The following is a 56,687-nucleotide window of genomic DNA, read 5'->3' on the forward strand; positions in this document are numbered from 1 at the left end:
CAACCTCACCGCCACCTTCTCCAAGGGCCTGGTCGACGCGCAGATCTTCGTGATCGACGTCGCGGGCGGCGACGACATCCCGCGCAAGGGCGGCCCCGGTGTCACCACCGCCGACCTGCTGATCGTCAACAAGACCGACCTCGCGCCCTACGTCGGCGTCGATCTGGAGGGCATGGCCCGCGACGCCAAGGCGCAGCGCGGCGAACTCCCCGTGGTGTTCACCAACGTCAAGTCCGAGGGCGGCGTCACCCCCGTCGCCGCCTGGGTCCGCGAGCGCCTCGCCGACTGGACCGCGGGCCCCGCATGACCCGCGTGCTCCCCGGGACGGCACACCCGCGGACCGGCGCCCCCACGGGGGCCGGTCTGCGGGGCACCGCCCGTATCACCGCGCGGGCCGACGGGGACGGCACCACCCGCCTGCCCGTCCTGGACGGCGAAGGGCCCTTCGCGCTGCGCCGCATCCGCTCGCACGGGGACCGGGCCCGGGTCTGCCTGGTGGGCGCCATGAGCGCCCCGCTCGGCGGCGACCGGCTCGGCATCGACGTCACCGTCGAAGCGGGCGCGGCACTGGGCATCACGGCCGCCGCGGCGACCGTCGCGCTGCCCGGCCGGACGCCCGGACACGCCACCTACGACGTACGGCTGACGGTGGCCGACGGCGCGCGGCTCGACTGGCTGCCCGAACCGCTGATCTCCGCCGCGGGCAGCGATCTGCGGATGACCACGACCGTCGAACTGGCCCCGACGGCCCGCCTCGTGCTCCGCGAGGAGCAGGTCCTGGGGCGCAGCGGCGAGCGGCCGGGCACCCTGCGCAGCCGGCTGACGGTCCGGCGGGCCGGCCGCACCCTCCTCGACCAGGAGACCGCCTACGGGCCGGGCGTCCCCGGCTGGGACACCTCGGCCGTGCTGTACGGCCGCCGAGCCGTCGGCCAACTCCTCGTGGTGGAGCCGGAGTTCGATGCCAAGCCCGTCGAGGTGCGGCTGCTGGGGGACGCGGACGAGCGCGGCGGCGCGGGCGCGGGGCAGGCCGTGCTGGCACCGCTCACCGGTCCCGCCGCGCTGGCCACCGCCATCGCCCCGGACGCGCTGCGGCTGCGGCGCCTCCTGGACGAGGCCGCCCGGGGCGTCGCGGCGGGGTGAGGGAGGGCGCCGGCCCGGCGCCCTCGTCCCGTCACACCTCCAGTTCCGCCTCGACCCGGGCGAGGCGGTGCCGGGCCAGGGCGAGGTTGGCGCGCTTGCGGTCCAGCACCAGATAGAGGAACAGACCGCTGCCGTTCTTTCCGGTCACCGGGCGGATCAGGTGATATTGCGAGGTCAGCGTGATGAGCATGTCCTCGATGGTGCCCTGGAGTTCCAGCATTTCCATGGTGCGCATTTTCGCGCGGACCACATCGGTGTTGCCGGCCGCGGCGATATTGAGATCCAGGGCGTTGTTGTCGCCGAGCGTGGCGAGCGCCATTCCGCTGGTGTAGTCGACCAGGGCGACACCGATGGCGCCTTCGACGGCGGACATCACTTCGGTGAGCGCGGTTTCCATATGAGCCATGGCAGATTCGTACCTTTCGGTTTTCCGGGCCTTTCCCGGGGAGTGCGGCAGGAGGGGCGGGGCGCCGCCGGGCGGGGAACGGGGCCGCCGGGGCCGGGTCACTGCCGCGGGGCGGCGTCCACCAGCGCGCCGATCCGCGCGGCGGCCCGCCGGGCCTGGTGATGGAGCCTTCCGACGTTGGTGTCGGGGCTCGCCACGGCGGTGAGGACCGCGTACCGGCCGGCCGCATAGGCCGCGACGTACCCGTTCGCACCGCGCGTGAGGGATTCCTCGAACGCCCCCTGGCCGGTCGCCTCGGTGAGGCGTTTGGCCACCCCGATGGCCGCGGCGGTGAGCGCGGCCAGACCGTCCGGTTCGATGTCCCGCAGATCGTGTGCGATGACCATGCCGTCGGCGCTGGCCACCATGCCGCCCCGGAGATGGCGTACCTGATCACGCAGTGCGTGTAATTCTTCCCGTACCCGGGGTTCGATCGTCATCAGTCTCCTTTTCTCGGCACGCTTTCTGATGACGTGCCTCATGGCCGGTACCCGCGGCGGTTCACAGGTTTTCCTCCAGCGCCGTACGCAGTCGGACAAGGAGGGCAATATCCGGATCGGCGGTCTCGAACAATTCCGGTACCGGTAACTGCCAGGTCGGTGCGGGCCGTTCACCGGAAGCGGCGGGCCGCTCGGCCGGGCGGGCACCGGGGCGCCGCCGGGGCAGGGCCCCCGCCGGCCCCCGGGGCAGGTGGACGAGCCCGGCCGCGGCGAGCCGGCGGATGTCGAGCAGCGTCACGAAGGCCGACAGGCCCAGCACGCGGGCGAGTTCGTACGGGGTGCTCCGGCCGTCGGCGCTCGCCAGCAGCCGCCGCTGCCGGCCGGTGGCGGCGGCGCCCGAGCGGGGCGGTTCGACGGGGACCACCGGGCAGGTGTCCACCGTCGCCCACGGCTGCCACCGGTCGAGCAGCGCCCGCCGGTGCGCCGTCGCCCGCTGGAGCGCGGCGGCGCTGACGCGGCGTACGACACCCAGCCAGTGGACGGTGCCCGGGGTGAAGGAGGTGGCCTCCGGCGGCAGCGGCAGGGCGAAGAACGCGGCGTCCAGGAGGGCGGCGAGATGGCAGAGCTCCAGTTCCCCCTGCGTCAGCCAGCCCTCGCCGACGAGGTACCGGGCCCCCGCGTGGTGCGGACCCGCGGTGGTGCGGGCCGCCTCCCAGCCGTGCGCGGGTACCTTGCCGGACACCCGGAGCCGGGCGTCGAGCCCCGGTGCGGTGCCGCCCTCGACGCAGTAGACCGCGCCGTCGAGGAGGTAGAAGCAGCCGTGCGGGCTGCGCAGGGCGCCGGTGACGTGCTCGGCGGCGTACCGGTCGAGCAGCCCGGCCGACGCGGGCGGGCGGTCGGGTATCGGCAGGCCCATGACTGTTCCTTCACCGTTGGTGCCGTGCGGCGTTGGTGCGGTGCGGCCGGGCGCGGCCGGGGCGGCGGCGGGCTGTGCGGCGGGCATCCGGGTGCGGGCGTCGCCGTCAGCCCGAGACCAGACCGGCCGCCAGCTCGCGCAGCCGCAGCCGGGCGACCGCGAGATTGGCCTGTGCGCGGTCCAGCCAGAGGTAGAGGTACGTCTGGCTGTCGAAGGCCGTGTCCACGAAGCGGATGAGGTGGTAGCCGCCCCCGGTCGTGATGATGATGTCCTCCAGCGGCGGGCCGGTGGTGCCCGCGGTGTCGAACGTGGCGTTGCGCGCCACGGCCTGGACCACATCGGCGGTGTCCGCGGCGGTGGCCTCGTGATCGGCGTGCGGCGCCCGCCCGGCCGTACCGAGCGTCAGTCCGCTGGTCCAGTCGATCAGGCCGGCGCCCAGTACGCCGGGGATTCCCATGGCTTGGGACAGCACCTGGTCGATACCCGGCACGGGGGAGCTCCTTCTCGACGGTGGGGACGGGAGTGCGTCGGACGGGCCGGCGCCGGACGGGTCCGTGGCGGACCGGGCCGCGGTGCCGGCGACGACGCCGACGGGCGCTCCCTCGTGGCAGTGGGTGGGAGAGCCTGCACGGAAGGTTAGGCATCCGCGGGTGACGCGCACATGCCTTCAGAGATTGTGCGGGGCAATTGACGTGTTCTCGCCCTCCCGGTGCCGGGGCCGCCCGGACGGCACCCGCGGTCGGCTGCCAGGAGGGTCATGGACGGCCGCCGCAAGCCCACGCGGCGGCCCACCACGCGGTATGCGGCGGCGGGGCGCGCACCACGGCGCCGCGCCGCGCGCCGCGCCCGGCGGATACGCGGTGACCGGCCGCGCATCGACTTCCGGCCGACTTCGTCGGAAGCGGTTGACCCGGGCACACCCCACCGGGAGAGACGACCGGGGCCGGGCGGCGGTGCGCGGACAGCACGGAGCGGCGCCGCTCCTGGGGGAGAGCGGCGCCGCGGTCTCGATGACCCGGAGGGTCAGCCGTTGCCGGGCGTCACCGAACCCAGCATCGCGGCGATCACCGAGCGCCAGTCCTCACCCGGCCGCTCGGCCAGCTCGGCGGCGAGCGTACCGGCGCGGTAACGGCGGCGGTGCAGCAGCTCGGGCGCACCGGGCGCGGCGTCCGCGGTGTGACGGATCTCGCTGCCGCTGCCGAGAAGCCGGACCAGTTCGGCCGCGAAGGCATGCCACTCCACATGGCCGCCGACGGCGTTCACCACCCCGTCCACCGGGCGTTCGGCGCAGTGGGCCAGGGCGCGCGCCAGCGCCGCGGCGTGCACCCACGGCGCCCCGTACCAGCCGAGCTCCGGCGACGGCAGCTCGATCGGCGCACCGGCCAGGGCGGCCTGGTACAGCTCGCCGGTCGCCCCCCAGCGCAGCTGGTCACGGAGCCGGGCGTGCGGCCCCCACACGATGGGCGCGCGCAGCACACTCGCCCCGCCGCGCCCCTCCTGGCCCGCGGCGGCCAACACCAGCCGCTCGCAGTCGAGTTTGGCCCGCCCGTACCCGGTGAAGGGCTCGGCGGGCGCGGTGTCCTCGGCGACATCGACGACCGGCGGCTGCCCGTACGCGTCCACGCTGCTGACGAAGACGAACGTGCCCTGCCGCCAGCCGTCCAGCAGCGCCCGCATCGCCGCAAGGTCCACCTCGGGGGAGGTGAAGGTGCAGGCGGAGTGGATCACCGACTCGGCACCGGCCACCGCCGCCCGCAGACTGTCCAGGTCACCGAGGTCCCCCTCGGCCACCTCGACGCCGTCCGCCGCGACCAGATGCGCCGACTCCGGCCGGACCAGCGCCCGTACGGGACGGCCGCGCGCCGCCAGTTCGCGCAGGACGAAGGCGCCGACGCCGCCGGTCGCCCCGGTGACCAGGACCGTCCCGGGACGGGCCGCCGCACGCCGGACGGCTCTGGGGGCGGCGGCCTCGCGTTCCCGGGCACGCGCGTCCAGCAGCGCGGTGAGCGCCCGCGGGGTGCGGTGCTCCATCACGTCGAGACCGGTCAGCGGGAGGCGGAACCGCTCGCGCAGCCGCTCGGCCAGCCGGACCGCCAGCAGGGAGTGCCCGCCGAGCAGGAAGAAGTCGGCGTCCGGCGCGGGCTCCTCGCCCAGCAGCGCGCCGAACGCCTCCAGAACGGCCGGCCCCCGCGCGCCCAGTGGCACCTCCGCATCCCGCGGGGCCCCGGGCAGCCGCCCGTGGTCCACCGCCCCGTCCGCCGTGCGCGGCAGCGCGTCCAGCACCGTCACCGCGGCCGGGACCTGTTCGGGTGCCAGCCGGGAGCGCAGCGCGATCCGCAGCTCCTCCGGGACGGGCGCACCGGCCGGGCCCGGCACCACGTACGCGAGCGGCGCCTGGCCCGTGCGCTCCAGCAGCACGGCCTCGGCAACCTCGGGACGGGCCAGCAGCAGCGCCTCGGCGGGGTGGACCGGCGCCGGGTCCGGCGCCACCCGCGCGGGGCGCGACAGCGGCCGGCCGGGGTCCGCCGCCACCTCCGTCAGCAGTGTGGCGAAGGTGCGCAGCAGCCGGTGGGCGGCCTCCTCGTCCAGCCGGGCGCGGTCGTACTGCACCAGGCAGCGCGGGGCGAGCCCGTCCCTGGCCTCCTCGATGTAGAAGCCGAGGTCGAACTTGGCGGTGCCCAGGTCGATGTCGACGGCTTCGCTCTCGGTCCCGGGCAGCCGCAGCGCGACGGGCTCCCGCAGCACATCGGCGGTGACCGACAGCAGCGGATTGCCGTCCCGGTCGCGGGCCGCGCCGCCCAGCCGCTCCACGATCAGGTCGAACGGCACATCGCGGTGAAGCTGCGCTTCCAGCATCGCGTCCCGGACCCGTGCCAGCAGTTCGCCGAAGTCCTCGGCGCCGGTCAGCTCGGCGCGTACCGGGAGCGTGTTGACGCAGAGCCCGACCAGATCGCGCAGCCCGGGGCGGTCGCGGTGGCTGCTGGCGCAGCCGAGCACCAGGTCCTCGCGGCCGGTGGCGTCCAGCAGCGTGGCGAACGCCCCGGCGAGCACGACCATGAAGAGCGTGGCGCGGTGCTGTGCGCCCGTCGCGCGCAGACCGTCCAGGACCGCGGGCGACAGCGGTTCGGCGAGCACCCGGCCCTGCCCGCGCGGTACGGCACCGGTCTGCGCCGACGGTGCGGGCAGCGGCACCGGGCGGGCCCCGGCGAGGCGGGTGAGCCAGTACTCCAGACCGTTTTCGAGCGCCGCCGCGTCCGCCTGCTCGCGGCGGGCGTAGTCGCGGTACCGAGGGGCGGGACCGTCAAGACCGGTCGGCGCGCCGCCGTCGGCCGCGGCCCGGTAGAGCGCGCCGAGCTCCCGCCCGACGACGTCCAGCGAACCGCCGTCGATGGCGATGTGATGCAGCGTCAGGACGACGGTGTGATCCTGCGGTGCGTGCCGTACGGCCAGCGCGCGCAGCACCGGTCCGGTGGCCAGGTCGAAGGGGCGGGCGGCGGCCTCGTACAGCTGGCGCCCGACGTCCTCGGCGGCGTCCACCACCTGGACCGGCACCGGGGCGGGGGCGTCGATCTCCTGGTACGGCTCGCCGTCGTGCTGCCCGTACCGGGTGCGCAGCACCTCGTGCCGCTCGGTGAGCGCGGTCAGCGCCCGGGAGAGGGCGTCGACGTCGAGCGGGCCGCGCAGCCGGGCGGCGAACGGCACGTGGTACCGGGCGCCGCCCTGGCCGAGCCGGTCCATCAGCCACATCCGGCGCTGGGCGTACGAGAGCGGCACCGGGCCGCTCTCGTCGGCGGCGGACGCGGTGGCACCGGCGTCGGCCGCGGGGGTTTCGGCACGCCGCTTGCGGGCGAGCCGGAGCAGCGCCTCCTGGCGGGCGGCGTCGTCGGGGGCGGTCGTCATCGGTCTGTCTCCAAGGCGTCCGGGGCGTCCGGGCCGGCCAGGACGCCGGCGCGGGCGTCGGTGTGCCGGGCGGTGTCGTGCGGGGCTTCGCCGGGGGCGTCCTCGTGCGCGGCCAGCAGGGCCGCTTCGACGAGTTCCGCCTGTCCGGCGACGGTGGGGGCGGTCATGAACGCGGTGAGGGTGAGGGGCACGCCGAGGTCCTCGCGCAGCTCCTCGACGACGCCCAGCGCCAGCAGCGAGTGGCCGCCCAGGGCGAAGAAGTTCGCGTCCGGCCGGGTCACTTCGAGGTCCAGCGCCTGGCTCCACAGCTCGGCCACGGCCTGCTGGATCGGGGACAGGGCGGCCGTCGCGGGCGCGGGATCCGGGCCCGGTGCGGCGGCCGGGGTGTCACCGGCGGACACCGTGCGGTCGGCCAGCGCCCGCCGGTCGATCTTGCCGGTGCCGGTCAGCGGCAGTTCCGCCACCACCGGCCAGGCGTTGGGCACCATGTGCGGCGGCAGCTGACTCTCCAGATGGGCGCGGAGCGCGGCCGCGTCGGGGGCCGCGCCGTCCGCCGGGACGATGAAGGCGATCAGCCGCGCGTCGTCGGGCTGCGGCCGTTGGACGACCACGGCCGCGTTCGCCACCTGCGGATGGGTGCGCAGTACATGCTCGATCTCGCCCGGCTCGATCCGGAAGCCGCGGACCTTGACCTGGTCGTCGACCCGGCCGTGGAAGTCCAGGACACCGTCGGGGCGGGCGGAGACCAGGTCGCCGCTGCCGTAGATCCGCCCGGCGGCCGGATGGTCGCGGAAGCGCTCGGCGGTGAGTCCGGGCTGGCCGAGATAGCCCTGGGCGAGCCGGGGCCCGCCGATCCACAGCTCACCGCGGGCCCCGGCCGGCACCGGCTCGCCGTCCGCGTCCAGGACGAGCGCGGTCGCCCCGGCGCACGGCCGGCCGATGGGCGGCGGGCCGTCGCAGTCGGCGTCGGTGACCCGGTGGGCGGTGGCGAAGGTGGTGGCCTCGGTCGGTCCGTAGCCGTTCACCAGCTCCAGCCACGGGTGGCGGCGCAGCACCGCGCGGGCGTGCCGCGCGGAGAGCGCCTCACCGCCGACGAGCACACTGCGCAGCACGCCGAAGAGCGGCGACCGCCGTGCGACGAGGTGGTGGAAGAGCGCGGCGGTCAGCACGGTCACGGTGGCGCCCAGCCGCTCCGTGTCCCGGGCCAGACCGTCCAGCGAGAGCCGGTCGGCGGTGGAGACCGCCACCGCCGCCCCGGCGGCCAGCGGGCCCCACACCTCGAACGTGGCGGCGTCGAAGGTCACCGGCGAGTGGAAGAGCACCCGGTCGCGCGCGGTGAGCGTCACATAGTCCGGTTCGGCGACCAGCTCCGCGACGCCGCGCTGGGTGACGGCCACCCCCTTGGGGCGGCCGGTCGACCCGGACGTGAACATCACATACGCGACGGCGCCGGGGTCGTACGGCGCGAACGGGCCGAAGCGGTCGAAGGGTTCGAGCGGTTCGGCCGGGGCGTCGGGGCCGTCCGTCTCCTCGGAGTCCGGTTTGGCCTCGGGCAGCGCCAGTGCCCGGTCCTCGGGGATGCCCGCGGCCTCCAGCAGGGCCGGCTCGCCGACCGTGAGCACGGCGTCGGTGTCGGCGAGCATCGCGTGCAGCCGCGGCCGCGGGTAGACGGGGTCCAGCGGTACGTAGTGGCCACCGGCCCACCAGACGGCCAGCTGGGCGATGACGGTACGCGGGGAGTTCGGCAGCAGCAGGCCGACGGCGTCCCCGGGGCGTACGCCGCGGGCCCGCAGGGCAGCCGCGAGACGGCCGGCCTCCTCCATCAACGCGTGGTAGGTCAGGGCCGTTTCGGTGTCGAGGACGGCCAGGGCGTGCGGGGTGGCCCGCGCGTGAGCGGCCACCAGGCCCAGCGTTCCGGCGGCGGCCGGTCCGGGCGCGGGGCGGGGCGGGAGAGGACTGGGGGACGGGGACACGGCGGACTCTCTCTCGGAGACGGACATCTCACACACCTGCCGTGGCGGTGGCCCGCCGGGCATCCAGCAGCGCGGCGAGGCCGCGCAGATCGGGCTGGCGGAGCAGCTCCGGCGCCCGCAGCCGCACCCCGCAGCTCTCCTCCAGGGCCGCGAGCAGCCGGGCCGCGGCGAGCGAGGTGCCGCCGGCGTCCCGGAAGGAGCCGTCCAGGCCGATCGCCGTGCCGCCGCCCAGCACCTCCCCGCAGACCTTCAGCACCAGCTGCTCCGTGGCGGACCGGGGACCCTCGCCCCGGGCGGGCGCGGGCGCCGCGTCCGGCGCGTCGGCGGCCAGCAGCGCGGCCCGGTCGACCTTGCCGTTGGTATCCAGCGGGAAGTCCGTCACCTGCCGGACGACGGCCGGTACCGCCTGGGCGGGCAGCCAGTCGCGCACACCGCGCACCAGCTCCGCGGTGGCGGGCGGCTCCTGTCCCGGGTGCGGCTGCACGAAGGCGATCAGCTCGACGACTCCCTCGCCGGTGGTGCGGGCGGCGACCACGGCCCGCCGTATCCGCGGGTCGTGCTCGAACGCGGCCTCGACCTCGGCCGGTTCGATCCGCACCCCGCTCACCTTGACCTGGTCGTCCATCCGGCCGAGGAACTCCAGCACTCCGTCGGCCCGCATCCGCACCCGGTCCCCGGTGCGGTAGACCCGGTCGATACCGGTGCCGCCCTCGGCATCGGGGCCGGTCAGACCGGGCGGCGGGGCCACGAACCGCCGGGCCGTCAGCTCCCGGTCCAGATACCCCAGCGACAGCCCCGCACCGCCGATGCGCAGCTCGCCGGGTGTGCCGCGCGGGACGATCCGCCCCTCGTCGTCGGTGACGCAGACGGCCACCCCGGCCACCGGCGAGCCGATCGGCGGGGGAGTACCGGTGTCCTCGCGCCCGGCGTCGAGGGCGTGCATGGTGCTCATCACGGTGGCTTCGGCGGGCCCGTACGCGTTGTGCACCCGCGCGGTGACCTCCGGCGCGGGCCAGGTGCGCAGCCGGTCGCCGCCGACCACCAGATGCCGCAGCGCCGGGAGCGCGGGCCAGGGCCGCGCGAAGACCGACTCGGCGAGCGGGGTCGGCAGGACGGCGACCGTCACGCCCGCGCGCCGCCACCAGTCGGTGAGCGCGTCCGGGTCCCAGCGGACCTCCTCCGGCGGGACGCTCAGCCCGGCGCCGGAGGTCAGCGCCGCCCACAGCTCCTTGACGTGCGGGTCGAAGGAGACCCCGACCAGCAGGCTGTGGCGGTCACCGGGACCGGAGCCGATGCGCTCGGCGTAGCCGCGCAGCATCGAGGCGAGCGAACCGCCGCCGACCGCGACCGCCTTGGGCGTACCGGTCGAACCGGAGGTCAGCACCGCGTAGAAGGTGCCCTCGGGAACGGCCGGCGGCGCCGCGGCGGCCGGTCCGAACGCGGCGGTCACCTGCCCGGCGGCGTTGGCTCCCGCCGTCGGCAGCGCCAGCGCCTGCCGCTCCCCGGCCCGGTACGCCGCGGGCAGCAGCCCGGGGTCGCCGATCAGGCAGGGCACGCCGAGCCGCTCCGTCACCGTCGCCAGCCGCCGCTCACCGGGCGTCGGGCCCAGCGGCAGATAGACGGCGCCCAGCCGGGCCAGGCCGACGGCCACCGCGACCAGCGCGACGGACCGGTCCAGGCACACGCCGACCAGGTCACCGGGGGCCACCCGGCCGCGCAGCGCGTCGGCGACGTGCTCGGCCTGCTGCGCCAACTCGGCGTAGGTCCAGGACAGTTCGCCGTCCTCGACGGCCGGCGCGGCGGGGGTCTCGCGGACCCACCGGTCGAAGTGGCCGAGGACGTCCTCGGGGCGGGCGGGCGCGGCGGCCGGGCCGTACGCGATGCTCGGCGCGGGCAGCGATCCGCCCGGCGCTGTCGATGTGGTGCTCATGGTTCCTCTGTTCACGGAAGGCGCCGGGGGTGCGGCAGGGGACGGGACGGGGCGGGGCGTGCTCATCCCAGCCCCATGGCGCGCGCGATGATCACTTTCTGGATCTCCGAGGTGCCCTCGATGATCGTCATCATCCGGACGTACCGGTACAGGAACTCCAGCGGATGGCCCCGCACCCAGCCGGTCGCACCGTGCACGTGCAGCGCCCGGTCCACGACGCGGACCGCGGTCTCCGAGGAGGTCAGCTTGGCCAGCGCGGCGTTCTCCGGGGCCTCGGTGCCCGCGTCGACCAGCCGCGCGCAGGCGAGCGTCAGCAGCTTCGCCGCCTCGACCTCCGCACGGCTGGTGACCAGGTGCTCCTGCACATGCTGGTAGGCGCCGATGCGCTCGCCGAACGCCCGGCGCTCCCGGGCGTACTCGATGCCCTGGGCCAGCGCGTACTCGGCGATCCCGTTGCACATCGCGGCCACGACGAGACGCCCCCGGGAGAGGCTGTCGATGCCGTTGCCCATCGCGGCGCCGACCCCGTCCGCACCGCCGATCACGGCGTCCGCGGCCACCCGCGCACCGTCCAGCAGCAGTTCGAAGAGCGGCTCGCCCGACATCCCGTCATAGCGCTGGCCGATCCGCAGCCCGGGGTTGTCCGCGTCGACGACGAACGCCGTCGCCGCGCCCTCGACGGAGGCGATGACGATCGCGAAGTCGGCGCGGTCGGCGTTGCTGACGAAGGTCTTGCGGCCGTTGAGGACCCACCCGCCGCTCGCCTCGTCCCGCACGGCGGTGGTGGTGAGGTGGAACGCGTCCGACCCGGCGTGCGGTTCGGTGAGCGCCAGACAGCGCACCGCCTCACCGCGCACCAGCGGCACCAGATACGCCGCTATCTGCTCCGGTGTGCCGTGCCGCAGCAGCGGGCTGGGGCCGTCGGAGCCGGCCAGCGCGTACGGCGCGAGCGGGCAGCCGCTGCGCCCCGCGGCGTGGTGCAGCTGCACCACCGCGCTGAACGGCATACCGGAGCCGCCCAGCTCCTCGGGGTAGTCACCGGCGTAGAAGCCCAGCTGCGCCGAGCGGGTGCGGACGTAGTCGCGCAGCTCGGTGGGGGGCATATCGACGGTCTCCGGGAGCTCGGCCGCCAGCGGCACCAGCTCCTTGCGGAGGAACGACTCGAAGGCGTCGACCAGTTCGCGGTGGTCGGCCTCCAGGACCGACGACGGCGAGGAACCGGAGGACGTACGCGACGTACCGGTCGTGGCGAGAGGGGTGCTCATGCGGTGGCCTCCTTGACGGCGCGGGCCTGGTCGGCCAGGACGGGGTTCTGGAACAGCACGCGCAGCGGCGGACGGCTGCCGAGCCGGGGCTCCAGCCAGGCCGCCAGCTGGGCGGCCAGCAGGGAGTGCCCGCCCACCTGGAAGAAGTGCGAGGACGGTGTGAAGCGGTCGTGGCCGAGCACCTCCCGCCAGCCCTCGGCGACGAGCGCGACGGCCGGGTCGGTGTTCTCCGCCGCCGCGTCCTGGGCACCGGCCTGCCCGGCCTCCGGAAGGTCGGCCGCGGTCCGGGCCAGCGCCACCCGGTGCGGTTTGCCGCCCGCCAGGGTCGGCAGCGCGTCCATCCGTACCCAGCGGACCGGGACGAGCGCGGCGGGCAGCCGCCGGGACAGCTCGGTGTGCAGGGCCAGTTGGTCCGGTTCGGCGGCCGACTCCAGGAAGCCGATCAGCCGCGGTCCGGCGGCCGCCGTGGCGTCGAGGACCACCGCACAGGACTGGCCGCCGAGCACGGCGGACGCCGCCGCCTCGATCTCCTCAAGCTCGATGCGGTACCCGCGCAGCTTGATCTGGTGGTCCCGGCGGCCGAGGAAGCAGACCCGGCCGGCGGTGTCCCGGTAGCCGACGTCTCCGGTGAGGTAGACCCGCTCGCCCCCGAGGGCGTCCACGGTCACGAACCGGGCGGCGGTGGTCTCCTTGTCGCCGAGATAGCCCTCGGCCAGCCCGGCGCCCGCGATGGCCAGTTCACCGACCGCGCCCGCGGGCAGCGGCTGCCGCCCCGCGTCCAGCACATGCACCCGCGTCCCCGCCAGTTCGGTGCCCAGCGGCACCTCGGCACCGTCCGCCAGCTCCGCGCGGGTCACCTCGTGGACGGTGGTGGTGATCGCCGCCTCCGTCACGCCGTACGCGTTCAGCACGGTGGCGTCCGTGGCGTCCAGCAGCGCGCGCAGCGCACCGACCGGCAGCCGCTCACCGCCGAGCACCAGCAGCCGGGGCGCGAAGCGTCCGTCGGCCAGCGCCTCGCACAACTCCGCCCGTACGGCGAGGAGATAGCTGGTGGGCAGGTTGGCGACGGTGATCCGGCGCGCGGCCAGCATCGCGATCAGCTCCGTGGCGGTGGGCACCTCCCGCTGCGGCAGGACCAGGCAGGCACCGGCCAGCAGCGACGGCAGCACCTCCTCCAGCGCGACGTCGAAGGACGGCTGGGCGAAGAGCAGCACCCGGTCCCGGCCGGTCAGCGCGAACCGCTCGGCGGCCGCCCGCGCGTGCTGGGCCAGCGCCGCCCGGCCGACCACGACCGGCTTGGGCAGACCCGTCGAACCCGAGGTGTGGATGATGTACGCCGCGCCCTCGACGGATTCGCAGGCCACCGCGGCGGGGAAGTCCGGCCCGTCCAGCAGCGCGAGCGGCAGCCCCTCGGCGGGCAGCGCGAGCGCGCTCTCGCGGGTGGCGAGCACCAGCGCCGGAGCGAGCCGGCGCAGCAGCGTCTCCAGGCGCGTGGCCGGGTCGTTGGGGGAGAGCGGACAGTGCACGGCGCCGATGCGCAGACAGGCGAGCAGGGTGACGAGGGAGTGCGTACCGCGCGGCAGCACGGCGGCCACCGGCTGCCCCGCCGTCACCCCGGCGGCGCGCAGCCGGTCCGTCAACTCCTGGACCGACCGGTCGAGTTCGCCGTACGAGAGCTGCCGGGCGCCGTCCACCACGGCCGGCCGCGCCGGGTCCTGCTGAGCCAGGGAGTCCAGGACGGCGGCCGTGCCGCCCTCCGCGGCGGAGTCGGTCGCCACCGTCTCGGCACCGCTGTCCTGGGAGCCTGCGCCCAGGGCGGCGAGCGGCGCGTCCGGCGTGTCCAGATAGGCGCGGAGCACCGCCAGGAAACGCCGCGACAGCAGCCGGACGGTCTCCTCGGTGAACAGGTCCCGGTCGTAGTCCCACACCAGGGTCATCCCCGCGGCGCCCTGCCGCTCCCCGATCACCCGCCGGTCGTCCGGGATCAGCACCAGGTCGAGGTCGAAGCGCGTGGTGCCGGTGTTGAAGCCCTCGTGCAGCGACACCTCCAGCTCCGGCACGTCGATCTCCGGCAGCGCCGCGTCGTGGGCGCTGAACATGACGCTGAACAGCGGGTTGTCCGCACCGCTGGTGTGCAGACCGAGCGCGCGGGTCAGCTCCTGCACCGGCACCTCCTGGTGCGGCAGCGCCCGGATGAGGGTGTCGGTGACATCGTCGATCGCGGCGCTCGCCCCCGACACCGGGTCCAGCCGCAGTCGCAGCGGGATGGTGTTGACGAACATCCCCACGGTCTCCTCGAACCCCCGCGGCCGGTTGCCGACCGCCGTACCGACGACCAGATCGGCGCGCCCGCTGTGTCGGCGCAGCACCTCGGAGAACAGCGTGAAGAGGGTGGAGAACGGGGTGTGCCCCTGGTCGCGGCTGTGCGCCCGCAGCCGTTCGGCGAGGTCGGCGCCGATCGCCTGGCGCAACTGCCCGCCCGCGTGCCGGCGCTGCGCACCGGGCCGGGCCAGACCGGGCAGCGGCAGGTCGAACGCGGCGTCGCGCAGTTCGGCCTCCCAGTGGGCCAGGCTCGCCCGGCGCTCCCGGCCGGCGGTGGCCCGGACATGCTCCTCGTACGAGCGGGCCGCGGGCAGCTCGACCGGTTCGCCGAGCCGCTGCGCCCGGTAGGCGGTGAACACGTCGCGCAGCAGGATCGCGAAGGAGTGCCCGTCGTGGATGAGGTGGTGCTCGACATGCACGATCCGGTGGTGCCGCGCGCCGAGGCGGGCCAGCCGCCAGCGCAGCAGCGGCGCCTCATAGGTGTCGAGGGGCGTCTCGGCCTCGGTGCGCAGCAGGTCCTGGAAGGCGGCCTCGGGGTCGGCCTCCTGCGAGAGGTCGACGGTGCTCAGGCGCGGGATACATCGTTCGCGGACCCGCTGCCCGGGTATCTCGCCGGACGCGGCGACGAGTTCGAGCCGCAGGCCGGCGTGGCGGGCGAGCGCGGCCGCCAGTCCGGCGCGCAGCGCGTCCTCGTCCAGTGCGCCCCAGAGGTCGAGAGTGGCGGTGAAGTTGTAGGCGCGGCTGCCGGGCAGCATCTGCTCGTGCAGCCAGACGATTTGCTGCGATGGGGAGAGCTCGAACATGGTCCATCCTTCGGTGGTGGATGTGGGGAGCTGCCCGCCTGAGGCCGTCGGTCGGACGGCGGGCGGCGGGGGGTGCGGGGGAGGGGCGGTGGCCCCGTGGGGGTCAGCCGGCCGCCGCGGCGGCATTGAGCCGGTCCCGCAGCAGCCGGGTCAGACCGGCGAAGGCGTCCTCGGCGCGGGCATCGGACGCGGCGTCCCGGTCCCAGGCCATCCGGACGAGCAGTTCGGTCCCGTACGAGACGGAGACCGCGAACGGCGCCTGGAGCGGCCGGCCGTCCACATGGATCTCGCGCCCGGCGGCGTCGCCCAGGGCGAGCGGCGGGCGCCGGTGCAGGTCCTCGAAGGTCAGCAGACCGTCCAGCGCACCGGACCAGGCGGCACCGGCGGTCCGGGCCGCGCGCACCACCTCGTCGAACGGGGTGTCGGCGTGGTCGAGATCGTCCCACCAGGCGTCGGCCCCGGCACCGGGGAGCGCCGGGTGGACGACGGTGTTGAGGAAGCAGCCCAGTACGGGCGGTGCGGCGGCGGGCCGACCGCCCCAGGGGTAGCCGAGCAGCGGGACCCGCTCCATCCCGTAGGGGTCCGTCCCGTGCAGGGCGCGCGCGATGCCGGCGCAGGCGTCGAGCAGTACGGGGAAGACCATGGCCCGGCCGTCGTGCGCTCCGGCCGGCAGCCGGACCTGGGCGGCGCCCGTCGGCCGCGGCGGCTGCGCGTCGGACGGGGCGGCGCCGGCGTCCTGCGCCGCCGCGCCGTCCGGGCGGGCCGCGGCCAGCCGCTGCGCCCAGTACGCGAGGGAGCGCGGTGTCGAGGCCCGTTCCTCGGCCGCCAGCTGCTGCTGGACCGCCTCCCGGTACCCGGCCGCCTCCTCGGCGACGAGCGCGGCCGGGGCGTCGCCGGGGCCGAGCCGGTCGCGGTAGGCGACGCCGAGATCCGCGCTGAGCCGGCCGAGCGACTGCTCGTCGCAGGCCACATGGTCCAGGGCGAGGGCGAGGAGCTCGGTGGGCTCCCCGGCCGCCGGGTCGTCGGCGAGGAAGCAGCGCAGCGGCGGCCCCTCGGCCGACCAGGCCGCCAGCGCCCGGCGCAGCGCGTCCGCACCGCTCTCACCGGGGCGCGGCCGCACCCGGCTCACCTGGGCCTCCGGCGCGGCCAGGCGCTGTACGGGCGTGCCGCGCAGCACCCCCGGCCGGGCGCGCAGCGCGGGGTGGACGGCGGCCAGATATCCGGCGGCGGCCCGTAGCTGGTCCAGGTCGACGGCGGCGCGGGGGAAGGCGAAGAAGAGCGGGACGACATCGGGCCGGCCGCCGGGGGCCAGCCGCCGGGCGAGCAGGAACCGCCGCTGCGCGCCGGTGACCGGCAGCAGATCGGCGGGCTCGCCCGCGCCCTCGGCCGCGCGCCGGTAACGGGCGCGGTACTGGGCCGTGATGGAGGGGGCCGCGGGGGCCGTGCGGGTATCGGTGCCGATGCCGGGGTGGTGGGTGTGCACGATGACCTCTCTCGCGTCGTCGTTGACGCGGGGGTTCCGGCGGACGTTCTCGCGGGGCGCGGAAGCAGCCAGCGGGGTACGGGATCAGGTGGTGACGGACGGCGGGCGGGCCGATTCGTCCGCGGGGTCGGGGTCCGTCCCGTCCGCGGCGGCGGGGTCGGGCTCGGCAGGGGGAGCGGCGTCCTGGTCCGGGTCCGGCAGATCACGCATCCGCCGCAGCGGTGAGAGCAGCAGCGGCAGCGGTACGAGGAGGAATCCGGCCGCGCACACCCACACCGCGGCGCGCGGCCCGGCCGCCCCGGCGATGGCGCCGCCGGCCAGCGCACCGAGCGGCATGGTGCCCCACACCATGAACCGCAGCGTGGCGTTCATCCGGCCCAACAGCGCGTCCGGGCAGAGGAGTTGACGGAAGCTCACCTGGGCGACGTTGTAGACGACCGCGCCGAAGAAGACCGCGGCGGAGGCGACGGCGAACCAGATGGCGGCGGCGCCGCGGCCGGCCAGCGGCCACAGCAGCGCGAACGGTCCGGACACCACGGTGGCGAGCCAGATGACCCGGGCCTGTCCCACCATCCGCGCGATCGGTCCCGCGCACAGTGCCCCGGTCAGGCCGCCGACGGCCGAGGCCGACAGCATCAGGCCCAGCACACCGGGCGGCAGGCCGAGTTCCCGCACCAGGAAGACCGTCTGGACGGACACCAGCATCGCGGAGAAGAAGTTCGCCACCCCGGTCGAGACGGCGATCATGCGCAGGAGGGGGTGGCGCAGCACGAAGGCCAGGCCCTCCTTGATCTGCGCGCCCAGGGATACGCCCGGGACGGCCTCGGGCCGCGGCTCGCGGGTGCGGATCCCGCGCAGGCACACCGCCGATACGAGATAGCTGACCGCGTTGGCGACGATGGCGGCCGGGGCGCCGAGGATCTGCACCAGGGCGCCGCCGAGCCCGGGGCCCGCCACCTGCGCGGCCGAACGCGCCGTCTCCAGCGCCCCGTTGCCGGAGACCAGATGCTCCCGGGGCAGCACCCGCGGCAGATAGCTCTGGTGCGCGACGTCGAAGAAGACGGTCGCGACGCCGGTGACGAGAGCGACCACATAAAGCTGAATCATCGTCAAAACATCGAAGGCGGCGGCCAGCGGCACACTGCCCATCGCCACCGCCCGGACCAGGTCCGTACGGATCAGCAGCGGCAGCCGTCGCATCCGGTCGACCCAGGCTCCGGCGGGCAGTCCGATGAGGAGGAACGCGGCGGTCTCGGCGGCGGTGAGCAGTCCGACCTGGAAGGCGGGGGCGTGCAGTCCGATGACGGCGACCAACGGCAGTGCCACCAGGGTCACTTGGGTGCCGATCTGGCTTACCGCCGCTCCGGACAGCAGCCACCGGAAATCGCGGTGTCGTAGGAGACCGCCGCGGGCTGTGGGCCGGCTGGCGGCTGGGGAGGAGGTCACATGGGCAGACATTTGGTGATGTAGAGGGCCTGGTCAAAACGGCAGACCTCTTTCCGGACAGCTTGCACCGCATACCGGACGCTCCAGAATGGTTTTGCGATGAACGGTCCGTTCTCTGCGGGCAAACGGCACTTGGCGGCATGCGGCCCGGTGGCGCCCGTGACGTGACGGGTCGTCGGGTTTCCGGTCATCGAGCGAATGTCTTATTCTCGTTCTCGGCAGTATAAGGAACTTGTCAGCGCTGGTGACTTGAGATGCGGAGTGTGTTAAAGCCGCGACTGCCGTACCGGGATTCGCGCCGCGGGCGGTGCCCGAAGCCCAAGAAATCGCCACCCGGCAGCGGTTGGGAATCGCGGGAGAAACAATCCGGGACTTTGGTCCCGGGTCGCAGGGCGTTGGTCCTCTATTGGCCCGGTCCGGCTTGTGAAAGCGTTCTGCGCTGCCTGATCATTGTTTTCGGGGGCACGCGCCGGAATGCGGCGCGGCAAAACGCCGCTGCGGGAGAGGGGTTGAGGTGACCGCGTCCGTGCTGATCGTCGACGATCAGGTCCTCATCAGATCGGGACTGCGGCAACTGGTGGGCGCCTCGCCCGCGTTCGAGGTCGTGGCCGGAGACGGTGCCGAGGCGGTCGCGCAGGCCAGGGCGCACCGGCCCGATGTGGTGCTGATGGACGTCCGGATGCCGCGGGTGGACGGCGTCGCCGCCACCGCGCAGCTGATGCGCTTCGCGGCTCCGCCGAAGGTGCTCGTCCTGACCGGTTTCGATGTCGACGACCGGGTGCTGGACGCACTGGAGGCCGGGGCCTGCGGTTTTCTCTTCAAGGACCTCACGCCGTGGCAACTGGAGACGGCCATGCGCACGGTGCTCGCCGGCGGCCGGGTGATCGCCCCCGCGGTGCTGGACAGCCTGGTGCGCCGCGCCACCGGCCCCGCGCGGAGCGGGGCCGTACCCGACGGGCTCGGCCGGCTCGGCGGCAGCGAGCGCCGGGTGCTCGCGCTGATCGGGTCCGGGCTGACCAACGCCCAGATCGCCCGCCGGCTGCATCTGTCGCAGGCGAGCGTGAAGACCTATGTCTCCCGCGCGCTCGCGAAACTCGGCCTGGACAACCGCACCCAGGCGGCCATTCTCGCGTACGAAGCGGGCCTGGCCGGGACCGAATGCGGGTGGGACACGGACGCGGTCTGAATCCTCTCCGGAAAAATCCGGCCGCCCGCCGGGACGGAAATGCCGTGCACGCACAGGAGAAAAACCATCTTCCGGTGACACCGGACCCGACTTTTCCCGGACGGAGGGCCGGGCGCGCCTCCCCGGTATGGGCGGCGAGTCCCATGAAAGAGCCCATGAAGAAGAAGTTGAATTCTGTCCGAAAAGGCGGACGGGGCCGGCCGTCCGCACCCGGCCGCGGCCACTTACGCCCGTCCCGGCCGCGCGACTGGCGCCTGACGACCCGTATGACCGTCGGCCTCGCGCTCCCCGTAGCGCTCGCTCTCGGCCTCGCCGTGCCCCGCGTCACCCACTCCCTGGACCGCGCCGAACGGCTCGCCGGGGACGGGACCACGGTCCGCCTCGTGCTCTCCGCCACCCGGCTCGCGCACGCGCTCCGGAACGAACGCGACCTCGCCGCGCGCACACCCGGCCGGACCACCGACGGCGTACGCACCCACCGCGCCGTGACGGACCGGGCGCCGGCCGATTTCCGGACCCGCGTCGACCTCGCCGCTGCCGGGCTCCTGTGTCCGGCGGCGCGCTCCCGCGCCGGGTCCCCCGCCCGACGACGCCCGACGCCCCGCCGGCGGCGTACGACGCGTCCACCGCGGGGACGGCCCCCCGCGCACCGCAGCCGCGGCCGACGCCCGACGAACTGCGCCGCCGGGTCGACGGATTCCACGGCGGCGCGCGGCGCGGCCGCCGGGCGCCCGGCACGCTCCCCGACGACCGGACCACGGGCCACGGCGACGGCCGGCCCGTTAGCCGGAGCGGTACGCCCACGGGCGGTGCACGCGCTACGCGCCGCCGGACACGGGAGCCCGGCAGCGACGGGGACGGATACGGGGCCGGGGAGCCGGACCGGGGCGGATCCCCGGACCGGGACCGACGCGAGGAGGGATGACGCCGATGAACGAGGCACCCACCATGGACGACAGGGCACCGGCGGGGCACCACCCGGACACCGCACCGGCCGTGACGGCCGCTCCGAAGTCCATCGCCACCGACGTGAACTGGCTGGTCAAGGAGTTCGCCGAGGTCACGGCCGGAGTACGGCACGCCCTCGCGGTCTCCGCCGACGGGCTGGTGCTCGCCGCCTCCGCCGGGCTGGACCGGGAAGCCGCCGAACGGCTGTCCGCGGTGGCGGCCGCTCTGACCTCCCTCACCAGGGGTCTGGCCAGCATTTGCGAGACCGGCTGGGTCAACCAGACCGTCATCGACATGGAGGGCGGCTTCCTCTGTCTGATGACGGCCTCGGACGGCTCCGCCCTCGCCGTACTGACCGAGCCCGGCTGCGATATCGGCTACGTCGCCTACGAAACCGCCCGCCTGGTCACCCGGGTCGGCGAGGTCCTCACCCCGGAGGTACGGGCGGGCCTCCGCCGGATGATGCTGACCTGACCACCGCAGCAGCCTCGCCGGAACCGCACCGGGAGTGCCGCCCGACTCCCCGGGTGGGCCCGGCGGCAGGCGGGGCGAGGCACACCGTGCCCTCGTGGCCCGAGGAAACCCCGGAGCATATGCACGTACCACGAATCACCGCCTGCCCGCGCCGTCCCCTCGGCCCGTGGGGGCGCCTCGGTATCTCCGAACTCCCTTGGTTCGCGGGCCTGTTCGGGATCCGCGGAGCGGGCGGCGCCGCCCGCCGGCGCCGGACCTGCGACCTCGGTATCGCACTGCTCGTCGCGCTCGCCGCGTACGTACAGACTCGTGAGGTGTGGAGCACCGGTCCGGTGGGCCGCCCCGGCGCGTCCGCGGCCGTCGCACTGCCCGCCGCGGTGCCCGCCGGGACGTCGACGTACAACCGGGAGCCGTCGACCGCGGTGGTGACGGGCTTGCCGGCCGTGTCCACCAGGGAGACCTCGCGCCCCCGGGCATCGGCGTCCACCGTGACCGCGACCTTGTCGGCGCTGGTGGTGACCGTGAGCAGGCCGAGCCGCTCCCCGCTCTGCCGGCCAGGTCCTTGGCGGTCAACGCGAGGGAGGGCCGGGGCTCTTCGGCGGTCCTGGCGCTGCGCTGGAGGTATCCGGCGAGCTTCTCGGCCACCGGATCCTTGGCCCGTGCGTCCACATGATCGGAGAACCGCCAGATCGCGGCCGACCGGACACCATCCAAACGCGACGGATCACCCCCACAGCGGCCAAAGGTTGACCGGCCGGTCATCGAAAGGAGGGAGTCACCGCACCAGGTCGTCGGCGGTGGCGGACTTCCCGCTGAGCAGTCCGGCCGCCCGGTAGGCATCCTGCTGTTTCATCAACTGGCCGGTGTCGGGGGTCAGCTGCGGATCCCACTGGTACGGCGGGGTGTTGCGCAGCACCTCGATGCTCTGGCCGGTAGCCTCGGCCAGAATGGCGAGGTTCCGCTCCGACGCCCGCCCCGCGCCCTGGAGTTCGGCGGCACCCTTGCGCAGCGCGGTGAGGAACTTCCGCGCGGCCGGTTTGCCGGTGAACGCGCGGGAGAAGACCACGCCGGTCGCGGTGGTGCCCTTGGGCGGTACGGCCAGCGGTACCGCCACACCGGCCGCCTCCATCGCCGTGGTGAAGGGCGCGGGCGCCAGCGCCGCGGCCACCCCGCCGTCGGCGAGCGCGGTGCGCATATCGGGGATCGAGACGTTGACCACCGTCACGTCCTTGAGCGTCAGCCCCGACGCCCGCAGGGTGGCGGCCAGCTGATAGCCGCCGGCCGCGCCCGCGCCGCCCGCCACCGCGATCCGGCGCCCGCGCAGCCCGGCCGCGTCCGTCATCCTCTCGGCGGCCACCAGCCGCTTGGCGACCTCCAGCGCGGTGGGCGAGGGGCGCTCACCGGTCGAGGCGCCCATGGACGCGGCGACCTTCACCCCCAGACCCTGGGACACCCCGTTGAACAGACCGGCGGAGAAGCCGGCCACCACCGCCTCCACCTTTCCCGAGGCGGCCAGCGGCACCGCGTCCTGACCCGCCCGCACCTTCCGCAACTCGACCTTGATGCCCTGCGCCGCGAAGTAGCCCCTGGCCGCGGCGACATACAGCGGGGCGAAGAGCGTGGACGGCACATGGGCGACCCGCACCGTGGACCCGTCGGCCCCGCCCGGCCCGCCACCGCCCGTACAGGCGGCGAGCAGACCGAGCGCGGGCAGCAGGGCGAGCAGGGCAGCGCGGCGGTGACGCATGGGAGACCTTCCGGGACCGGCGGGGACAACGGTACGAGGTGCGACAGGGGCGGGGGAGGCCGCAGGAGCCGGGGGCCGGGCTGGGCCGGAGCGCGGGATCATCCGCGCTCCACGGCACGGGCCCGGCGCCCCGGCCACCGCCGGCCGTCGGACCGCCACGGCATGGCTCGGCGTCCGGCCAGCGTCACGGCGGCGGAGAAGAGCGCGCCCAGCACGGCGACCGCGACCAGCCCCACATACATGCGGTCGGGCTGGAAGAGGGTCCAGGAGTTCCAGATCAGATAGCCCAGACCGCTGTCGGACGCCACGAACTCGACGGCCACCACGACCACGACGCCCAGCCCGGCGGCCGTACGCAGCCCGGTCAGCACCCCCGGGAGAGCGCCCGGCAGCAGTACGAACCGCAGCAGCCGCAGGCCCGACGCGCCGTACGAGCGGGCGGACTCCAGCAGCCGGGGATCGATCTGCCGCACCCCCGCCGCGGTGTTGATCTGGAGGACGAAGAAGACGGTGATGGCGACCGACAGCACCTTGGGCGTCTCGGTCAGCCCGAAGATCAGGAGCAGCAGCGGCAGCGTGGCGATCTTCGGGACGGCGTACAGCGCCGAGAAGAGCGGGCCGAACGCGGCCTCCGCAGTACGCGAGACGCCCATCACGAACCCGGCCAGTGCGCCGGTCACGGACCCCAGCGCATAGCCGGGCAGCAGCCGCCGCAGGGTGGCGGCGGTATGCGTGCCCAGCTCGCCGGAGGCGGCCAGATCCCACAGCCGCACGGCGATACGGGACGGCGGTGGGAACAGCAGGGTGTCGATCGCGCCCGCTCGGGCGGCCAGTTGCCAGGCCAGCAGCAGTCCGGCCGGGACCGCCAGGCCGAGCGCGGTACGGCGCCAGGCGGCGCGCCGGGCCCGGACGGCGACGTCGCGCGCGGCGGCCGCGTCCGCGGGGGCGCTCACCGGGCGTGCACCGTGAGCTGGCCGCGCAGTTCGTCCCAGACCCGGGCGCGCAGCCGGCCGAATTCCGGGCTGTCCTGGATACCGGGATCGCGCGGCCGGGGGAACGGCACCGCGAACTCGTCGGTCAGCCGGCCCGGACGCGCGGACATCACCAGGACCCGGTCGCCCAGCAGGATCGCCTCGTCGATGGAGTGCGTCACCAGTACCACGGTGGTGCGTTCCTCCTGCCACAGGGTCAGCAGCTGTTCCTGCATCAGCCGTCTGGTCTGCGGGTCCAGCGAACCGAGCGGTTCGTCCATCAGGAGCACCGGGCTGCCGGTGGTGAACGCCCGTGCCAGCGCGAGCCGTTGGCGCATCCCGCCGGAGAGCTGGTCGGGATAGCCGTCCGCGAACTCGGCGAGGTCCATCCGCCGCAGCCACTCGTCGGCGGCCTGTTCGGCCCGGCGCCGGCGCACCCCCGCCATCCGCAGGCCGAACGCCGCGTTGCTGCGCACCGTCAGCCAGGGCAGTACGGCGAAGTCCTGGAAGACGAACGACGCCGACGGGACCGGGGGCCGGCCCGGACGCCGCTCGACCCGGCCCGACGAAGGGTGCTCCAGTCCGCCGAGTATCCGCAGCAGCGTGGACTTTCCGCACCCCGAGGGGCCGACCACGCAGACGAATTCCCCTTCCCGCACGGTCAGCGACACCCCTTCCAGGGCCCGGACCACCCGGCCGTCACCGGAGAGGAAGAACTTGCCGAGGTCCTCGGCCGACAGCATGGGGACGGTCATGGCCGGACGCTACCCGGGACGCGGACCGGGGACACCGTATGCCGCGGATTGCCCGGGAGCGGACCCGTCCCCCTGCCCCGGCCCGCCATCGCACCCGTTTCCGGTACGCGACCACCACCTCCCCGCCGTCTCCCGGCAACCGCGCGAACACCATGGATTGGTAAAGAAACGGTGGTCAAACCTATTCAGGAAGGTACAGGAAGAGACAGGATCCCCCCTGTAGCTCTAGCTCTGTGATCACCGCCGCCGCGGGCGGCGCACCATGCAGGGGGAACAACCACGTGAGAAGAACAGCAGCGCTCGGTGCCGCCGGCACCCTGGTGACGGGGACGCTCCTCGTCGGCGCGATAGCCCCGTCCGCCAGCGCGGGCGAGCGCCACCAGGGCGGATCGCCCGAGGCCCGCGGTGTGGTGACCGCCGCCGCGCGCGCCGCCAAGGCGGGCATCGACTGGCAGACCTGCCCCGCGGACTGGGGCGTGAGCGCCCCGATCCAGTGCGGCTACGTCACCGTCCCGGTCGACTACGCCAAGCCCAACGGACGCACGATCAAGATCGCCGTCGACCGGGCCGTGAACACCGGCGGCAAGGCGGAGCGCCAGGGCTCCCTCATCTACAACCCCGGCGGCCCCGGCGGTTCCGGCCTGCGGTTCCCGACCCGCATCACCAACAAGAGCGCACTGTGGGCCAAGACCGCGCGCGCCTACGACTACGTCGGCTTCGACCCGCGCGGCGTCGGCCACTCCGCGCCGATCTCCTGCATCGACCCCCAGGAGTTCGTCAAGGCCCCCAAGGCCGACCCGGTGCCGGACAGCGAGGCGGACAAGCGCGCCCAGCGCAAGCTCGCCAAGGCGTACGCCGACGGCTGCAAGCAGCGCAGCGGTGACCTGCTGCCGTACATGACGACGCTGAACACCGTCCGCGACCTGGACGTCATCCGCGCCGCGCTCGGCGAGAAGAAGCTCAACTACTTGGGCGTCTCCTACGGCACCTACCTGGGCGCCGTCTACGCCACGCTCTTCCCGGACCACGTCCGCCGGATGCTCGTGGACAGCGTCGTCAACCCCGCCCGCGAGAAGGTCTGGTACCAGGCCAACCTCGACCAGGACGTCGCCTTCGAGACGCGCTGGGGCGACTGGAAGAAGTGGGTCGCCAAGAACGACCCGGCCTACCACATCGGCGACACGCCGCAGAAGGTCCAGGCGCAGTGGGAGAAGCTGCGCGCGACCGCCAAGAAGAACCCGATCGGCGGCGTCGTCGGCCCCGCCGAGCTGACCGGCTTCTTCCAGAACGCGCCGTACTACGACTCGATGTGGACCTCGGTCGCCGAGGTCTGGAGCGCGTACCTCTCCGGCAACGAGAAGCCGCTGGTGCAGAACGCCGGACCGGACCTCAAGGACATCGCGGGCAACATCAGCTCGGAGAACGGCAACGCCGTCTACACGGCCGTCGAGTGCACCGACACCAAGTGGCCCACCAACTGGAACACCTGGAACCGTGACAACACCCGGGTGCACGCCAAGGCTCCGTTCATGACCTGGTCGAACGCCTGGATGAACCTGCCCTGCGCCACCTGGTCGGCCAAGCAGCAGCGGCCGGTCGACGTGAAGTCCGGCAAGGGCCTGCCCAGCGTCCTGATCGTGCAGAGCACCCGTGACGCGGCCACGCCCTACGAAGGCGCCGTCGAACTGCACAAGCGCCTCAAGGGCTCCCGTCTGATCACCGAGCGGGACGCCGGTTCGCACGGTGTCACCGGTCAGGTCAACGCCTGCATCAACGACCGGGTCGACGCGTACTTCCTGCACGGTACGACCGACCCGAAGGACGTGACGTGCGCCCCGCACGCCACGCCGCAGCCCCGTACGCCGGCGGCCAAGACCGCCGCCAAGGGTGTCGCCACGGCCGCCGCCGACCTCCCGGCCGTCCACTGACAGGCACCACCGCACCTCAGCCATGAGGGCACGCACGGGCGGCCGGGAACTCTCCCGGCCGCCCGTTGCGTGTCCGCGGACGGCGGCACGGGACCCGGCCGCCGGTCCGGCCGGATCGCGCGGACACAGGCTCCGCGCCGCCGCTACGGAAGGGTGAAGAAGATCATCGGGTTGTGATCGCTGTCGCCCCGGACCGGTTCGTCCAGCCCCACCTCGCCCTTGGTCACCGCGAGTTGCCGCGTCACCTCCGGGGCCCTGGCGGTCGACGGGGTGAAGAACTCGACGCCCCGCTCGGCCAGCCATTTCACGATGACCGAACCTTCGCTGAACGGCTTCGGCCGCGCTCCGTGGAAGACGTCGTGGACGCTGGTGGGCGTGCCGGCCGGGACGGCGGAGAAGAGGTTCTCGATGTACCAGCGGGCGAAACGCGCGCCGTGGTCCGCGTCGATGAAGAGGTAGTCCGTCGTGGCGGGGATCGCGGCCAGGTGGTCCCGGACGTCCCCCTTGGTGAACGTCCAGCGCTCCGCGGCGAGTTCGCCGGGAACGTTGCGCACCACGGTGTCCACGATGTCGAACGAGTGCAGCTGCCCGGTTCCGTTGTCGCGCAGCGCGCTCAGCAGCCACTGGGTGGACCAGCCGTGGAACGTCCCGACCTCCACCACGGTCTCCGGTCGCAGATCGCGCAGCAGCAGATAGCTCACCTCCGCCTCGAAATCGTCGAGCTGAGCCTTCATCGACTTCCCGCGATCCCGGAGCAACTGCCGCTGCGCGTCCCGTACCTTCCGCAGGTCCTCCGCGTACTTCACATACAGGGTGCGCACATACTCGACGGTTATCGCCGCCATGGTGGATATCTCCTTCAAGCTCACGGAAAAGAGGGGGACGGGCATTCTTCCCACGGCCGGGGGAGCGGTTCGGCCCGTGGCCGTGACCGACGGCGCGAGCGCCACGGCGACGATCAGCGGCAGCTCCGCTGCGTGCAACTCCCGTTCCAGGCAGGGCTGTTACCGCCATCCCGGCCATCGTTGCTTCGCCCCGCTGAAGAGAAGGCTAGATCCGGCGGACCCTCGATGGCGTCGTGCTCAGGAGCCATCCCGGGACGTAGCTCTCAGGTATGACCGGAGCTGCCCCGGAACGGGGCCGGGCCCGCAACTCACCCACCGGCCGCGGGAAATGTCCCCTCAGCCGGCGCCGCCTCCGCACCCGCCGCCGGGTGCGCGCACGTCCGTACCATGGCCCGGTGACAACGGACACCTCCCCTGTGCGAAGACCACCGGAGCGGCGGGCCGACGGCGCGCGATTCCCGCGCCTCACCGGACTGCTGCGGGCGCTCCGCCATGACCTCTTCGTCTTCCCGGTCCATCCGATGCCGGCCTGGTCCCGGGTGACGCACCCACTTCTGCGCCGGCTGCCGCTGATCCTCACCGTCCTCCTCGCGACGGATCTGGCCATCCCCGGCGCGATGCTCCTCGCCGAGCGGCTCGATCTGGTGTGGCCGCTCGCCGCGGCCCTCTCCGTCGCCCAGACCGCGCCCGTCGTGCTGGCCCTCACCCGGCCGATGGCCGCCTGGTGGATCTCGCTCGCGACGGCCCTCCCGTACGCGATCGGGCTGGCCGTACAGGACGGTGGGACACCGGCCGATGGCGCACCCTGGCCATGGGCGGAGACCCAGGTGATGGCACATCTGGCGGTCACACTGATCGCCGCCTGGCGGGTCGCGCCCCGGGTGTACCTCGCGCAGTGGGGGATCACCCTGCTGTTCGGCGGCGCGCTGAGTCTGGCGGTGCCGCCCCGGGCCGCCGTGCCCGACGCGGCCGCGCTCCTGCTGTTCTCCGCGGTCGGCCTGGCGATCGTCGCGGCGGTGCGCGGCCGCAGCGAAATCCGGCAGCAGCTCAAGCGGCAGCAGGCCCTCACGGAACAGGAACGCACCCGCCGCACCCTGCTGGAGGAGCGCACCCGGATCGCCCGTGAACTCCACGACGTCGTCGCGCACCATATGTCCGTCATCGCAGTACAGGCGGAGGCCGCGCCCTACCGGGTGGCCGACCCACCGCCCGAGCTGAGCGACAGCTTCGCCGGAATCCGCGCGAACGCGCTCTCCGCGCTCACCGAACTCCGGCACATCCTGGGCATGCTGCGCTCGGCCGACCCGAACCCGGACGGCCGCCGCTCCCCCCAGCCCACCCTGGCGGACATCGACGAACTGGTGGCCAACGTCCGGTCCGCGGGTCTGCGGGTCGAAGCGTCCGTCACCGGCGTTCCCCGGCCGCTGTCCCGGCACATCGAACTGTCGGCGTACCGCATCGTCCAGGAGGCGCTGAGCAACGCGCTGCGCCATGCGCCCGGCTGCCGGGTCGAGTTCGAGCTGTCCTACGGCCCGGCCGGCCTCGGCATACGGGTCGCCAACAGCCCGGCGACCGCGGCGGTGCCCCCGCCGGACGGGGCGGGGCACGGCGTGGTGGGCATGCGCGAACGGGCGGCCGTGCTCGGCGGCGCCCTGGACATCGGTCCACGGGAGGACGGGTGGTTCGAAGTGACGGTTTCGCTGCCGCTGGGAAAGGACGAGGACGCATGACGCTCCGGGTACTGATCGCCGACGACCAGATGATGCTCCGGGAGAGCTTCGGGATCCTGCTCAACGCCCAGCCGGACATCGAGGTGGTGGGCGAGGCGGTGAACGGCGAGGAGGCGGTCCGGCAGGCCACCGAACTGGTCCCGGACGTCTGCCTGATGGACATCCGCATGCCGACGCTCGACGGTCTGGAGGCCACCCGCCGGATTGTGGAGCGCGTCCCGGAGGTCAGGATCATCATCCTCACGACCTTCGATCTGGACGAGTACGTGTACGAGGCGCTGCGCGTCGGCGCGAGCGGTTTCCTGCTGAAGGACTCCTCGGCCCACCGGCTCGCCGACGCGATACGGACGGTGGCGCTCGGCGGCGCCCTGCTCGCCCCGACCGTCACCAGGCGGCTGATCGAGGAGTTCGCCAGGATGGGGGCGCCGCGCGCACCGCGCCGCGACCGCGTCGCGGATCTGACCGGGCGCGAGACCGAGGTGCTCTGCCTGATCGCCCAGGGTCTGTCCAACGCCGAGATCGCCGCCGGTCTGGTGATCGCCGAGCAGACCGTGAAGACGCATGTCGGCCGCATCCTGGTGAAGCTGGGCCTGCGCGACCGCACCCAGGCCGCGGTCTTCGCGTACGAGGCCGGCCTGGTCGTCGCGGGGGGCTGAGCCGTCGGACCACGAGGGCGGAACCCGGGGCGGGCCCGGCCCCGCCGTACGCGGCACGTAGGTCCCGGCCCGCCACCCCGTCCGGCGAGCGGCTCGCACCAGGCCCGTATGGGCGACCTCACGGCGTGGCCGCTTGCCCGCCGCCGTGCCGCGGGGTGGCCTGGGCCCGCACGCGATCCCACCGAGCGTTTCCCCAGGAGGCACCCATGCCCGTGAGCCGCCGACGCCGATGCGCCCGCGTCGCGGCGACCGCCGCCGCGGCCGTGCTGACCGCACTGGCCGTCGCCCCGACCGCCCCGGCCCGTGCCGCCGCCCGCTCGTCCGAGGGGCTCTTCCTCGCCGTGTCCGGTTCGGGCGGTGCCTGGATCCGCGGCGTCCTGCTGGAGTGCCCGGACACCCGGCACGTCCATCCGCACGGCACGGCCGCCTGCGACGCGCTGACCTGGGCGCGCGGCGACCTGAACGCGCTGCGCGGCGACCCGCACGCGTGCACCAAGGAGTACGACCCGGTCACCGTCACCGCCTCCGGCGAGTGGCGCGGCGGCCCGGTGGAATGGCACAAGACCTTCGCCACCCTCTGCACGATGGACGCGGCCACCGGACCGGTCTTCCGCTTCTGAGCACGGCGCCGCCCCCTCGCCACCGGAGCGGTCCCGGCCGTGGACGGTGCCATCTGCGGACCGTGCCGACGCCGCGCGGACCAGGTGGCGCGCGGACCGGGCGCCGTCCCGGGGCGCGCCGTCCGGTCAGGCTTTCCGCGCCGCCAGCACCCCCACCGTCATCAGCGCCAGCACCGCCCAGAAGATCCAGAGCCAGCCGTTGACACCGAACGCCGCCGTGTAGGCGGTCGCCACCACCAGCCCGCCCACCGTGCACACGGCCATCGTCTTCGCAGATCCGGGCATACCCGCAACCTCCTCGGGGCGGCCGGGCGCCACACGCCACGGGCCGCGGCCATGGGACCATCGTCCCCGGCCGCGGCCCGTACCGCTAGCTGCCGTACCGCCCCCGCGTCACTGCCCCCGGGCGTTGAGCGAGGCGAGATACGCGTTGTAGTCCGCCAGATCCTTGTCGCCGTTGCGCTCGGCGGCCCGGTCCGAACGCTGCGACTGGCGCTCCTCGGACTTGTACCACTGGAAGACCAGCGCGATCAGTACCACCACCGACGGGATCTCGCTGAACGCCCAGGCGATACCGCCGGCCGCCGACTGATCGGTCAGCGCGTCGATGCCCAGCGAGGCCGGCGGGTTCGTGTACGTGTCGACCATGGGCTCCGTCGCCATCATCAGCGCGATACCGAAGAACGCGTGGAACGGCATCCCCGCGAACAGCTCCAGCATCCGCATCACATAGCCCGGCCGGTGCGGCCCCGGGTCGACGCCCATGATCGGCCAGAAGAACACCAGGCCGACCGCGAGGAAGTGCACCATCATCGCGATGTGCCCGGCCCTGGACGCCATCAGGAAGTCGAAGAGCGGCGAGAAGTACAGCGCGTACAGGCTCGCGATGAACAGCGGGATGGTGAACGCCGGGTGCGTGATGATCCGCATGTACCGGCTGTGCAGCAGCGCCACCAGCAGTTCGCGCGGCCCCTTGCGGCCGCGCCCGGCGGCCGGCAGGGCGCGCAGCGCCAGGGTCACCGGTCCGCCGAGGAGCAGCAGGATCGGCGACAGCATGCTGATCACCATGTGCTGCACCATGTGCACGCTGAACATGACCATGCCGTAGTCGTTGAGCTTGGTGCACATCACCAGCGCCACCGTCACCACGCCCAGGACCCAGGCGACGGTCCGGCTCACCGGCCAGGCGTCACCCCGCCGCCGCAGCCGCAGCACCGCCCAGCCGTACAGCACCAGCCCCAGCAGGCAGCCGACGACGAAGAAGGCGTCACCGCCGAACTCCATCCCCCGCCCCAGGGTGAACGGCGGCAGATCCATGTTCATGCCGTGCCCGCCGTGATCCATCCGCTCGCTCCTGATTCGTACCGATGTCCGCGACCAGACTAGAACCGCCTCCGGCGGATCCTTCGGCCGGGGGCGGTTCGTAGCGCGTCGGACTAAAGCGCTGCCGTCACAGCACGCACTCCACCTCGTCGTAGCGCTCCATGGGCACCGTCTTGAGCGTCTCCACCGCGTCGGCCAGCGGGACCAGCGTGATGTCCGTACCGCGCAGCGCGGTCATCCTGCCGAAGTCGCCGCGGTGCGCGGCCTCGACGGCGTGCCAGCCGAAGCGGGTGGCGAGCACCCGGTCGTACGCGGTCGGCGTCCCGCCGCGCTGGACGTGGCCGAGGATGACCGGACGGGCCTCCTTGCCCAGGCGCCGCTCCAGTTCCAGGGAGAGCTGCCGGGCGACGCCGGCGAACCGCTCATGGCCGTACACATCCGTGCCGCCGGCGTCGAAGGACATCGTCCCCTCCCGCGGTTTGGCGCCCTCGGCGACCACCACGATCGCGAACTTCTTGCCGGCCGAGAACCGCTCACCGACCCGCCGGGTCAGCTCCTCGATGTCGAACGGCCGCTCCGGTACCACGATCGCGTGCGCGCCGGCCGCCATCCCGGAATGCAGTGCGATCCAGCCGGTGTGCCGCCCCATCACCTCGACGATCATCACCCGCTGGTGCGACTCCGCGGTGGTCTTGAGACGGTCGAGCGCCTCGGTGGCGACACCCACCGCGGTGTCGAAGCCGAACGTCACATCCGTGACCGCGATGTCGTTGTCGATGGTCTTGGGCACGCCGACGATCGGCAGCCCGGCGTCCGACAGCAGCCGCGCCGCCTTGAGGGTGCCCTCACCGCCGATCGGGATGATCGCGTCCAGGCCCAGCTCCGCGACATGGCTGCGGGCCCGCTCGACGCCGTCCCGCAGATGGGCGGGCTGCACCCGTGACGACCCGAGGATGGTGCCACCGCGCGCCAGGATGCCGCCGACGGCATCGAGGTCGAGTTTGCGGTAGTCGCACTCCAGCAGGCCCTTCCAGCCGTCGTGGAAGCCGATCACCTCATCGCCGTGATCGACGGTGGCGCGGTGGACTACGGACCGGATGACGGCATTCAGACCGGGGCAGTCGCCGCCGGAGGTGAGGACACCCATACGCATGCTCGTAAAACCTCTGCAACTCAACCGGAGGCCCGGACCCCGTCGTCCGGTTGGATCCCGCTCACCCTACAAGCGCGCCGCCGCCGGGCACACGTACGCCCGCAGTGCGGGACTGCGGGCGTACGAAACCGTCCGGAATATGGACGAAAATCTGGACTGGGCGTTACGCGGGCTGCGTTGCCGCGGCGATCCGCTCCTGGCGCAGCGCCTCGTACCACCGGTCGTCGGCCGGCGGCAGCGCGTTCACGTCCAGCGCCAGCTTGATCAGCAGATCCGCGATATGCGGATTACGGGCCATCACCGGGCCGTGCATGTACGTACCGAAGACGGTGTCGTTCCACGCGCCTTCGTAGCCGTCGCCTACGCCGTTGCCGTTGCCGAACCGCACCTTGGCGAACGGCCGGGCGGTCTGCCCCAGATGCGTCACACCCTGGTGGTTCTCGAAGCCGGTCAGCGGCGGCAGCCCCAACTGCGGGTCGATGTCGCCCAGCACGTCGCCGACGCACCGCCCGCCCTCGCCGCGGGTGCTCACCACGTCCAGCAGCCCCAGGCCCTCTTCCCGCTCCCCGAGGTCGTTGATGAACTCGCGGCCCAGGATCTGGTACCCGGCGCACACCGAGAACACGATTGCGCCGTTGGAGACCGCGCGGTTCAGCCCGCCGTCGCGGCGCAGCCGCTCGGCCGCCAGCCGCTGCGGCCGGTCCTCGCCGCCGCCGATCAGATAGATGTCACCCGAGGTGGGGATCTGCTGGTCGGACCGTACGTCCACGCGCTGCACGTCCAGGCCGCGCTGGCGGGCCCGCCGCTCCACCACCAGGGCGTTGCCCTGGTCGCCGTAGGTGCTCAGCAGATCCGGGTAGATCCACACCAGCCGCAGGCTGTTGTCGCTCATTCTGGCTCGTCCTCGCATCGCGGTCAGTTCCCCACCCGTCGTCGCAGGTCCTGGAAGGCTGTGTAGTTGGCAATGACCTCGATCCGGCCGGGCGGTGCCATCCGCACCGCTTCATCGACGTTCTCGCAGACGTGGAAGTCGAGCCCGGCGACCTCCAGGCGCACCGCCAGGTCGAGCTTGCGGTCACCGATCACGAAGATCGGGTGCCCGGCGAGCCGGGTGTAGTCGACGTCCCACAGCCATGAGGTGTCGGTGCCGTCCGCGCCGCGGGCGTTGACGGACAGGATCACCGGGGTCGGCGGCGGGTCGATCAGCGAGAACGTCTCCAGCCAGCCGGCCGGGTTCTTCGCCAGCAGCAGCCGCAGCTCCCGCTCCATGAAGGTGACCACGTCGTAGCGGCCGGCCACGGCCTGGACCGCGTACATCCGCTCCAGGGCGACCTGCGGCGGCACCCCGAAGGCGGCCGCGACCGCGGCCGACGTCGTGGCGTTCGCCTTGTTGGCCCGGCCCGGCAGCTGCAGCCGGATCGGCCAGGCGCTGCCGTGCGGGTCCAGCACATGGTCGCCGGAGAGCGCCCAGCTCGGCGTCGGACGCCGGAACCCGCACTCGCCGCAGAACCAGTCGTCGCCCGGCCGCTGCATCACGCCGCCGCACGACGGGCAGGACCAGGCGTCGTCCTTCCACTCCTGCCCGGCCGCGACCCACACCACGTTCGCGGACGACGAGGCCGCCCACACGATCAGCGGGTCGTCCGCGTTGGCGATGATCAGCGCCTTCGAACCGGCCAGACCCTCGCGCCAGTGCTCGGCCAGCATGCGGGTCTCCGCGGCGCGGTCGAGCTGGTCACGCGAGAGGTTCAGCAGCGCTATGGCCTTGGGCGTCACGTCCCGCGCGACGCCGGCAAGGTACTTCTCGTCCACCTCGATGACGCCGTAACGGGCGTCCGAACCACCGGCCAGCGCGGAGGTGATACCCGCCGGCATGTTGGCGCCGAGCGCGTTGGAGACCACCGGGCCGGCGGCCCGGAGCGCCTCCGCGATCAGCCGCGTGGTGGTCGTCTTCCCGTTGGTCGCCGACACCAGGATGACGTCCAAGTGCCGTGCCAGCCGCGCCAGCAGGTCGGGGTCGAGCTTGAGTGCCACCCGGCCACCGATCACCGATCCGCTGCCGCGGCCCGCCGCGCGCGATACCGCCGCCGCGGCCTTGCCCGCCGTCACGGCCAGCTTGGCCCGCGGCGACAGCGGCTCCGTGTTGCCTGCCATCGTCCTTGATCCTCCTTGCATCCGCGCCCTCCTGCCCAGTGGGCTGCCGGTGGAGCGCTTCCTCCGCAGCCGATGACCGGCCGGAGGCTTCGGTCGGGGATCAGCCTATCGAGATCCGGGGGCGGCCCCGCACCCCGCCACCCGTGCGACGACATCCGGCCGGGCCCGGAACGTACCCTTGGCGCCATGCCTCCCCGCACGATCCCCGGTACCACCGGCCGCCCACGCCCCCTGCGACTGCTGGGCGATCCGGCCCTGACCGAGCCCTGCCGGGAGGTCACCGACTTCGACGACGGGCTGGCCCGGCTGATCGAGGACATGTACGCGACAATGTACGCCGCCCGCGGCGTCGGCCTCGCGGCCAATCAGATCGGGGTCCCGCTGCGGGTGTTCGTCTACGACTGCCCCGACGACGAGGACCGCCGCCACCTCGGGCATCTCGTGAACCCCCGGCTCGTCGAGGCCGACGGCCCGGTCTTCCGCGGGCCGGAGGGCTGCCTCTCGCTCCCCGGCATCGAGGCCGGCACCCCGCGCCACGACCACGCCGTGGTGGAGGGCGTCAGCGTGACCGGCGAACCGCGGACCGTGACCGGCACCGGGTTCTTCGCCCGCTGCCTCCAGCACGAGTGCGACCACCTCGACGGCGGTCTGTACGTCGATCACCTCACCGGGCTGCGCCGCCGCCGGGCGCTGCGCGCCGCGGCCCGCGCCCCGTGGGCGGCGCGGGCGGTGGCGGTGGACTCCGGCCGCTGAGCGTCCGGCCCGCTCCGTCAGGGTCAGAAGCCGGGGCCGTCCGCCCGGTCCGCGGCGACGGCCAGCCGGCCCCACAGCAGCTCGGTCAGATGGCGCACCAACTGCTCCCGGGAGCAGGGGCGTTCCCGCAGCCACCAGTCGCCGGCCGCGTGCATCATGCCGACGATGCCGTGCCCCCACACCCGGGCCATCTCCTCACCGGCCGGCCCCAGGTCGAGCCGTTCGCCGATCACCTTGGCCAGTTCCTCGCCGAGCCTGCGCAGCAGCGGGGCGGAGTGCCGTCCGACGTCGAAGCCGGTCTCGGCCGGGCTCTCCTCGTCGGCCGGGTGCATCAGGAACCGGTACACCTGGGGCCGGGCCTCGATCGCGGCGAGATAGGTGTCGAGGGTCGCCTCGACGCGGTCGCGGCGCGGTACCGGGGAGTCCAGTGCGGCCCGCAGTCCGTCCAGCAGCGCGTCCGTGTGCCGCACGGCGAGCGCGCGGTAGAGCCCGCCCTTGTCGCCGAAGTGCCGGTAGAGGATCGGTTTGGTGATACCGGCCTCGGCGGCGATCGCGTTCATCGACGCTCCCGGGCCGTCGCGCAGCACGATCCGGTCCGCGGCCTCCAGGAGCTCCCGCCTCCGCCGCTCGGTCGCGGCCTGCTGGCGGCCGCTGTGCTGTGTGTTTTCCATGGTCGTGCTCCCCACCCTTGTGAATCCGTGGCGCTCGCGCAACGTAACACCCGAACTGCGCGGCGAAGTCGAGGCCCGGGGGAGTTGACATCCCTTACTGGCCGGTAACAGACTTCTGTTACCGCAAGTAACGCAGTGCTGGAGGGGACATGTCCGAGTTCACCATGGAGCTCAACGACGAGCAGCGGGAGGTCCGCGACTGGATTCACGGATTCGCCGCGGAGGTCATGCGCCCCGCCGCCGCCGAATGGGACGAGCGCGAGGAGACCCCCTGGCCCGTCATCCAGGAAGCCGCCAAGATCGGTCTGTACTCCCTCGACTTCTACGCCCAGCAGTTCTTCGACCCCACGGGCCTCGGCATTCCCATGACCATGGAGGAGCTCTTCTGGGGCGACGCCGGTATCGGCCTGTCCATCGTGGGCACCGGACTCGCCGCCGTCGGCGTGCTCGCGAACGGCACCGAGGAGCAGATCGGCACCTGGGTGCCCCAGATGTACGGCGACGCCGGCGACGTCAAGGTCGCCGCCTTCTGCTCCTCGGAGCCGGACGCCGGCTCGGACGTCGCCGCGATGCGCACCCGCGCCGTGTACGACGAGGCCAAGGACGAATGGGTGCTCAACGGCACCAAGACCTGGGCCACCAACGGCGGCATCGCGAACGTCCACGTCGTCGTCGCGGTCGTGGACCCCGAGGCCGGTTCCAAGGGGCACGCCTCCTTCATCATCCCCCCGGGCACTCCCGGTCTCTCCCAGGGGCAGAAGTTCAAGAAGCACGGCATCCGCGCCTCGCACACCGCCGAGGTCGTCCTGGAGAACGTCCGGATACCCGGCCACTGCCTGCTCGGCGGCAAGGAGAAGCTGGACGAGCGCCTGGCGCGGGCCCGCGAGCGCGCCAGGAACGGCGGCACCGGGGCGTCCGGGAGCGTGAAGAACGCGGCCATGGCCACCTTCGAGGCGTCCCGCCCGGCCGTCGGCGCCATGGCCGTGGGCACCGCCCGCGCCGCGTACGAAGAGGCGCTGGAGTACGCGAAGACGCGCTCCCAGTTCGGCCGCCCGATCATCGACAACCAGGGCGTCGCCTTCCAGCTCGCCGATATGCGCACCCAGATCGACGCCGCCCGCCTGCTGGTCTGGCGGGCCTCCTGGATGGCGGTCAACGGCAAGCCCTTCACCTCCGCCGAGGGCTCGATGTCGAAGCTCTACGCCAGCGAGGTCGCCAAGAAGGTCACCGCACAGGCCGTCCAGATATTCGGCGGCAACGGCTTCACACGCGAATACCCGGTCGAGCGGATGCACCGCGACGCGGCGATCTACACCATCTTCGAAGGCACAAGTGAGATCCAGCGGCTGGTCATCGCCCGCACCCTGTCGGGGATGCCGATCCGGTAGCGGAAACCGCGGCGGGCCGCGCGGGCCTGGCTCGCTGCGGTGGTGCGCTCGCCACGGTGAGGCAACTGGGGTGTGGGGCGGCGCAGTTGGGTGAGGAAGTCGAGGAGGCTGAGCTGGTCACGGCGGTGTGACCCGTGGGCCGCTCGGACGCCGTCGCGCCCCATGGCGGGCGGGGCGGTAAGGCGTGTGGCTGGGCCCGGCCCGGAGCGCGTCCGCCCGCTGTTCGGGTGCCGCCCAGGTGCGGTCTTCGGGTAATTCGATGTATGTCCGGTCATATCAGGCACCCTCTGTCGGGTGATGCAGAGATCCCGGGCGCATCCGCAGGTGACGGGCGCCGCCCTGCCCAAGAACGGTGCCCCCACCGGCGGCCCCGCGAGGGCGGGCTGACCCGTGCCGGCGCCCGTCCTGACCCCCGCCGCCCTCGACCGTGCCGCGGGCCGGGCCGTCATCCCGGTGGCGGAGGCCGAGGCATGGGCCGGTGTCACCGCCGGATGGGAACGGACCGCCCCCGCCGACTCCGCCGCCCGCAGGTTGCTGACCGCCACCGTCGACGAGCTGGTTGCCGAGGCGCTCCGCGGCATCCCCGTCCACGGCACCCGGCCCGCCGTCGAGGTCCGCCTCCCCGGCCGCCTTGCCCGCGTCCTCCCCGACTGGGCCCACCGCACCCGCGTCGATCTCTCCCACCGGCCCAGCACCCAGCTCACCGTCGCCGCCGAAATCCTCCGCCGGTGGGGCTGGCAGCAGAAACCGCACCGCCTCCGCGACCTGCGTGGGCGGCGCTGTGTCTGCGGTGCGATCTGCACGGCGGTCGACGGACTCGGCGTCGGCACGGCGGAAACGGCGCACGAGGCGGCCCGGTACATCCTGATGGAACTGCGGCGGCGGGGCTGGCCCGGCCTGATCGGCGATTGGAATCAGGTGCCGGGCCGCAGGGCGGAGGAAGCGATTCAACTCGTCGAAACCGCCGCTGCGAATGCCGCAGCGGCGGGCCGTTGACTTATGGGGACGGCAATGCGCCGACGCGGAAAGAAGAATGCGTTGACGCGGACAGGCGAAGCGCTCACGCCTACCGGCAATATGCCGCTGCGGACGGGAAATGCCGCTCCTATTCGGTCAGCCGTTGCTGGTGACCCAGCCCCGCTGCGCCTGTGTTCCCGCGGGGCAGTACACGTACACCTCTCGGAACGAGTTGTAGGGCCCGGTGGTGTTGACGCTGCCGTTGGAGCAGGCGACGTTGGCCCACCATGTCGTCGGCTCGGTCACTCCGCACTGCACGTGGTAGAAGGACTGCGAGCCGTTGTCGCCGATGTATTCGTTCACGCAATTGAGGGACATGGTCCCCGGCGTGCTGGCCTGAGCGGCCGGTGCCGCCCCGATGAGCGCTCCGGCGAGAGCGACGCCGGCCGCGAGACCGCCGACTGTGTTCCGACGCATGGGTCACCATTCCGTTCGTTCATGGTGCGGGTTCATTTATGGTGCAGGCCGGCAATAAAGCAGCACATTCAGCCGTGCACTGTATTCGGTGGTGCGACGCATTCAACCGTGCAGTACCGAATGAATATGGTGACGATCATGGCATGGCGGTGACGCCGCGGGGAGTGGTATTTCCGCCATGCCGAGAGCGTGGTGGCGGCTCGTTCGCGATGTCGTCGCCTTCTCCGCTCCGGTACCGTACGCACGGCCAACGGATGGGAGAATTCCGGGAGTTGTGCGGCAACTCCCGAGACGGTCGGGCACCCGGCGAATCCTGTTGACCACATCGTTGCGCCGGATATCGGCCAATTCGGAAATCGGTCGAGCCCGCGGTGGATGGCGGGAGACGCGGCGCAGCCGGCCCGTCCGCTCAGGACCGCGATTCCGCGGCCAGGGCGGTCGCGGTGGCGGCGGCGAACCCGTCCGGGTTGTCCAGCATCATGTTGTGGCCGCAATCGGGCAGCGGTACCACCGCGACGCCCGCTGCGGTGAGTTCGTCGGCGCCGGGGAGCGGGCCGTCGGCGGCCGGGAAGAGGAACGTACGCGGGATGTCCAGGTCCCGGAGCAGGGTGCGCATGGCCGGTGAGCTGCCGCGGACCAGATGCACCGCGCTGCGGTACAGCGCCTCCCGCCCGGCCAGGCGCATGGTGGCCCACCACAGGGCGCCGGCCGCCGCCCGGATCTCCTCCCGGCCGCCGGCCAGGAATTCCGCCTCCGTGTACGAGGCGATTCCGCGGCTCCCCGGTGCGCCGCGGGCGGGTTCGAGCGGATCGAGATTGGCGTCCGCCAGCACCAGCCGCGACACCAGCCGCGGATGCCGGGCGGCGAGGACGATGGCCACCGACCCGCCCATGCTGTGCGCGATGACCTCCGCACCGGCGACATCCGCCGCGTCGAGGACGGCGGCCAGCGCGTCCGCGTGCGACTCCAGGGTGTAGTCGAAGGTCGCGGGCCGGTCGCTGAGGCCGAAGCCGAGCAGATCGATCAGCAGGGAACGCCGTCCGGCCAGCAGCGGATGTACGGCCGTCGCGCCGAAGTAGGCGAACGAGGCGGCGCCCAGGCCGTGCAGATACACCCGGGCGGGCCCGGCGTCCGCGCGGCCGGGCAGCTCGATCCAGCGTATGCGGTCGCCTTGCGGCGTCACGGCGGCACTGCGCACGGACTTCGCTCCTGATCTGCGGTGTCTGGCGTAAGGGGGTGGGCCGCGAAGGAGTCCCGCGGACGGGGGAGAGGTTATCCGGTCCGCGTGGACGTGTGCCGAACCGCGGTTGAGGGAGCCTGCGGGCCCTCCTGCCCTCCTTGACGGGCAAGGCGCCGCGCTCTACTTTCCTTCCGGAAGGCAAAATATGGATTCCGTAATCTGGAAAAGTGTCCGGCCCCTCGGCCGGACCCGCCCCTGACCGGCCGACGCAGGAGTACGCGATGCCCCGGATGACAGCCGCCCGCGCCGCAGTGGAGATCCTCAAGCGTGAGGGCGTGGCCCACGCCTTCGGAGTGCCCGGCGCGGCGATCAACCCCTTCTACGCGGCGCTGAAGGGCGCGGGCGGCATCGCACACATCCTCGCCCGCCATGTCGAGGGCGCCTCGCACATGGCCGAGGGCTACACCCGGGCCGCCCCCGGCAACATCGGCGTCTGCATCGGCACATCGGGCCCCGCCGGTACCGACATGATCACCGGCCTCTACTCCGCGATCGGCGATTCGATCCCGATCCTGTGCATCACCGGCCAGGCGCCGACCGCAGTGCTGCACAAGGAGGACTTCCAGGCCGTCGACATCGCCGCGATCGCCGGCCCGGTCACCAAGGCCGCGACCACGGTGCGGGCGGCCGCGCAGGTCCCCGGCGTCTTCCAGCAGGCGTTCCATCTGATGCGCTCCGGCCGCCCTGGTCCGGTCCTCATCGACCTGCCGATCGACGTCCAGCTGACCGAGATCGAGTTCGCCCCCGAGACGTACCAGCCGCTCCCGTCGTACCGGCCGGCCGCGACCCGCGCCCAGGCCGAGAAGGCCGTCGCGCTGCTCAACGCGGCGCGGCGGCCGCTGATCGTCGCCGGCGGCGGCATCATCAACGCCGACGCCGCCGAGCTGCTGGCCGAGTTCGCCGAGCTGACCGGCACCCCGGTCGTCCCCACCCTGATGGGCTGGGGCGCCCTCGCCGACGACCACGAGCTGAACGCCGGCATGGTCGGCCTCCAGACCTCGCACCGCTACGGCAACGCGACCTTCCTGGAATCCGACTTCGTCCTCGGCATCGGCAACCGCTGGGCCAACCGCCACACCGGCGAGCTGGGCCTCTACACCCGGGGCCGCACCTTCGTCCATGTCGACATCGAGCCCACCCAGATCGGCAGGATCTTCGCCCCGGACTACGGCATCGCCTCGGACGCCAAGGCCGCACTGGCGCTCTTCGTCGAGGTGGCGAGGGAACTCGACGCCGCCGGTGAGCTGCCGGACCGCAGCTCCTGGGCCGCCGCCGCCCAGGAGCGCAAGGCCGCGCTGCAACGCCGTACGCACTTCGACGATGTGCCGATCAAACCGCAGCGCGTGTACGAGGAGATGAACAAGGCGTTCGGCCCGGACACCCGGTACGTGACCGCCATCGGCCTCTCCCAGATCGCCGGAGCGCAGCTGCTGCACGTCTACCGGCCGCGCCACTGGATCAACTGCGGCCAGGCCGGCCCGCTGGGCTGGACGGTCCCGGCCGCGCTCGGCGTCGCCACCGCCGACCCGACGGCCCCGGTCGTCGGCCTCTCCGGGGACTACGACTTCCAGTTCCTGCTCGAAGAGCTGGCCGTCGGCGCCCAGCACCGGATCCCCTACGTCCACGTCCTGGTGAACAACGCCTACCTGGGGCTGATCCGCCAGGCGCAGCGCGGTCTCGGCATCGACTTCCAGGTCAGCCTGGAGTTCGCGAACATCAACGCACCCGAGCTGGGTGTCTACGGTGTCGACCACGTCAGGGTCGCCGAGGGGCTGGGCTGCAAGGCGATCCGGGTGACCACGCCCGAGCGGCTGCGGACGGCCTTCGAAGAAGCCGGGAGGCTCGCCGCCGAGTTCCGCGTCCCGGTGATCGTCGAGGTGATCCTGGAGCGGGTCACCAACATCGCGATGAGTGCCGGCGATATCGGCGGCGTCAACGAGTTCGAGGAGATCGCCACCGAGCCGGGGCACGCGCCCACCGCGATCAAACCGCTCAAGGTCTGAGGCCGGGCGACCCCGGAGTACGCCGTGCGGAGGGCACGCGGATTACGTGCCGGACGGGGCGGTGACGCCCGGCGGCGTGAGCACCGTCACGTTCTCCACAGGGAACGTCCACCCTTTGTTCACCGTTCAATTGAGTGCGGGCGCCGAGGGGACTGTGTCCCCGGGCCGCACCCTCCGCCTGTGGGGACGATCGTTCGGCTGAAGCCCCACAGCGCTTTCGCCGAGAGGCGACCACCCCCGGTGCCCGCACCCAAGCCGCCCCGGCCAGCTCCCCCCGGCTGGCCGGGGCTTCCGCTCAGCCGTCCAGCGGGTTGGCGGCGATCCGGCCGGCGATGCCGTTGCGGACCGCGGCCGCCGCGGAACTGTCCGGTTTGCGGTCCGCCTGCTCCTTGAAGCAGGCGACGAATTCGTCCCCGAGGTCCAGGCGCGGGTAGCGCTCCAGCACCTCGGCGCGGAGGCCCGCGGGGACGGCGTCGGTACGCCGTCCGGAGATGTCCAACGACGTGGAGAACACCAGCAGGTGTGATTCCGGGTCCAGTGAGACGTCCACCTCGTCCCACATATGCCGGACGATCACCTCGGAGGCCCGCATCCGCCGCGATACCGGCCAGCCGGCGCCCGCCGCGAAGGCCCACGCCACATGGCCCCCCGCCGCTTCGAACGGCACGGTGTGGCTGTCGAACTCCTTCACCAGCCCGATGTCGTGGAGCGTGGCGGCCACGTAGAGGAGCTCCGCGTCGAAGGCGATGTCGTTCGCCGCCCCGTATGCGGCCGCCCAGAGGTACGCGCGCACCGAATGGTTCAGCAGCGCGGGCGGGCAGTACTCGGTCGCCACCTCCAGCGCGGCGCGGCACACCGAGGTATCGGGAATCACCAGGTCATCGATCGCAAGATCATCAACAGTCATGGCTGCGATTGTCGCGCAGGGTCCCCGCCGCCGTACCGGCGCACCGGTCACGCCGTGCGGTCCGCCGCTCCCGTCGGGTCCGCGGCCGAGGTCTCCGGTGTGGCGGACCGTGTCAGCGCCTTGCGGAGCAACCGCAGAGTCGCGGCCTGATCCGCGGCGTCGAGCGCCGACAGCGGTGACCGCGCGACCATCGCCTCGATCAGTTCGCGGCGTACCCGGGCCCCTTTGGCGGTCAGCTCCACCGTCTTGGAACGCCGGTCGGCGGGATCGGGCACCCGCTCGATGAGCCCCTGCCGCTCCAGGCGGGTGACCAGGAACGTGGCGCTGGACGGATCGCAGTGCAGCTGGCCCGCCAGGACCTTCATCGAGGGGGAGGGGAGCCCGGGGTCGAGCGCCCAGAGGGCGTCCGAGAGCGGCGCGGTCAGCTCCAGCCGGTCGAGGGGCGCCCGGAGCCGGAGATGGGACATGCTCATGACGTCACGGACGGCGATGAGGAGTTGCCGGGTCAGTTCCGTCGGGGGCGATGTCGTCATAGGGGCAGCGTACGAGGAGTGCTTGGAGCCTCGAAGTTGAACGCTCCCGGTGGCTGCCGATCGGGCGAATGCCCGGCACGCCCACCTACCCGGTGGTGCCTCCGGGGCGGCGCGAGCGGGGGAGGCGCGGCACCTGCGACTCCACTGTCCTGCGTGCACGACGCCACCGCCGTGGTGGAGTGCATGTCACGTACGGTGCGCTCGCCGGGTGCGCGCGATTCCGCGTCGCCGAGGTGCCGGGCCGCCGAGGTGCGCGGGCGCGGTGCCCGGCGCAGGCTGGAGGCATGACCGAGCATCCGCCTGTCATCGTGCACCCGCCGACGCCATCCGGTGGCCGACGGGTGACCGTGCACGGACAGATCGTCGGTCTGGCCCACGGCCGCGGCGACGTCGCCGAATTCCTGCGCCGGGCGGGGGTCGCGGAACCGGCCGAGGACATTGCGCTCGACGACCCCCGTCTCGTCGAATGGCGCGGCGGCAACCTGGACGACTGGCCCATGCCATCGGCCTGAGGAGACGGCGGTCAGGCCGTTCCCCGCGGCCCCGCCGCACTCCGCCCTCGGTGGACTGGCGTCAGTGGCCCCCGGCATCGAGGTGCAGGGCGGTGTCGGCCGGCCCCAGCGTGAAGCGGGTGAACCGCACCTGGAGCCCGTCCCGCTGCGGTGAACAGCAGAACGGGCCCGCGGATGCCGCCGCCCCCGGGTCCAGCGGTGCCAGCCGGATCAGCCGCCACGGACCGTCCTCGCAGCGCGCGCGGAGGGTCACCGCATCGCCGGTCCGGCTGGCGCGCACGGTGACCTGGCGGCCCGCCCAGTCGGGAACGGGGGACAGCGACCAGTCCGACTGCCCGCGGGTGACGACGGCACCCAGGTGCGGGACGCCGTCGGACATCTCGATGCCGGCCTTGATCCATGTCCGCTCGTCGACGCGGACCATCAGACCGGCCTGGTCGTAGAGCTCGTCGAACCGTGCCACGAACGCCACCTCCACGGCGTGGCCGTCGGGCAGTCCCGTCAGCAGGGCGTGCCCGTCATCGCGGATGAACCCGTAGCTGGTCGTACGCCAGAAATCACTGTGGCCGCGTGCCGTCACGAGCAGCCCTTCGGCGTCCTGCGACACGGCCGGGGGCGGGTTGAGCCAGACCGCGTCGCTCCAGGCGACCGGCCGCGGCACGCCGCCGGTTCCGCCCTCGACGGCGCCGTCACCTATTGCCCCGGTGTCACCGTGGGTCCCGGCGTCATCGATCGTCCCGGCGTGGCGTGTCTCGTCCATGAGGTGTCCCTGCTCCATTCGTTCCGCTCGTTCCGCCGGGCCCGCCGGCCTGCTGTTCCCACCGATCCCACCGATCCCGCCGGTCGCGCTTCGACGATCGGCGGTGATCTTCCGCGAGCCTACGGAACGCCCGTCCGGCGGCCCAGCGCCGCGTCCGATTTCCGCCAGCGTTCGCCTCCCACCTGCTGCACAGTGGAGTCTGTGATGACCGAGGACAGCAGATACGAGGCAGTGCGCAGCCGGGATGCCAGATTCGACGGCGCGTTCTTCTTCGCCGTGTCCACGACGGGGATCTACTGCCGGCCGAGCTGTCCCGCCACCACCCCCCGACGCCACAACGTCACCTTCTACCCCACCTCCGCGGCCGCCCAGGGCTCGGGCTTCCGCGCCTGCCGCCGCTGCCGCCCCGACGCGGTGCCCGGCTCCGCCGAGTGGAACGCCCGCGCCGATGTCGTCGGCCGCGCCATGCGGCTGATCGGTGACGGCGTCGTCGACCGGGAGGGCGTCTCGGGCCTCGCGGCCCGGCTCGGCTACAGCGCCCGGCAGGTGCAGCGGCAGCTCAACGCCGAGCTGGGCGCGGGACCCGTCGCACTGGCACGGGCGCAGCGCGCCCACACCGCCCGTGTCCTGCTCCAGACCACCGGCCTGCCCGCCACGGAGATCGCCTTCGCGGCCGGGTTCGCCAGCGTGCGGCAGTTCAACGACACGATCAGGGAGATCTACGCCCTCACCCCGAGCGAGCTGCGTGCCGCCCGCCCCGGACGCGGCGCGCGGTTCGGCCCGGTGGCCCCGCAGCACGCATCCGGCGGGCTGGCGCTCCGGCTGCCGTTCCGCGGCCCGTACGCCGCGCGGCAGATCTTCGACCACCTCCAGCGGCGCGCGATCACCGGTATCGAGGACATCGGCGGGGAGCCCGGCGGCCGTACCTACCGGCGCACCCTGCGACTGCCGAACGGCCCCGGTATCGCGGAGGTCGACGAGGTGACCGGCGACGGCTGGCTGGAGTGCCGGCTGTACCTCTCCGAGCTGCGCGATCTCACCACCGCCACCCAGCGCGTGCGCCGTCTGTTCGACCTGGACGCCGATCCGTACGCGGTCGCCGAACGGCTCGGCGCGGACCCGGTCCTGGCCGGGCTGGTCTCCCGGTGCCCCGGTCTGCGCTCCCCGGGCGCCGCCGACACGCACGAACTCGCCCTGCGCGCCGTACTCGGCCAGCAGGTGTCCGTCGCCGCGGGCCGCACGCTGGGTGGCAAGCTGGTCGCCGCCCACGGAGACCCGCTGCCGGAACCGTCCGGCGCGCTCACCCATCTCTTCCCCCGGTCCCAGGACCTCGCCACGGTCTCGCTCGCCGAGCTGGGCATGCCCGGAGCGCGTCGCGAGACCCTGCGCACCCTGAGCGCCGCGCTCGCCGAAGGTACGGTCACCCTGGACGCCGGAACCGACCGTGACCAGGCGGAACGCGCACTTCTCGGGCTGCGCGGGATCGGCCCGTGGACGGCCGGCTACATCCGGATGCGCGCCCTGGGCGACCCGGACGTGCTGCTGACGGGCGATGTGGCGCTCCGCGCCGGAATGCTCCGCGCCGGATCCTCGGCGGCGCACGCCGATACCTGGCGGCCCTGGCGTTCGTACGCGATGCACCATTTCTGGAACGCCCCGCACCCGGGAGAAGAGCCCTCCGACCGACCCGAACCCGCCCTCGTATCCCACGAGCGTGCCCCCGAGCGATCCCGGATCGCCCACACGTGATCCCGAATCGCGAATAAGCGATCTCAACATGTCCGCAAGACGTCCCCGACCACGCTCAAGCCACCTCCGGCCACGCTGAAACGGCTCCACCGGCCAACGCAGCACAGCCCGAGCCCCCGATCGGGCACCAGGGACGCCGGACCGACCCCACACCCTTCACGGAAAGAACAGGACCAGGACCATGACCACGACCCTCTACTCGACCTTTGACAGCCCGCTGGGTGAACTCCTGCTGGTGGGGGAGGAGTCGGCCACCGCGCAGGGCGGTACCGCACTCGCCTCCCTGTCCGTGCCCGGACAGAAGCGCGGCGCGACGGTCCAGGACGACTGGACGTACGCCCCCGCCGCGTTCGCCGACATCACCGACCAGCTCCGCGCGTACTTCGACGGCAGGCTGACGCGCTTCACCATCGAGTACGTCACCAGGGGCACGGACTTCCAGCAGCGCGTCTGGAAGTCACTGGAAGCCATTGCGTACGGCACCACGACCACCTACGGAGGGATCGCCGCCGACATCGGCGCGGTGCGTGGTGCGGTGCGCGCCATCGGTACGGCGATCGGCGCCAACCCGCTGCTCGTCGTCCGGCCCTGCCATCGCGTCATCGGCGCGGACGGATCGCTGACCGGCTACGCGGGCGGCCTGGCACGCAAACAGCAGTTGCTCGGTCTGGAGGGCGCCGCGCCGGACGCCGCCTGATCCCGCCCCCGCCCGCCTCCCTGGAGTGACCCGTGTCCACGACCACATCCCACCGAGTACCGCCCCCATCCGCGCACCCCACCGGCTCCGCCCTCTCCGCCACCCTCGGCGCGCGGGTCGCCGCAGCCGACTGGCCGGCGGTGGCCGGCGAACTCGACGCCCTGGGCTGCGCGGTGACCCCGCGCCTGTTGGACCCGGCCGAGTGCCGTCGGCTCATCGAGCTGTACGACGAGGCCGACCGGTTCCGGACGACCGTCGACATGGCCCGGCACCGCTTCGGCTCCGGCCAGTACCGCTATTTCGCCGAACCGCTCCCCGAACCGGTCCAGGCGCTGCGCGAGGCGTTCTACCCGTACCTGCTGACCATCGCCCGCGACTGGGCCGACCGGCTCGGCCGGCCGGCGCCCTGGCCCGACACACTGGGGGAGTGGCTGACGCGGTGTCATGAGGCCGGGCAGACCAAGTCCGCCCAGATCCTGCTGCGCTACGGGGCGGGGGACTGGAACGCGTTGCACCGCGACGTCTTCGGCGATCTGGTCTTCCCCCTCCAGGTGGTCATCGGTCTCGACGAACAGGGAACGGACTACACCGGCGGGGAGTTCCTCCTCGTCGAGCAGCGCCCCCGAGCACAGTCCCGGGGCACCACGACCGTGCTGCGTCAGGGGCACGGCCTGATCTTCACCACCCGCGACCGCCCCGTACGTTCCGCCCGGGGCTGGTCGGCGGGGCCGGTCCGGCACGGCGTGAGCACCGTCCGCTCCGGCCGCCGGCACACGCTGGGCCTGGTCTTCCACGACGCCTGAGGACGGCCCCGCCCCCGGGCGAGGCGCGCGCCCCGGGGCGTTCGGCGCGGGAGCGCGCCGGGCGTCAGAGCATCGAGCCGCCGGAGACGTCGAACCGCTGACCGGTGATCCAGCGGGAGTCGTCGGAGGCGAGGAACCCGACGACATCCGCGATATCCGTGGGCTTGCCGAGCCGGTTGAACACGGAGATGGCGGCCAACTGGGCGTGCGCCTCGGGTGTCGCCCGCAGCGCCGCGTTCATATCGGTCTCGATGAAACCCGGAGCCACGGTGTTCACCGTGATCCCCCGCTCGCCGAGGTCCTTGGCGAGGGTGAGGGTGAGGGTGTCCACCGCTCCCTTCGACAGCGAGTAGGCGATGGTCGACGGGAACGCGGTACTGGTCACCGCCGACGAGATGTTGATGATGCGCCCGCCGTCGCGCATCCGCCGCAGCCCGTGCTGGATCACGAAGAACGGTGCCTTGGTGTTCACCGCGATGGTGCGGTCGAAGTCCTCGGGCGTCACCTCGCCGACGTGTCCGGGGATGCTGAGCGCGGCATTGTTGACGAGGATGTCGAGACCGGACTCCGCGCCGTACGCCGCCAGTTCGGCGTCGAAAGCGGCGAAGAGCGCCTCGGCATCCCCCGGAACACCGAGTTCCGCACCGATCAGGAAAGCCCGGCCGCCGGCGTCCGCGATGTGTTCCACGGTCTCCTTGGCCGCGACGTCGTTGCTTCCGTAGTGGACGGCCACCAGCGCGCCGTCCCGCGCGAGACGCTGAGCAATGCCCCGGCCTATGCCCCGGCTGGATCCCGTCACCAGCGCGGTCTTTCCGTTCAGGTCACCCATGATCGATTGAGCCTTCCTTTTGTCTCTTGTCCGTTGTTATTTGTTGTGGATTGGTACGGATCGTTATGTCCCGCCGTGGCGTTCATCGCCGACGATGGACGCCGGGTATGGGAACCGCCGCTCGTGGCCGACCGTCATTCTGGACGATTACGTACTCCACCGAGCACTTCGCACTTCTTCGCACTTCTTCATGCTTTTTCGTGCTTCTATGCACTGATTCATGTTATTTCATGTCACTGCCCCATGCTGCGAGCCGCTCCTGAGTCCTCGTTCCCCGGCGGCCATGGGCGTTCATCGGTGGCCGGCACCTGGCCCTACCGCGCCGCGGACCATGCCGTACACCGGCTGGCCGACCGACCCGCGCCCGACGCCCCCTCAGGTGCGCACGTCCAGCGCCGTGAGGGTGGAGGCGAACACCGGCTCGCCCTCCTGGTACCCGGTGACCTGGACCGTGGTGGTGCTGGGAATCGCCGACGGGACACGATGCGCCTCGATCACGCAGGGCAGACCGTGTTCGGCATAGCGGCGGAATTCGGTACCGAAGGCGTACGGAACGAACGGGCCGGGCGCGGTGACGACGCGCGCGGCCTGCTGCGCCGCGTCGAGCAGCACCATCCCCGGGACGTGGTCGTTCGCCGGGTTCACGACCGCGGCGTGGCCGGGCGTGACGCGCAGCAGCCACCGGTCCGGCTGATCGCAGGGGGCGAGCAGGACATCGCTGTCGTCAGCGTTCCCGGTCAGCCGGGGCGCGACCGGCGGCCGGACCGGGCAGCCGGCGTGACGTGCGGTCAGGCGCGCGCCGCGGATCCGGCGGTAGACGGGGGGTGCGGTGACGGTGACGCTGGAATGGCCCGTCGCGACGATCCGGCCCTCCTCGCGGATGCTCATGTCGAAGCGGCCGCTGACGAGTGCGCCGGCCCGCATCCGCAGCCTGCTGCCGGTGACCTCGATCGTCACCTCCGTGGGGCTGCTGCCCACGGTGAGACGTTCGGGGTGCGTCGTGTACACCAGGTCGCCGAGGATGAAGTGATGGCCGACCGGTACGCCGAGTTCGGCGTGCGAGAGCAGCAGCCCCGCCTGCCGGATGGTCTCGCCGGTGAGGATGGGGTGGTGCCGGCCGTGACTGGGCGTGAAGTACGTGTGGTCGTGCGGCCACCGGGCGGTCAAGGAGAAATGGGTGGCGTCGAGCCGGCGCCACGAGGTGATCAGTACGTCCTCCGCGGCGGGCCGGTGCACGAACTCCCCGGGCACGTCGGTGTTCGGGCGGGGCAGCGGTACGGGACGCTCGTTCGGTGCCGGTCGCAGAGGGTGCGTGTCCCCCGGCCGAACCGTGGTGCCGACGTGCATCGTGTCGCTCATGACTGCCCCCAGGCGTCTTTTACGGGATGGTCTCGAACGCTGTTAAGATACGTACCATCCGGTTTTATTTTCTACGCCAGGGCGGCGAAGAGGAGCAAGTTGTCGATCCGGGGGGATTGGGCTGTAGTGGCTAACTGTTGCTGAACGTGAAAACTTCAATCGACAGGAGGCGTCCTATGGCACAGCAGGATCGTGCGATCCGGACCCGGCGAGCGATCTTGGAAGCGGCGGCGTCGGTTTTCGACGAGCATGGCTACGACCGGGCGACCATCGCCGAAGTCCTTCAGCGTGCCGGCATGACGAAAGGCGCCCTCTACTTTCACTTCGCGTCGAAGGAGCAGCTCGCCCTCGCCGTGCTCGAAGAGCAGGTGGTGGACATCGCGGTGGAGCCGCAGAAGATCAAGCTGCAGGAATTCGTGGACGCCGGCCAGGTTCTCGCCTACCGGCTGCGGGACGACCCGATCCAGCGCGGCGCCGCCCGTCTGGCGGTTGAACAGGGCTCCAACCACCTGGACCGCAGGCGGTCGATGGCGTCCTGGGGCGAGTTCGTCGAGGGCTTGCTGGGTGAGGCGAGGGGGCGTGGTGAGCTCCTGGAGACCGTTGTGGTGCGTGAGACCGCAGAGCTGTTCGTCGGCGCCTTCGCCGGGTTGCAGATGATGTCGCAGGCGTTCTCGAACCGAGCCGACCTCAGCCGCCGGTTGACGGTCTTCTTCGAGCACACCATGCCCAGCATTGCGGTGCCCTCCGTCCTGGTCAGGCTCGACCTGGATTCTGAGCGTGGTGCGCGGCTGGAGGAGGCTCTTCGGCGGGGGCGGATGGCCGACGTGGCGGCGCGGTAAGAATTTTGGTGCTGTCGTGAGGTGTGATTCGGGAGAAAAAATACCGCACGTCCGGTATTAAATAGCGCCCTTACGGTCGGAGGCGCCGCGATTTCGCGGCGCCTCCGGTCTGTGTGGGGCGCGGTGCTCGGCGCCTGTTGTCGGCGGGGCGACGGAGGCGGCTGGGGCAGGGCCCGGTGAGCGGGCGGTGGGTGGCGGATCGCGAGCCGTGCGGGGACGTACCGTCGCCCGTGGCCGGGAGTTGGCTCCGTATGCCGGAATCCGGAATACGGTTCGGAGATAATGCGTTCGGTATGCACGTACCGGGCGCCTCCATCGGCCCGGCCGCCAGGCCCGTAACGTCCACGCCCACAACGCCCGCGCCATGTCCCTGCCTGACAACGCCTGTGAGTATCCGTGAGTTCTTGTCAATTCCCTTAGTGCGTAAGACTGTTCCGGCCAAGCGGTCGCCCTTGCCGGGGCCTGCCATCCCTGCCGTGCTTCGGTGACCGGGCCGTCCGTCGTCCTGCCGGCCGGCAGTCCACTCGCCCGGTCGTCCGCCCGGCCGGCAGTTCAACCGCCCGCCCCGCTCCGAACCGTTCAGCCGTCCCGCCGGACGCCACCTGCCCCGCCCTGCTCGACTCCGCCACACGACGCCCCCGCTGCCGCATCCGGAACTCCACTGGAACCGCGGAACCGCTGAACTGCCGTTCCGCGAACACCCCGCTCGCATCCCTGACGAGACGCACTCTGCCGCCCTGGAGGCCGCACGTATGACGCAGACGCCGACGGACCACATACCCGGGAGGGCGACGACCGGCGCCGCGCACCCGGTGTCCGACCCCACCACGGGCGGCCCCCGCAGAACCGGCCGGGGCATCGTCCCGGTCCTGGCCTTCGCCGGCATCGTCGTCGCGGTGATGCAGACGCTGCTCGTGCCGGTTATCAAGGACCTGCCGACGCTGCTCCGTACGGCACCCAGCAACGCCACCTGGGTCATGACGGCCACCCTCCTCGCCGGCGCCGTCGCGACACCCATCATGGGGCGCCTGGGTGATCTGTACGGTAAGCGCCGGATGCTGCTGGCCAGCCTCGCCGTCATGGTTGTCGGCTCGCTGATCTGCGGGTTCACCAACGACCTCGTCGTCATGATCGTCGGCCGGGCGCTTCAGGGCTTCGCCATGGGGGCGATTCCACTGGGCATCGGCATCATGCGCGACGAGCTGCCGCGCGAACGGCTCGGCTCGGCGATGGGCCTGATGAGCTCGTCGATAGGCGTCGGCGGCGGACTCGCCCTGCCGGTCGCCGCCCTGGTGGCCCAATACGCCAACTGGCACACCCTGTTCTTCACCGCTGCCGGCCTCGGCGTGCTGTCGATGACGCTCACCGTCCTCTTCGTCCCGGAAACCCCGCTCCGCGCCCCCGGCCGCTTCGATGTGGCGGGCGCCATCGGGCTCTCCGCCGGGCTGGTCACCCTGCTGCTGCCCATCACCAAGGGCAGTGACTGGGGCTGGAGTTCACCCACCACCCTCGGTCTGTTCGGTGCCGCCGCGTTGATCCTGCTGCTCTGGGGCGTGATGGAGCTGCGCATCGCCGACCCGCTCGTCGATCTGCGCACCAGTGCCCGCCGCGAGGTGCTGCTCACCAACCTCGCCTCGATCACGGTCGGAGTGGCGTTCTACGCGATCTCGCTGGTCCTGCCGCAATTGCTGCAACTCCCCAAATCCACCGGCTACGGCCTCGGTCAGTCGATGGTGGTGGCCGGGCTCTGCGTGGCGCCGCTGGGCCTGACGATGATGCTGGTGGCCCCGTTGTACGCGCGGATCGCCGCTCGGCGTGGTCCCAAGTCCTCGCTGCTGCTCGGCATGCTGATCATCGCGATCGGCTACGGCGCGGGTATCGGCCTGATGAGCGCCCCCTGGCAGACCGTCATCGTCGCGATCGTCGTCGGCGCCGGCATCGGCCTCGCGTACTCATCGCTGCCCGCGCTGATCATCGGGGCCGTCGACCCGTCCGAGACCGGTGCGGCAAACGGCCTGAACACCCTGATGCGCTCGATCGGTACGTCGGTGTCCAGCGCCGTGATCGGCATGGTGCTCGCCCATATGTCCCTGCGCATGGGCCCGGTGACGGTGCCCACCCTGAGCGGCTTCCGCGTCTCCTTCCTGATCGCCACGGCCGCGGTCGTCATCGGTGTGGTCGTGGCCGCGTTCCTGCCCGCGCAGCGGAAGACGGCCCGGCCGACGCTGGTCGCCCGTAGTACGGATGGCACGACGGACGAGGCGGACGCGACGGGTGAAGGCGGCGTGGAGGGTGTCGGCAGTGTGCGAGGTGCGGGCGCGGCGGCGGCCGCCGGGCCGGTCGGTTCTGGTCAGCGGAGGGCCTCGGCGGACGCTGCTGTTCCGGCTAAAACCGACTAAACGGTTGGATACGTTGGTCCGTCCGCGCCGCGTGGCGGTCTCATCGGGCACCCCGTAGCCCGCCAGGTCCGCCCCGGTCGCCGCCTCCGCCGCGGACTCCGTTGCCCTGCCCGGGGGTGATGCCTCCGCCGGGGTCCGTGGGCGGGTGCGGGGTTCGGCGGGCGCGCCGGCCGGGCGCCGGTCGTACGCGCGAGCATCAGGCCGATCGGCGGACAGAACCGGCACGGAGGGGCCGCCGTCGGCCGACGCGCCGTCAGCCTCGTCCGGGACGGCGTGATCGCCGGATACACGGTCACGGGCCAGAACGCTGCCTTCACGTTCCCGGACCTGACCGATGGCCACTACGTCCCGTGGGCGCCGGATACCGCCACGGGACAACCTGGTCACCGTCACCGTCACCGTCGGCGAAATCGAGATCCCCGGCCTGGAACTCGTAACGTCGCGGGAAGCAGCCCGCTGACGTCTCGCCTTCGGCGGCCGACGACACCTTCGGCGCCCGGCGACGAGACCCGCCGGTCACCGGTCACCGATTACCAGATACCGATCACCGGATACCGATCACCGGATACCGGTCGCCGAACAACAGCCGCCGGTCGGCGGTCACCGGAGCCCGTGGCGGTATCCGGTGGCCGATGTCTGCACTGCCTGCCCGCCCGCCGGTCCCGCGTCGCCGGGCGGGTTCCGGCTGCACCCCGGCTCGCCGGACGCACGCGGCTCAGGCTTGGTACTCCGTGAGGTCGATGCCGTATACGCACAGCGCGTGACCGGTCACCGGGTGGGTCGTTTCGCGTTCGGCGGTCATGCCGAGCTTGTGCATCACGTTCTCGGAGGCGGTGTTGCCGATCCGGTCGATGGCGATGACACGGTCGAGGCCGCGGTCCTGGAGGGCGAACTCCAGCACGGCCTGGGCGGCCTCGGACGCGTAGCCCTGGCCCCAGAACTGGCGGCCGAGGCGCCAGCTGATCTCCACATCGGGCAGCGCCTCGGGCAGGTACTCGGGTACGGAGAGACCCGCGAACCCGGCCAGCTCGCCCGAGGCCAGCAATTCGACGGCGAAGAGCCCGAAGCCCTCGTCGTCCCATTCCTCCTCCCAGCGCTCGATGGCCTCCGCCGTCTGGTCCAGGTCGTGGACGGAGCCGTCGCCGATCCACCGCATGACCAGCGGGTCCGCGTTGATGTCCGCCATGGGGGCGAGGTCGTCGTCGTGCCAGCGGCGGAGGATGAGGCGGGGGGTGCGGATCTCGATCATGTCGCCCATCCTCTCGAATACGGAGGGCGCGGTGGTAATCGGCGAATGCGGTATTCGGCGGATGCCGGTCCAGGTGTGGACGGGGCGTGGGGCGGGCGATCAGCGGCCCGGAAGCCGTGCGAGACGTGGAGTCGCTGCCGCCCGATCACGTCCCGGACCGTTAACTTTTCCGTAGATCTGACCAGAAATGCGCTCGAAGCGTACTGCGGGAGAAGCCCCGCCCGAAGACCACCGCCGGAAGGGCGCCGCCCGAGTGCGGCGCGAGAGACCGAGGAGCCGGTCATGAAGTACATGCTGCTGATGCAGTTCAGCGAGACGACGACCGACATCCCGCCGATCTCGACGTGGTCGGCGGACGAGGTCCAGGCGCATATCGCGTTCATGAAGGCCGCCGACAAGAAGCTCGCCGAGAGCGGGGAACTGGTCGAGGCGCAGGGGCTGGCGGCGCCTGATACGGCCAAGATCGTGCGTGCGGACGACGGTGGCCCGCCCCGGATCACCGAAGCACCCTTCCCCGACACCAGGGAATTCCTGGCCGGCTACTGGATCGTCGACTGCGCGGGCCCCGATCGGGCGATCGAGATCGCCGCGTTCCTCTCGACCGCACCGGGTCCCGGCGGCGCCCCGCTGAACATGCCCATCGAGGTACGCCAGACCATGTCGGCGCCGACACCGCAAGGAGACGCACCGCGGTAGCGCAGTAGTCGCGCTTTCGCGGAAACGGCTCCGACCGGACAGCGGAGATGCGGCGCCTGCGCATCACCGGAACCGGTGCGCCCGTTGGCTGGTGCCGAGGTCCTTCGCCAAGCCGTTCTTCGTCCGGCATGCGGTGGGGCTGCTCACCCGCGAAGCCGCCGTGCGCTCCCTGCTCCGCGGTACGGACGTGCCGGCAGCCGCGGTTTCCTCCACCGGGATGCCCACCCGGGCAATGCGCTCTTCGACGGGCAGGGTGACGCGCCGCGCGACACCGATGTCGTTGACTGGAACTTCCTGTCCACGGCGTGGAGTTGGATGGACATGGCCATAGGAGAACGCGCGCAGGAAGGTGCTGAGCGCGGCGGGGGCACGGATACCGCCGAACGGAGTCGGCATCGCACCGTGCCGCAGGAAGTCGAGGTCGTGGGGGGCGTCGACGCTGTCTGCGCCTGCGGCCATGCCGCCCACGCCGCTGGTGACCTTCGCGTCCGCCGCCGCACCCGCACCGTCCCTCACCCCGGTCGCCTTGGCCTTCTCCGTCACCAGTCGCGGCAGACCACACTGCTCGACCGGCCGCATCACCGGGACCAGCCCGGCCCGCGCGACCAGATTTGGGTCATCGAACGCAGCGGAGAGCGCGCGCCAGCGTATGGGCAACCCGCATCTCGGAAGTGCCTTGCCGATTGCGTGTGCCGGAAGCGTGAAGAACTCCCATCATCGCAAGTCACAAGACACTCCTCCATTTTCCCCAACGTCATCCACAGGCAGCAGCCGTGGATCGAGGCTTAGCCTCACGGGAGTTGATGTTCCGCAGCTTCGGGAGGATGACCTATGGCAGCCGTGCACGTGACCGTGTGGGATGACCGCGATCGGGTCGGAGGAGGCCGGGCCCCGACAGCTTCGGGGGCCCCGGTGACCCCAGCGGCCGCTGCCGCCCCCGCCCTCTTCATCCACAACATCTTCACCTGGGGCAGCGACTCCATGTACGGGTTTGCCGGGCAGCGGCCCCTCGCGGACAGCCGACGGCTCCTCCTGATAGACCGCCGGGGCTACGGCGACAGCCCGGACACCGCGCGCAGCGACTTCGACGTCGACGCCGAGGACATCGTGGAGGTTCTCGGCGACGGGGCCTCCGACGTGGGGCTCGGCGGCGCCCACCTCGTGGGGCACGGGAACGGCGCCGTCGCCGCGCTCATCGCCGCCGCGCGCCGGCCCGACCTCGTCCGCTCCCTCGCCCTCATCCAGCCCTCCGCCTTCACCGCCGCCGCGCACCATCCAGTCGTCGCCGACCTCCTCGACCGGGTGCGCGACGG

General features: G+C 72.7%; 52 protein-coding genes (1 of these 52 running past the window's edge). 22 read left to right on the forward strand and 30 right to left on the reverse strand.

Features of this window, described 5'->3' with window-relative positions:
* Both IH09_RS17105 and IH09_RS17110 read left to right on the forward strand, forming a co-directional pair.
* Positions 1–307, forward strand: a 307-nt coding sequence (locus tag IH09_RS17105; protein WP_275126261.1) for a GTP-binding protein, incomplete at its 5' end; no start/stop codon positions are given.
* Positions 304–1,140: an urease accessory protein UreD gene (locus tag IH09_RS17110; protein WP_052857152.1), complete on the forward strand. Its 837-nt coding sequence runs from the start codon at positions 304–306 to the stop codon at positions 1,138–1,140. The genes IH09_RS17105 and IH09_RS17110, both read left to right, overlap by 4 nt.
* Before the next feature lie 31 nt (positions 1,141–1,171).
* On the opposite strand, the gene IH09_RS17115 is transcribed toward IH09_RS17110, so the two are convergent.
* The 12 genes from IH09_RS17115 to IH09_RS39100 all read right to left on the reverse strand — a co-directional run bounded on the left by IH09_RS17115 (position 1,172) and on the right by IH09_RS39100 (position 18,254).
* Entirely contained in the window at positions 1,172–1,546 is a 375-nt protein-coding gene (locus tag IH09_RS17115; protein WP_052857153.1) for a roadblock/LC7 domain-containing protein, read from the reverse strand.
* 98 nt (positions 1,547–1,644) lie between these two features.
* Complete coding sequence (locus IH09_RS17120; protein WP_052857154.1) at positions 1,645–2,025, reverse strand: roadblock/LC7 domain-containing protein; 381 nt, start codon at positions 2,023–2,025, stop codon at positions 1,645–1,647.
* 61 nt (positions 2,026–2,086) lie between these two features.
* Positions 2,087–2,941, reverse strand: coding sequence for a hypothetical protein (locus tag IH09_RS17125; protein ID WP_052857155.1), 855 nt, complete (start codon positions 2,939–2,941; stop codon positions 2,087–2,089).
* Between the two features lie 106 nt (positions 2,942–3,047).
* Positions 3,048–3,431, reverse strand: a complete 384-nt coding sequence (locus IH09_RS17130) for a roadblock/LC7 domain-containing protein (protein WP_052857156.1) — start codon at positions 3,429–3,431, stop codon at positions 3,048–3,050.
* Positions 3,432–3,964: 533 nt separating this feature from the next.
* Entirely contained in the window at positions 3,965–6,841 is a 2,877-nt protein-coding gene (locus tag IH09_RS17135; protein ID WP_052857157.1) for a condensation domain-containing protein, read from the reverse strand.
* Positions 6,838–8,742, reverse strand: coding sequence for a non-ribosomal peptide synthetase (locus IH09_RS17140; RefSeq protein ID WP_318279477.1), 1,905 nt, complete (start codon positions 8,740–8,742; stop codon positions 6,838–6,840). Before IH09_RS17140 ends, IH09_RS17135 begins: the two co-directional genes overlap by 4 nt.
* Positions 8,743–8,842: 100 nt before the next feature.
* Positions 8,843–10,744 carry an amino acid adenylation domain-containing protein gene (locus tag IH09_RS17145; protein WP_052857158.1) on the reverse strand — a complete coding sequence of 634 codons (1,902 nt, stop codon included), beginning with the start codon at positions 10,742–10,744 and terminating at the stop codon, positions 8,843–8,845.
* A 62-nt stretch (positions 10,745–10,806) separates the two neighbouring features.
* Positions 10,807–12,009, reverse strand: coding sequence for an acyl-CoA dehydrogenase family protein (locus IH09_RS17150; protein ID WP_052857159.1), 1,203 nt, complete (start codon positions 12,007–12,009; stop codon positions 10,807–10,809).
* Entirely contained in the window at positions 12,006–15,134 is a 3,129-nt protein-coding gene (locus IH09_RS17155; RefSeq protein WP_052857160.1) for a non-ribosomal peptide synthetase, read from the reverse strand. Before IH09_RS17155 ends, IH09_RS17150 begins: the two co-directional genes overlap by 4 nt.
* Positions 15,135–15,237: 103 nt before the next feature.
* On the reverse strand, positions 15,238–16,617 hold the full coding sequence (locus tag IH09_RS17160; RefSeq protein ID WP_205379854.1) for a condensation domain-containing protein: 1,380 nt from the start codon (positions 16,615–16,617) through the stop codon (positions 15,238–15,240).
* An 84-nt stretch (positions 16,618–16,701) separates the two neighbouring features.
* Positions 16,702–18,075: an MFS transporter gene (locus IH09_RS17165; RefSeq protein WP_052857161.1), complete on the reverse strand. Its 1,374-nt coding sequence runs from the start codon at positions 18,073–18,075 to the stop codon at positions 16,702–16,704.
* Entirely contained in the window at positions 18,060–18,254 is a 195-nt protein-coding gene (locus IH09_RS39100; RefSeq protein ID WP_172450367.1) for a hypothetical protein, read from the reverse strand. Before IH09_RS39100 ends, IH09_RS17165 begins: the two co-directional genes overlap by 16 nt.
* 323 nt (positions 18,255–18,577) lie before the next feature.
* On the opposite strand from IH09_RS39100, the gene IH09_RS17170 reads away from it, so the two are divergent.
* Entirely contained in the window at positions 18,578–19,249 is a 672-nt protein-coding gene (locus tag IH09_RS17170) for a response regulator (RefSeq protein ID WP_052857162.1), read from the forward strand.
* Positions 19,250–20,179: 930 nt separating this feature from the next.
* Positions 20,180–20,671, forward strand: coding sequence for a roadblock/LC7 domain-containing protein (locus IH09_RS17180; RefSeq protein WP_404827266.1), 492 nt, complete (start codon positions 20,180–20,182; stop codon positions 20,669–20,671).
* 775 nt (positions 20,672–21,446) lie between these two features.
* On the opposite strand, the gene IH09_RS17185 is transcribed toward IH09_RS17180, so the two are convergent.
* The 3 genes from IH09_RS17185 to IH09_RS17195 form a co-directional block, all read right to left on the reverse strand.
* Complete coding sequence (locus tag IH09_RS17185; protein ID WP_205379855.1) at positions 21,447–22,418, reverse strand: ABC transporter substrate-binding protein; 972 nt, start codon at positions 22,416–22,418, stop codon at positions 21,447–21,449.
* A 98-nt stretch (positions 22,419–22,516) separates the two neighbouring features.
* Positions 22,517–23,371 (reverse strand): ABC transporter permease subunit, encoded by an 855-nt coding sequence (locus IH09_RS17190; RefSeq protein WP_052857164.1) that lies wholly within the window; start codon positions 23,369–23,371, stop codon positions 22,517–22,519.
* Positions 23,368–24,144: an ABC transporter ATP-binding protein gene (locus tag IH09_RS17195; RefSeq protein ID WP_052857165.1), complete on the reverse strand. Its 777-nt coding sequence runs from the start codon at positions 24,142–24,144 to the stop codon at positions 23,368–23,370. The genes IH09_RS17190 and IH09_RS17195 overlap by 4 nt, the downstream gene beginning before the upstream one ends.
* Positions 24,145–24,425: 281 nt before the next feature.
* On the opposite strand from IH09_RS17195, the gene IH09_RS17200 reads away from it, so the two are divergent.
* Entirely contained in the window at positions 24,426–26,072 is a 1,647-nt protein-coding gene (locus tag IH09_RS17200; protein WP_052857166.1) for an alpha/beta hydrolase, read from the forward strand.
* A gap of 143 nt (positions 26,073–26,215) precedes the next feature.
* Here IH09_RS17200 and IH09_RS17205 read toward each other — a convergent pair whose 3' ends face one another.
* Positions 26,216–26,917, reverse strand: a complete 702-nt coding sequence (locus IH09_RS17205) for a class I SAM-dependent methyltransferase (protein WP_052857167.1) — start codon at positions 26,915–26,917, stop codon at positions 26,216–26,218.
* A 395-nt stretch (positions 26,918–27,312) separates the two neighbouring features.
* On the opposite strand from IH09_RS17205, the gene IH09_RS17210 reads away from it, so the two are divergent.
* The 3 genes from IH09_RS17210 to IH09_RS17220 all read left to right on the forward strand — a co-directional run bounded on the left by IH09_RS17210 (position 27,313) and on the right by IH09_RS17220 (position 29,923).
* Complete coding sequence (locus tag IH09_RS17210) at positions 27,313–28,647, forward strand: sensor histidine kinase (RefSeq protein ID WP_052857168.1); 1,335 nt, start codon at positions 27,313–27,315, stop codon at positions 28,645–28,647.
* Positions 28,644–29,303 (forward strand): response regulator, encoded by a 660-nt coding sequence (locus tag IH09_RS17215; protein WP_052857169.1) that lies wholly within the window; start codon positions 28,644–28,646, stop codon positions 29,301–29,303. Before IH09_RS17210 ends, IH09_RS17215 begins: the two co-directional genes overlap by 4 nt.
* Before the next feature lie 206 nt (positions 29,304–29,509).
* Entirely contained in the window at positions 29,510–29,923 is a 414-nt protein-coding gene (locus IH09_RS17220; RefSeq protein ID WP_052857170.1) for an SSI family serine proteinase inhibitor, read from the forward strand.
* A 126-nt stretch (positions 29,924–30,049) separates the two neighbouring features.
* Here the strand turns inward: IH09_RS17220 and IH09_RS39105 are convergent, their stop codons facing one another.
* From IH09_RS39105 to IH09_RS17240, 5 genes are all read right to left on the reverse strand, one after another.
* Positions 30,050–30,208, reverse strand: a complete 159-nt coding sequence (locus IH09_RS39105; RefSeq protein WP_165484730.1) for a hypothetical protein — start codon at positions 30,206–30,208, stop codon at positions 30,050–30,052.
* A 108-nt stretch (positions 30,209–30,316) separates the two neighbouring features.
* Positions 30,317–31,267 carry a cytochrome c oxidase assembly protein gene (locus tag IH09_RS17225; protein WP_052857171.1) on the reverse strand — a complete coding sequence of 317 codons (951 nt, stop codon included), beginning with the start codon at positions 31,265–31,267 and terminating at the stop codon, positions 30,317–30,319.
* Between the two features lie 106 nt (positions 31,268–31,373).
* Complete coding sequence (locus tag IH09_RS17230) at positions 31,374–32,399, reverse strand: 6-phosphofructokinase (RefSeq protein ID WP_052857172.1); 1,026 nt, start codon at positions 32,397–32,399, stop codon at positions 31,374–31,376.
* A gap of 163 nt (positions 32,400–32,562) precedes the next feature.
* On the reverse strand, positions 32,563–33,291 hold the full coding sequence (locus IH09_RS17235; protein ID WP_052857173.1) for a type 1 glutamine amidotransferase: 729 nt from the start codon (positions 33,289–33,291) through the stop codon (positions 32,563–32,565).
* A 23-nt stretch (positions 33,292–33,314) separates the two neighbouring features.
* Positions 33,315–34,553, reverse strand: a complete 1,239-nt coding sequence (locus IH09_RS17240; protein ID WP_052857174.1) for a MurT ligase domain-containing protein — start codon at positions 34,551–34,553, stop codon at positions 33,315–33,317.
* 186 nt (positions 34,554–34,739) lie between these two features.
* Here IH09_RS17240 and def point away from each other — a divergent pair, with 186 nt between their 5' ends.
* Complete coding sequence (gene def, locus IH09_RS17245; RefSeq protein ID WP_052857175.1) at positions 34,740–35,306, forward strand: peptide deformylase; 567 nt, start codon at positions 34,740–34,742, stop codon at positions 35,304–35,306.
* Between the two features lie 23 nt (positions 35,307–35,329).
* Here def and IH09_RS17250 read toward each other — a convergent pair whose 3' ends face one another.
* Positions 35,330–35,977, reverse strand: coding sequence for a TetR family transcriptional regulator (locus tag IH09_RS17250; RefSeq protein WP_052857176.1), 648 nt, complete (start codon positions 35,975–35,977; stop codon positions 35,330–35,332).
* A 149-nt stretch (positions 35,978–36,126) separates the two neighbouring features.
* On the opposite strand from IH09_RS17250, the gene IH09_RS17255 reads away from it, so the two are divergent.
* Both IH09_RS17255 and IH09_RS17260 read left to right on the forward strand, forming a co-directional pair.
* On the forward strand, positions 36,127–37,365 hold the full coding sequence (locus tag IH09_RS17255) for an acyl-CoA dehydrogenase family protein (protein WP_052857177.1): 1,239 nt from the start codon (positions 36,127–36,129) through the stop codon (positions 37,363–37,365).
* 390 nt (positions 37,366–37,755) lie between these two features.
* A complete protein-coding gene (locus IH09_RS17260; RefSeq protein ID WP_052857178.1) occupies positions 37,756–38,361 on the forward strand; it encodes a DUF6197 family protein in 606 nt (201 codons plus the stop codon).
* 117 nt (positions 38,362–38,478) lie between these two features.
* On the opposite strand, the gene IH09_RS17265 is transcribed toward IH09_RS17260, so the two are convergent.
* Positions 38,479–38,799 carry a hypothetical protein gene (locus IH09_RS17265; RefSeq protein WP_052857179.1) on the reverse strand — a complete coding sequence of 107 codons (321 nt, stop codon included), beginning with the start codon at positions 38,797–38,799 and terminating at the stop codon, positions 38,479–38,481.
* Between the two features lie 409 nt (positions 38,800–39,208).
* The gene (locus tag IH09_RS17270) at positions 39,209–39,997 is read right to left on the reverse strand and encodes an alpha/beta fold hydrolase (RefSeq protein ID WP_052857180.1); all 789 of its coding nucleotides are present in this window, start codon (positions 39,995–39,997) and stop codon (positions 39,209–39,211) included.
* A gap of 263 nt (positions 39,998–40,260) precedes the next feature.
* On the opposite strand from IH09_RS17270, the gene gcl reads away from it, so the two are divergent.
* The gene (gene gcl, locus IH09_RS17275; RefSeq protein ID WP_052857181.1) at positions 40,261–42,042 is read left to right on the forward strand and encodes a glyoxylate carboligase; all 1,782 of its coding nucleotides are present in this window, start codon (positions 40,261–40,263) and stop codon (positions 42,040–42,042) included.
* A 295-nt stretch (positions 42,043–42,337) separates the two neighbouring features.
* On the opposite strand, the gene IH09_RS17280 is transcribed toward gcl, so the two are convergent.
* Positions 42,338–42,949, reverse strand: a complete 612-nt coding sequence (locus tag IH09_RS17280) for an HD domain-containing protein (protein ID WP_052857182.1) — start codon at positions 42,947–42,949, stop codon at positions 42,338–42,340.
* A 47-nt stretch (positions 42,950–42,996) separates the two neighbouring features.
* Complete coding sequence (locus IH09_RS17285; protein ID WP_052857183.1) at positions 42,997–43,482, reverse strand: MarR family winged helix-turn-helix transcriptional regulator; 486 nt, start codon at positions 43,480–43,482, stop codon at positions 42,997–42,999.
* Between the two features lie 284 nt (positions 43,483–43,766).
* Between IH09_RS17285 and IH09_RS17290 the strand changes: the two genes are divergently transcribed.
* Positions 43,767–43,994: a hypothetical protein gene (locus tag IH09_RS17290; RefSeq protein ID WP_052857184.1), complete on the forward strand. Its 228-nt coding sequence runs from the start codon at positions 43,767–43,769 to the stop codon at positions 43,992–43,994.
* A 61-nt stretch (positions 43,995–44,055) separates the two neighbouring features.
* Here IH09_RS17290 and IH09_RS17295 read toward each other — a convergent pair whose 3' ends face one another.
* Positions 44,056–44,754 (reverse strand): DUF1349 domain-containing protein, encoded by a 699-nt coding sequence (locus tag IH09_RS17295; RefSeq protein WP_094792991.1) that lies wholly within the window; start codon positions 44,752–44,754, stop codon positions 44,056–44,058.
* A gap of 204 nt (positions 44,755–44,958) precedes the next feature.
* Between IH09_RS17295 and IH09_RS17300 the strand changes: the two genes are divergently transcribed.
* The 3 genes from IH09_RS17300 (at position 44,959) to IH09_RS17310 (ending at position 48,003) form a co-directional block, all read left to right on the forward strand.
* Positions 44,959–46,503, forward strand: a complete 1,545-nt coding sequence (locus tag IH09_RS17300; protein ID WP_052857185.1) for an AlkA N-terminal domain-containing protein — start codon at positions 44,959–44,961, stop codon at positions 46,501–46,503.
* Between the two features lie 181 nt (positions 46,504–46,684).
* Positions 46,685–47,200 carry a methylated-DNA--[protein]-cysteine S-methyltransferase gene (locus IH09_RS17305; protein WP_052857186.1) on the forward strand — a complete coding sequence of 172 codons (516 nt, stop codon included), beginning with the start codon at positions 46,685–46,687 and terminating at the stop codon, positions 47,198–47,200.
* Positions 47,201–47,340: 140 nt separating this feature from the next.
* A complete protein-coding gene (locus tag IH09_RS17310; protein WP_052857246.1) occupies positions 47,341–48,003 on the forward strand; it encodes a 2OG-Fe(II) oxygenase in 663 nt (220 codons plus the stop codon).
* A gap of 64 nt (positions 48,004–48,067) precedes the next feature.
* Here the strand turns inward: IH09_RS17310 and IH09_RS17315 are convergent, their stop codons facing one another.
* A complete protein-coding gene (locus IH09_RS17315; RefSeq protein WP_052857187.1) occupies positions 48,068–48,832 on the reverse strand; it encodes an SDR family oxidoreductase in 765 nt (254 codons plus the stop codon).
* 375 nt (positions 48,833–49,207) lie between these two features.
* On the reverse strand, positions 49,208–50,191 hold the full coding sequence (locus IH09_RS17320) for a ScbA/BarX family gamma-butyrolactone biosynthesis protein (protein ID WP_110952372.1): 984 nt from the start codon (positions 50,189–50,191) through the stop codon (positions 49,208–49,210).
* A 176-nt stretch (positions 50,192–50,367) separates the two neighbouring features.
* Between IH09_RS17320 and IH09_RS17325 the strand changes: the two genes are divergently transcribed.
* The 3 genes from IH09_RS17325 (at position 50,368) to IH09_RS39940 (ending at position 53,889) form a co-directional block, all read left to right on the forward strand.
* Entirely contained in the window at positions 50,368–51,030 is a 663-nt protein-coding gene (locus IH09_RS17325; RefSeq protein WP_052857188.1) for a ScbR family autoregulator-binding transcription factor, read from the forward strand.
* Positions 51,031–51,782: 752 nt separating this feature from the next.
* The gene (locus IH09_RS17330) at positions 51,783–53,429 is read left to right on the forward strand and encodes an MFS transporter (protein WP_110952373.1); all 1,647 of its coding nucleotides are present in this window, start codon (positions 51,783–51,785) and stop codon (positions 53,427–53,429) included.
* Positions 53,430–53,763: 334 nt separating this feature from the next.
* On the forward strand, positions 53,764–53,889 hold the full coding sequence (locus IH09_RS39940) for a hypothetical protein (protein ID WP_275126262.1): 126 nt from the start codon (positions 53,764–53,766) through the stop codon (positions 53,887–53,889).
* A 255-nt stretch (positions 53,890–54,144) separates the two neighbouring features.
* Here the strand turns inward: IH09_RS39940 and IH09_RS17335 are convergent, their stop codons facing one another.
* Positions 54,145–54,678 carry a GNAT family N-acetyltransferase gene (locus tag IH09_RS17335; protein ID WP_052857189.1) on the reverse strand — a complete coding sequence of 178 codons (534 nt, stop codon included), beginning with the start codon at positions 54,676–54,678 and terminating at the stop codon, positions 54,145–54,147.
* A gap of 282 nt (positions 54,679–54,960) precedes the next feature.
* Between IH09_RS17335 and IH09_RS17340 the strand changes: the two genes are divergently transcribed.
* The 3 genes from IH09_RS17340 to IH09_RS17350 all read left to right on the forward strand — a co-directional run.
* The gene (locus tag IH09_RS17340; protein ID WP_052857190.1) at positions 54,961–55,374 is read left to right on the forward strand and encodes a YciI family protein; all 414 of its coding nucleotides are present in this window, start codon (positions 54,961–54,963) and stop codon (positions 55,372–55,374) included.
* Between the two features lie 75 nt (positions 55,375–55,449).
* Entirely contained in the window at positions 55,450–56,163 is a 714-nt protein-coding gene (locus IH09_RS37345) for a phosphotransferase (protein ID WP_110952374.1), read from the forward strand.
* 42 nt (positions 56,164–56,205) lie between these two features.
* A protein-coding gene (locus tag IH09_RS17350; protein ID WP_110952375.1) for an alpha/beta fold hydrolase crosses the window boundary here: on the forward strand, positions 56,206–56,687 show its 5' portion. Its footprint extends 376 nt past the window's final position; the window shows 482 of its 858 coding nt (coding positions 1–482); its start codon is at positions 56,206–56,208; the stop codon falls past the right edge of the window.

Origin of the sequence: Streptomyces celluloflavus (assembly GCA_000720995.1) — a bacterium.
Lineage (GTDB): Bacteria > Actinomycetota > Actinomycetes > Streptomycetales > Streptomycetaceae > Streptomyces > Streptomyces celluloflavus.

Excerpts from the sequence above, each read along its gene's own strand:
- IH09_RS17110 (WP_052857152.1), top strand. The coding sequence starts at position 304 with ATGACCCGCGTGCTCCCCGGGACGGCACACCCGCGGACCGGCGCCCCC.
- IH09_RS17115 (WP_052857153.1), bottom strand. The coding sequence starts at position 1,546 with ATGGCTCATATGGAAACCGCGCTCACCGAAGTGATGTCCGCCGTCGAA.
- IH09_RS17120 (WP_052857154.1), bottom strand. The coding sequence starts at position 2,025 with ATGACGATCGAACCCCGGGTACGGGAAGAATTACACGCACTGCGTGAT.
- IH09_RS17125 (WP_052857155.1), bottom strand. The coding sequence starts at position 2,941 with ATGGGCCTGCCGATACCCGACCGCCCGCCCGCGTCGGCCGGGCTGCTC.
- IH09_RS17135 (WP_052857157.1), bottom strand. The coding sequence starts at position 6,841 with ATGACGACCGCCCCCGACGACGCCGCCCGCCAGGAGGCGCTGCTCCGG.
- IH09_RS17145 (WP_052857158.1), bottom strand. The coding sequence starts at position 10,744 with ATGAGCACCACATCGACAGCGCCGGGCGGATCGCTGCCCGCGCCGAGC.
- IH09_RS17150 (WP_052857159.1), bottom strand. The coding sequence starts at position 12,009 with ATGAGCACCCCTCTCGCCACGACCGGTACGTCGCGTACGTCCTCCGGT.
- IH09_RS17155 (WP_052857160.1), bottom strand. The coding sequence starts at position 15,134 with ATGTTCGAGCTCTCCCCATCGCAGCAAATCGTCTGGCTGCACGAGCAG.
- IH09_RS17165 (WP_052857161.1), bottom strand. The coding sequence starts at position 18,075 with ATGTCTGCCCATGTGACCTCCTCCCCAGCCGCCAGCCGGCCCACAGCC.
- IH09_RS39100 (WP_172450367.1), bottom strand. The coding sequence starts at position 18,254 with ATGACCGGAAACCCGACGACCCGTCACGTCACGGGCGCCACCGGGCCG.
- IH09_RS17180 (WP_404827266.1), top strand. The coding sequence starts at position 20,180 with ATGAACGAGGCACCCACCATGGACGACAGGGCACCGGCGGGGCACCAC.
- IH09_RS17185 (WP_205379855.1), bottom strand. The coding sequence starts at position 22,418 with ATGCGTCACCGCCGCGCTGCCCTGCTCGCCCTGCTGCCCGCGCTCGGT.
- IH09_RS17195 (WP_052857165.1), bottom strand. The coding sequence starts at position 24,144 with ATGACCGTCCCCATGCTGTCGGCCGAGGACCTCGGCAAGTTCTTCCTC.
- IH09_RS17205 (WP_052857167.1), bottom strand. The coding sequence starts at position 26,917 with ATGGCGGCGATAACCGTCGAGTATGTGCGCACCCTGTATGTGAAGTAC.
- IH09_RS17215 (WP_052857169.1), top strand. The coding sequence starts at position 28,644 with ATGACGCTCCGGGTACTGATCGCCGACGACCAGATGATGCTCCGGGAG.
- IH09_RS17220 (WP_052857170.1), top strand. The coding sequence starts at position 29,510 with ATGCCCGTGAGCCGCCGACGCCGATGCGCCCGCGTCGCGGCGACCGCC.
- IH09_RS39105 (WP_165484730.1), bottom strand. The coding sequence starts at position 30,208 with ATGCCCGGATCTGCGAAGACGATGGCCGTGTGCACGGTGGGCGGGCTG.
- IH09_RS17225 (WP_052857171.1), bottom strand. The coding sequence starts at position 31,267 with ATGGATCACGGCGGGCACGGCATGAACATGGATCTGCCGCCGTTCACC.
- IH09_RS17230 (WP_052857172.1), bottom strand. The coding sequence starts at position 32,399 with ATGCGTATGGGTGTCCTCACCTCCGGCGGCGACTGCCCCGGTCTGAAT.
- IH09_RS17235 (WP_052857173.1), bottom strand. The coding sequence starts at position 33,291 with ATGAGCGACAACAGCCTGCGGCTGGTGTGGATCTACCCGGATCTGCTG.
- IH09_RS17240 (WP_052857174.1), bottom strand. The coding sequence starts at position 34,553 with ATGGCAGGCAACACGGAGCCGCTGTCGCCGCGGGCCAAGCTGGCCGTG.
- def (WP_052857175.1), top strand. The coding sequence starts at position 34,740 with ATGCCTCCCCGCACGATCCCCGGTACCACCGGCCGCCCACGCCCCCTG.
- IH09_RS17250 (WP_052857176.1), bottom strand. The coding sequence starts at position 35,977 with ATGGAAAACACACAGCACAGCGGCCGCCAGCAGGCCGCGACCGAGCGG.
- IH09_RS17255 (WP_052857177.1), top strand. The coding sequence starts at position 36,127 with ATGTCCGAGTTCACCATGGAGCTCAACGACGAGCAGCGGGAGGTCCGC.
- IH09_RS17265 (WP_052857179.1), bottom strand. The coding sequence starts at position 38,799 with ATGCGTCGGAACACAGTCGGCGGTCTCGCGGCCGGCGTCGCTCTCGCC.
- gcl (WP_052857181.1), top strand. The coding sequence starts at position 40,261 with ATGCCCCGGATGACAGCCGCCCGCGCCGCAGTGGAGATCCTCAAGCGT.
- IH09_RS17280 (WP_052857182.1), bottom strand. The coding sequence starts at position 42,949 with ATGACTGTTGATGATCTTGCGATCGATGACCTGGTGATTCCCGATACC.
- IH09_RS17285 (WP_052857183.1), bottom strand. The coding sequence starts at position 43,482 with ATGACGACATCGCCCCCGACGGAACTGACCCGGCAACTCCTCATCGCC.
- IH09_RS17290 (WP_052857184.1), top strand. The coding sequence starts at position 43,767 with ATGACCGAGCATCCGCCTGTCATCGTGCACCCGCCGACGCCATCCGGT.
- IH09_RS17295 (WP_094792991.1), bottom strand. The coding sequence starts at position 44,754 with ATGGACGAGACACGCCACGCCGGGACGATCGATGACGCCGGGACCCAC.
- IH09_RS17300 (WP_052857185.1), top strand. The coding sequence starts at position 44,959 with ATGACCGAGGACAGCAGATACGAGGCAGTGCGCAGCCGGGATGCCAGA.
- IH09_RS17305 (WP_052857186.1), top strand. The coding sequence starts at position 46,685 with ATGACCACGACCCTCTACTCGACCTTTGACAGCCCGCTGGGTGAACTC.
- IH09_RS17315 (WP_052857187.1), bottom strand. The coding sequence starts at position 48,832 with ATGGGTGACCTGAACGGAAAGACCGCGCTGGTGACGGGATCCAGCCGG.
- IH09_RS17320 (WP_110952372.1), bottom strand. The coding sequence starts at position 50,191 with ATGAGCGACACGATGCACGTCGGCACCACGGTTCGGCCGGGGGACACG.
- IH09_RS17325 (WP_052857188.1), top strand. The coding sequence starts at position 50,368 with ATGGCACAGCAGGATCGTGCGATCCGGACCCGGCGAGCGATCTTGGAA.
- IH09_RS17330 (WP_110952373.1), top strand. The coding sequence starts at position 51,783 with ATGACGCAGACGCCGACGGACCACATACCCGGGAGGGCGACGACCGGC.
- IH09_RS39940 (WP_275126262.1), top strand. The coding sequence starts at position 53,764 with ATGGCCACTACGTCCCGTGGGCGCCGGATACCGCCACGGGACAACCTG.
- IH09_RS17335 (WP_052857189.1), bottom strand. The coding sequence starts at position 54,678 with ATGATCGAGATCCGCACCCCCCGCCTCATCCTCCGCCGCTGGCACGAC.
- IH09_RS17340 (WP_052857190.1), top strand. The coding sequence starts at position 54,961 with ATGAAGTACATGCTGCTGATGCAGTTCAGCGAGACGACGACCGACATC.